The organism is Mesorhizobium sp. CA4, from assembly GCF_020165075.1.
In the GTDB taxonomy this organism is placed as follows: Bacteria; Pseudomonadota; Alphaproteobacteria; order Rhizobiales; family Rhizobiaceae; genus Mesorhizobium.
In genome coordinates, this window is record NZ_JAIUHK010000037.1 from 1 (window position 1) to 56,928 (window position 56,928).

General features: G+C 63.8%; 52 protein-coding genes and 1 pseudogene. 29 read left to right on the forward strand and 24 right to left on the reverse strand.

Features of this window, described 5'->3' with window-relative positions:
• The first annotated feature begins 220 nt into the window (after positions 1-220).
• The 10 genes from rimP to LB528_RS24755 all read left to right on the forward strand — a co-directional run bounded on the left by rimP (position 221) and on the right by LB528_RS24755 (position 12,574).
• Positions 221-853, forward strand: a complete 633-nt coding sequence (rimP, locus tag LB528_RS24710) for a ribosome maturation factor RimP (protein ID WP_224716653.1) — start codon at positions 221-223, stop codon at positions 851-853.
• A gap of 46 nt (positions 854-899) precedes the next feature.
• Positions 900-2,495: a transcription termination factor NusA gene (nusA, locus tag LB528_RS24715; protein WP_224514085.1), complete on the forward strand. Its 1,596-nt coding sequence runs from the start codon at positions 900-902 to the stop codon at positions 2,493-2,495.
• A 32-nt stretch (positions 2,496-2,527) separates the two neighbouring features.
• A complete protein-coding gene (locus tag LB528_RS24720; protein WP_224514300.1) occupies positions 2,528-3,178 on the forward strand; it encodes an RNA-binding protein in 651 nt (216 codons plus the stop codon).
• Positions 3,175-5,754, forward strand: coding sequence for a translation initiation factor IF-2 (gene infB, locus LB528_RS24725; RefSeq protein ID WP_224514083.1), 2,580 nt, complete (start codon positions 3,175-3,177; stop codon positions 5,752-5,754). Before LB528_RS24720 ends, infB begins: the two co-directional genes overlap by 4 nt.
• 123 nt (positions 5,755-5,877) lie before the next feature.
• Entirely contained in the window at positions 5,878-6,294 is a 417-nt protein-coding gene (rbfA, locus tag LB528_RS24730) for a 30S ribosome-binding factor RbfA (protein WP_224514081.1), read from the forward strand.
• Positions 6,294-7,253 (forward strand): tRNA pseudouridine(55) synthase TruB, encoded by a 960-nt coding sequence (truB, locus tag LB528_RS24735; protein ID WP_224514079.1) that lies wholly within the window; start codon positions 6,294-6,296, stop codon positions 7,251-7,253. Before rbfA ends, truB begins: the two co-directional genes overlap by 1 nt.
• Positions 7,254-7,299: 46 nt before the next feature.
• Positions 7,300-8,394: a magnesium/cobalt transporter CorA gene (gene corA / locus LB528_RS24740; RefSeq protein ID WP_224716654.1), complete on the forward strand. Its 1,095-nt coding sequence runs from the start codon at positions 7,300-7,302 to the stop codon at positions 8,392-8,394.
• A gap of 292 nt (positions 8,395-8,686) precedes the next feature.
• A complete protein-coding gene (gene rpsO, locus LB528_RS24745) occupies positions 8,687-8,956 on the forward strand; it encodes a 30S ribosomal protein S15 (RefSeq protein WP_027165894.1) in 270 nt (89 codons plus the stop codon).
• Positions 8,957-9,321: 365 nt separating this feature from the next.
• Positions 9,322-11,472, forward strand: coding sequence for a polyribonucleotide nucleotidyltransferase (gene pnp / locus LB528_RS24750; RefSeq protein WP_224716655.1), 2,151 nt, complete (start codon positions 9,322-9,324; stop codon positions 11,470-11,472).
• 91 nt (positions 11,473-11,563) lie between these two features.
• Positions 11,564-12,574, forward strand: a complete 1,011-nt coding sequence (locus LB528_RS24755; RefSeq protein ID WP_224716656.1) for a class I SAM-dependent methyltransferase — start codon at positions 11,564-11,566, stop codon at positions 12,572-12,574.
• 54 nt (positions 12,575-12,628) lie between these two features.
• Here the strand turns inward: LB528_RS24755 and LB528_RS24760 are convergent, their stop codons facing one another.
• From LB528_RS24760 to fabA, 4 genes are all read right to left on the reverse strand, one after another.
• The gene (locus tag LB528_RS24760; RefSeq protein ID WP_224716657.1) at positions 12,629-14,182 is read right to left on the reverse strand and encodes a putative bifunctional diguanylate cyclase/phosphodiesterase; all 1,554 of its coding nucleotides are present in this window, start codon (positions 14,180-14,182) and stop codon (positions 12,629-12,631) included.
• Positions 14,183-14,284: 102 nt separating this feature from the next.
• A complete protein-coding gene (gene fabI / locus LB528_RS24765) occupies positions 14,285-15,097 on the reverse strand; it encodes an enoyl-ACP reductase FabI (RefSeq protein WP_224716658.1) in 813 nt (270 codons plus the stop codon).
• A gap of 29 nt (positions 15,098-15,126) precedes the next feature.
• Positions 15,127-16,347 (reverse strand): beta-ketoacyl-ACP synthase I, encoded by a 1,221-nt coding sequence (gene fabB, locus LB528_RS24770; protein ID WP_224716659.1) that lies wholly within the window; start codon positions 16,345-16,347, stop codon positions 15,127-15,129.
• A gap of 115 nt (positions 16,348-16,462) precedes the next feature.
• A complete protein-coding gene (fabA, locus tag LB528_RS24775; RefSeq protein WP_224514067.1) occupies positions 16,463-16,978 on the reverse strand; it encodes a 3-hydroxyacyl-[acyl-carrier-protein] dehydratase FabA in 516 nt (171 codons plus the stop codon).
• A 248-nt stretch (positions 16,979-17,226) separates the two neighbouring features.
• Here fabA and irrA point away from each other — a divergent pair, with 248 nt between their 5' ends.
• Together irrA and LB528_RS24785 are read left to right on the forward strand one after the other, a co-directional pair.
• Positions 17,227-17,658 (forward strand): iron response transcriptional regulator IrrA, encoded by a 432-nt coding sequence (irrA, locus tag LB528_RS24780; RefSeq protein WP_217575399.1) that lies wholly within the window; start codon positions 17,227-17,229, stop codon positions 17,656-17,658.
• Between the two features lie 10 nt (positions 17,659-17,668).
• Entirely contained in the window at positions 17,669-18,061 is a 393-nt protein-coding gene (locus LB528_RS24785; RefSeq protein WP_224716681.1) for a DUF4260 domain-containing protein, read from the forward strand.
• On the opposite strand, the gene LB528_RS24790 is transcribed toward LB528_RS24785, so the two are convergent.
• Positions 18,051-18,608 (reverse strand): SH3 domain-containing protein, encoded by a 558-nt coding sequence (locus LB528_RS24790; protein WP_224716660.1) that lies wholly within the window; start codon positions 18,606-18,608, stop codon positions 18,051-18,053. The two genes, LB528_RS24785 and LB528_RS24790, sit on opposite strands and share 11 nt — an antisense overlap.
• A gap of 270 nt (positions 18,609-18,878) precedes the next feature.
• On the opposite strand from LB528_RS24790, the gene LB528_RS24795 reads away from it, so the two are divergent.
• Positions 18,879-19,880: a 2-hydroxyacid dehydrogenase gene (locus tag LB528_RS24795; RefSeq protein ID WP_224716661.1), complete on the forward strand. Its 1,002-nt coding sequence runs from the start codon at positions 18,879-18,881 to the stop codon at positions 19,878-19,880.
• 7 nt (positions 19,881-19,887) lie between these two features.
• Here LB528_RS24795 and LB528_RS24800 read toward each other — a convergent pair whose 3' ends face one another.
• The 11 genes and pseudogenes from LB528_RS24800 to LB528_RS24850 form a co-directional block, all read right to left on the reverse strand.
• On the reverse strand, positions 19,888-20,301 hold the full coding sequence (locus LB528_RS24800; protein WP_224716662.1) for an aconitase X swivel domain-containing protein: 414 nt from the start codon (positions 20,299-20,301) through the stop codon (positions 19,888-19,890).
• Positions 20,298-21,551 (reverse strand): aconitase X, encoded by a 1,254-nt coding sequence (locus LB528_RS24805; protein WP_224716663.1) that lies wholly within the window; start codon positions 21,549-21,551, stop codon positions 20,298-20,300. The genes LB528_RS24800 and LB528_RS24805 overlap by 4 nt, the downstream gene beginning before the upstream one ends.
• On the reverse strand, positions 21,548-22,036 hold the full coding sequence (locus tag LB528_RS24810; RefSeq protein WP_224716664.1) for a GNAT family N-acetyltransferase: 489 nt from the start codon (positions 22,034-22,036) through the stop codon (positions 21,548-21,550). Before LB528_RS24810 ends, LB528_RS24805 begins: the two co-directional genes overlap by 4 nt.
• A 4-nt stretch (positions 22,037-22,040) precedes the next feature.
• Positions 22,041-22,796, reverse strand: a complete 756-nt coding sequence (locus LB528_RS24815) for a molybdopterin-synthase adenylyltransferase MoeB (RefSeq protein WP_224716665.1) — start codon at positions 22,794-22,796, stop codon at positions 22,041-22,043.
• Positions 22,797-22,948: 152 nt separating this feature from the next.
• A complete protein-coding gene (recF, locus tag LB528_RS24820) occupies positions 22,949-24,109 on the reverse strand; it encodes a DNA replication/repair protein RecF (RefSeq protein ID WP_224716666.1) in 1,161 nt (386 codons plus the stop codon).
• Positions 24,110-24,191: 82 nt separating this feature from the next.
• On the reverse strand, positions 24,192-25,310 hold the full coding sequence (gene dnaN / locus LB528_RS24825; RefSeq protein WP_040994017.1) for a DNA polymerase III subunit beta: 1,119 nt from the start codon (positions 25,308-25,310) through the stop codon (positions 24,192-24,194).
• Between the two features lie 200 nt (positions 25,311-25,510).
• A pseudogene (gene dnaA, locus LB528_RS24830) lies at positions 25,511-26,959 on the reverse strand (chromosomal replication initiator protein DnaA); the annotation flags it as partial.
• Between the two features lie 929 nt (positions 26,960-27,888).
• Positions 27,889-28,155, reverse strand: coding sequence for a 30S ribosomal protein S20 (rpsT, locus tag LB528_RS24835; protein WP_095819340.1), 267 nt, complete (start codon positions 28,153-28,155; stop codon positions 27,889-27,891).
• A 195-nt stretch (positions 28,156-28,350) separates the two neighbouring features.
• Positions 28,351-29,124: an enoyl-CoA hydratase gene (locus LB528_RS24840; protein ID WP_224513028.1), complete on the reverse strand. Its 774-nt coding sequence runs from the start codon at positions 29,122-29,124 to the stop codon at positions 28,351-28,353.
• A 47-nt stretch (positions 29,125-29,171) separates the two neighbouring features.
• Positions 29,172-30,059: a bifunctional DNA-formamidopyrimidine glycosylase/DNA-(apurinic or apyrimidinic site) lyase gene (gene mutM / locus LB528_RS24845; RefSeq protein ID WP_224716668.1), complete on the reverse strand. Its 888-nt coding sequence runs from the start codon at positions 30,057-30,059 to the stop codon at positions 29,172-29,174.
• A complete protein-coding gene (locus LB528_RS24850; RefSeq protein WP_224716669.1) occupies positions 30,052-31,290 on the reverse strand; it encodes a phosphopentomutase in 1,239 nt (412 codons plus the stop codon). The genes mutM and LB528_RS24850 overlap by 8 nt, the downstream gene beginning before the upstream one ends.
• Before the next feature lie 132 nt (positions 31,291-31,422).
• Here LB528_RS24850 and LB528_RS24855 point away from each other — a divergent pair, with 132 nt between their 5' ends.
• Complete coding sequence (locus tag LB528_RS24855; RefSeq protein WP_224716670.1) at positions 31,423-32,361, forward strand: phosphate/phosphite/phosphonate ABC transporter substrate-binding protein; 939 nt, start codon at positions 31,423-31,425, stop codon at positions 32,359-32,361.
• Positions 32,362-32,365: 4 nt separating this feature from the next.
• On the opposite strand, the gene LB528_RS24860 is transcribed toward LB528_RS24855, so the two are convergent.
• The 3 genes from LB528_RS24860 to LB528_RS24870 form a co-directional block, all read right to left on the reverse strand.
• Complete coding sequence (locus LB528_RS24860; protein WP_224716683.1) at positions 32,366-32,977, reverse strand: TadE/TadG family type IV pilus assembly protein; 612 nt, start codon at positions 32,975-32,977, stop codon at positions 32,366-32,368.
• A 26-nt stretch (positions 32,978-33,003) separates the two neighbouring features.
• Positions 33,004-33,615, reverse strand: coding sequence for a TadE/TadG family type IV pilus assembly protein (locus tag LB528_RS24865; protein ID WP_411962255.1), 612 nt, complete (start codon positions 33,613-33,615; stop codon positions 33,004-33,006).
• Positions 33,616-33,757: 142 nt separating this feature from the next.
• Complete coding sequence (locus LB528_RS24870) at positions 33,758-34,180, reverse strand: pilus assembly protein N-terminal domain-containing protein (RefSeq protein ID WP_224716671.1); 423 nt, start codon at positions 34,178-34,180, stop codon at positions 33,758-33,760.
• A gap of 345 nt (positions 34,181-34,525) precedes the next feature.
• Here LB528_RS24870 and LB528_RS24875 point away from each other — a divergent pair, with 345 nt between their 5' ends.
• From LB528_RS24875 to LB528_RS24915, 9 genes are all read left to right on the forward strand, one after another.
• Positions 34,526-34,705, forward strand: coding sequence for a Flp family type IVb pilin (locus LB528_RS24875; protein WP_224513019.1), 180 nt, complete (start codon positions 34,526-34,528; stop codon positions 34,703-34,705).
• A 155-nt stretch (positions 34,706-34,860) separates the two neighbouring features.
• Positions 34,861-35,379: a prepilin peptidase gene (locus LB528_RS24880; RefSeq protein ID WP_224513017.1), complete on the forward strand. Its 519-nt coding sequence runs from the start codon at positions 34,861-34,863 to the stop codon at positions 35,377-35,379.
• Positions 35,380-35,624: 245 nt separating this feature from the next.
• Positions 35,625-36,437, forward strand: coding sequence for a Flp pilus assembly protein CpaB (cpaB, locus tag LB528_RS24885; RefSeq protein WP_224513016.1), 813 nt, complete (start codon positions 35,625-35,627; stop codon positions 36,435-36,437).
• A complete protein-coding gene (locus LB528_RS24890; protein WP_224513015.1) occupies positions 36,434-37,984 on the forward strand; it encodes a type II and III secretion system protein family protein in 1,551 nt (516 codons plus the stop codon). Before cpaB ends, LB528_RS24890 begins: the two co-directional genes overlap by 4 nt.
• A 14-nt stretch (positions 37,985-37,998) precedes the next feature.
• On the forward strand, positions 37,999-38,730 hold the full coding sequence (locus LB528_RS24895; RefSeq protein WP_224716672.1) for a CpaD family pilus assembly protein: 732 nt from the start codon (positions 37,999-38,001) through the stop codon (positions 38,728-38,730).
• A gap of 45 nt (positions 38,731-38,775) precedes the next feature.
• Positions 38,776-40,059 (forward strand): CpaE family protein, encoded by a 1,284-nt coding sequence (locus tag LB528_RS24900; RefSeq protein ID WP_224716673.1) that lies wholly within the window; start codon positions 38,776-38,778, stop codon positions 40,057-40,059.
• A gap of 30 nt (positions 40,060-40,089) precedes the next feature.
• The gene (locus LB528_RS24905; protein ID WP_224716674.1) at positions 40,090-41,586 is read left to right on the forward strand and encodes a CpaF family protein; all 1,497 of its coding nucleotides are present in this window, start codon (positions 40,090-40,092) and stop codon (positions 41,584-41,586) included.
• A gap of 130 nt (positions 41,587-41,716) precedes the next feature.
• Positions 41,717-42,730, forward strand: a complete 1,014-nt coding sequence (locus LB528_RS24910) for a type II secretion system F family protein (RefSeq protein ID WP_224513011.1) — start codon at positions 41,717-41,719, stop codon at positions 42,728-42,730.
• A 13-nt stretch (positions 42,731-42,743) separates the two neighbouring features.
• Entirely contained in the window at positions 42,744-43,760 is a 1,017-nt protein-coding gene (locus tag LB528_RS24915) for a type II secretion system F family protein (protein ID WP_224716675.1), read from the forward strand.
• An 89-nt stretch (positions 43,761-43,849) separates the two neighbouring features.
• Here LB528_RS24915 and LB528_RS24920 read toward each other — a convergent pair whose 3' ends face one another.
• Positions 43,850-44,677: a tetratricopeptide repeat protein gene (locus LB528_RS24920; protein WP_224716676.1), complete on the reverse strand. Its 828-nt coding sequence runs from the start codon at positions 44,675-44,677 to the stop codon at positions 43,850-43,852.
• Between the two features lie 125 nt (positions 44,678-44,802).
• On the opposite strand from LB528_RS24920, the gene LB528_RS24925 reads away from it, so the two are divergent.
• From LB528_RS24925 to pdeM, 5 genes are all read left to right on the forward strand, one after another.
• Complete coding sequence (locus LB528_RS24925; RefSeq protein ID WP_224513007.1) at positions 44,803-46,170, forward strand: leucyl aminopeptidase family protein; 1,368 nt, start codon at positions 44,803-44,805, stop codon at positions 46,168-46,170.
• Between the two features lie 56 nt (positions 46,171-46,226).
• Positions 46,227-46,577: a MarR family winged helix-turn-helix transcriptional regulator gene (locus tag LB528_RS24930; protein ID WP_224513005.1), complete on the forward strand. Its 351-nt coding sequence runs from the start codon at positions 46,227-46,229 to the stop codon at positions 46,575-46,577.
• A 48-nt stretch (positions 46,578-46,625) separates the two neighbouring features.
• Positions 46,626-47,486: an NlpC/P60 family protein gene (locus LB528_RS24935; RefSeq protein ID WP_224716677.1), complete on the forward strand. Its 861-nt coding sequence runs from the start codon at positions 46,626-46,628 to the stop codon at positions 47,484-47,486.
• Between the two features lie 220 nt (positions 47,487-47,706).
• On the forward strand, positions 47,707-50,238 hold the full coding sequence (locus tag LB528_RS24940; RefSeq protein ID WP_224513045.1) for a ligase-associated DNA damage response DEXH box helicase: 2,532 nt from the start codon (positions 47,707-47,709) through the stop codon (positions 50,236-50,238).
• Positions 50,239-50,257: 19 nt separating this feature from the next.
• Positions 50,258-50,974: a ligase-associated DNA damage response endonuclease PdeM gene (gene pdeM, locus LB528_RS24945; RefSeq protein ID WP_224716678.1), complete on the forward strand. Its 717-nt coding sequence runs from the start codon at positions 50,258-50,260 to the stop codon at positions 50,972-50,974.
• A gap of 3 nt (positions 50,975-50,977) precedes the next feature.
• On the opposite strand, the gene LB528_RS24950 is transcribed toward pdeM, so the two are convergent.
• From LB528_RS24950 to LB528_RS24965, 4 genes are read right to left on the reverse strand one after another with little or no spacing between them, the layout of a single operon-like run.
• Positions 50,978-51,916, reverse strand: a complete 939-nt coding sequence (locus LB528_RS24950; RefSeq protein ID WP_224512999.1) for a dimethyl sulfoxide reductase anchor subunit family protein — start codon at positions 51,914-51,916, stop codon at positions 50,978-50,980.
• A 6-nt stretch (positions 51,917-51,922) separates the two neighbouring features.
• Positions 51,923-52,657, reverse strand: a complete 735-nt coding sequence (locus LB528_RS24955; RefSeq protein WP_224512996.1) for a 4Fe-4S dicluster domain-containing protein — start codon at positions 52,655-52,657, stop codon at positions 51,923-51,925.
• The gene (locus LB528_RS24960; RefSeq protein WP_224716679.1) at positions 52,654-55,584 is read right to left on the reverse strand and encodes a molybdopterin oxidoreductase family protein; all 2,931 of its coding nucleotides are present in this window, start codon (positions 55,582-55,584) and stop codon (positions 52,654-52,656) included. The genes LB528_RS24955 and LB528_RS24960 overlap by 4 nt, the downstream gene beginning before the upstream one ends.
• Complete coding sequence (locus tag LB528_RS24965) at positions 55,581-55,739, reverse strand: hypothetical protein (protein ID WP_224512993.1); 159 nt, start codon at positions 55,737-55,739, stop codon at positions 55,581-55,583. Before LB528_RS24965 ends, LB528_RS24960 begins: the two co-directional genes overlap by 4 nt.
• 123 nt (positions 55,740-55,862) lie before the next feature.
• Between LB528_RS24965 and LB528_RS24970 the strand changes: the two genes are divergently transcribed.
• Positions 55,863-56,750, forward strand: a complete 888-nt coding sequence (locus LB528_RS24970; protein WP_224716680.1) for a LysR substrate-binding domain-containing protein — start codon at positions 55,863-55,865, stop codon at positions 56,748-56,750.
• Positions 56,751-56,928: the final 178 nt, after the last annotated feature.

The following is a 56,928-nucleotide window of genomic DNA, read 5'->3' on the forward strand; positions in this document are numbered from 1 at the left end:
CCAGCCTCCATTCGCTGGCGATAAAACCGGACAACTCATGTGCTACCTAACCCGGACAACTCATGCGCTTACGACACGCTTGTGCCTGAAGGCTTGAAACGCCGGCGGCAATCGTCTATATCAGTCTCAAATTCTTGGTCGGTATGACGAAGAGTGGGTCCACCCGGTCCCGCTCTTTTTTATTACCCGCCGGCCGGAAGCCAAAAACGACAGGGATCTGATGACTGCAGCGGCAAGCGAGGCCGACGACCGTATCATCCGCGAAAGCGGCATCGATGCACGCATCGCGCTGATCGTGCAGCCGGTGCTCAAGGCCATCGGCTTCCGTCTCGTGCGGGTGCAGTTGACCGGCCAGAACGGGCTGACGCTGCAGATCATGGCCGAACGTGAAGACGGCACCATGACTGTCGAGGATTGCGAGGAGGTCAGCCGCGCCGTGTCGCCGGCGCTCGATGTCGATGATCCGATCGAAAAGGCGTATCATCTCGAAGTGTCTTCGCCCGGTATCGACCGGCCGCTGGTGCGCAAATCGGATTTCACCGCCTGGACCGGCCATCTGGTCAAGCTGGAAACATCGGTTCTCATCGGCGACCGCAAGCGTTTCAAGGGCAAGATCGCCGAGGCTGACGCCGACGGCATTTTGGTCGAGCGCGACAAGGCGGCCTATGGCGAGGAGCCGACGGTGCGCGTGCCCTATGACGCGATCGCGGAGGCCCGGCTCGTGCTGACCGACGATCTCATCCGCGATGCCCTGTCGAAGGACAACCGGGCGCGCAAGGAAGCCAGGAAACGCCGCGGCGAAGCGGAAGACGCCGGCGCGGACGAAGAAAACGAAACCGAACAGGAAAGTTGATTGAGTAGCCGGGTCGTATGCCCGGCGCGAAATCGGGAGAAAGACAATGGTTGTAAGCGCCAACAGGCTTGAACTGCTGCAGATCGCCGACGCGGTCGCGCGTGAAAAGTCGATTGACAAGCAGATCGTCATCGCCGCCATGGCCGACGCGATCCAGAAGGCGGCGCGCTCCCGCTATGGCCAGGAGACCAACATCCGCGCCGACATCAACCCGAACACCGGCGAGATGAAGCTGCAGCGGCTGATGGAAGTGGTCGAGAAGGTCGAGGACTACGCGACGCAGATCGCGCTTTCCACGGCCCGCGAGCGCAATCCCGACGCCCAGCTCGGCGACTTCATCGCCGAGCAGCTGCCGCCCATGGATTTCGGCCGCATCGCCGCCCAGTCGGCCAAGCAGGTCATCGTGCAGAAGGTGCGCGAGGCCGAGCGCGACCGCCAATATGACGAATACAAGGATCGCATCGGCGAGATCGTCAACGGCACCGTCAAGCGCGTCGAATACGGCAACGTCATCGTCGATCTCGGCCGCGGCGAGGCGATCATCCGCCGCGACGAGCTGATCCCGCGCGAGAACTACAAATATGGCGACCGCGTGCGGGCCTATGTCTATGACGTTCGCCGCGAGCAGCGCGGCCCGCAGATCTTCCTGTCGCGCACCCATCCGCAATTCATGGCCAAGCTCTTCACCATGGAAGTGCCGGAAATTTACGACGGCATCATCGAGATCAAGTCGGTCGCCCGCGATCCGGGCTCGCGCGCCAAGATCGCCGTCATCTCGCGCGATTCCTCGATCGATCCGGTCGGCGCCTGCGTCGGCATGCGCGGCAGCCGCGTCCAGGCGGTGGTCGGCGAGTTGCAGGGCGAGAAGATCGACATCATTCCGTGGTCGCCTTCGGCCGCTTCCTTCATCGTCAACGCGCTGCAGCCGGCCGAGGTCGCCAAGGTGGTGCTCGACGAGGATGCCGAGCGCATCGAGGTGGTGGTGCCCGACGACCAGCTGTCGCTGGCCATCGGCCGCCGCGGCCAGAACGTGCGCCTGGCCTCGCAGCTCACCGGTTGGGATATCGACATCCTGACCGAGCAGGAAGAGAGCGAGCGCCGCCAGAAGGAATTCGTCGAGCGTTCGGCGCTCTTCATGGAAGCTCTCGATGTCGACGAGATGGTCGGCCAGGTGCTCGCCTCCGAAGGCTTCACCAGCGTCGAGGAAGTCGCCTATGTCGATCCGGGCGAAATCTCCTCGATCGACGGCTTCGACGAGGACACCGCTTCGGAAATCCAGGCCCGCGCCCGCGAATATCTGGAAAAGATCGAGGCCGAGCATGACGAAAAGCGCAAGGCGCTGGGCGTCAAGGACGAGCTGCGCGAGATCCCCGGCGTCACCACCGCCATGATGGTCACGCTCGGCGAGGACGGCGTGAAGACCATCGAGGACTTCGCCGGCTATGCCGCCGACGACCTGATCGGCTGGAAAGAGCGCAAGGACGGCGAGACCAAGGTCTATCCGGGCGTGCTCGCCAGCCACGGCGTCTCGCGCGCCGAGGCCGAGCAGATGGTGCTTGCCGCCCGCAAGCAGGCCGGATGGATCACCGAGGAAGAGCTCGCCGCCGAAGAGACAGCGGCCGACGAAACCGTCGGTGCGTGAGGTGACCACCAATCGCAAAGCTCGTGGACGAGATGAACGATCGCACTTGCATCGTTACGCGCAGGCAGGCCGAAGCGGATGAACTGATCCGCTTCGTCGTCGGCCCGGATTCGGCCGTCGTTCCGGACATCAAGAGAAATCTGCCCGGCCGCGGTTGCTGGGTCACCGCCGATCGCCTACATATCGAGAAGGCAGCGGCGAAGAACCTGTTTGCCCGTGCTTTCAAGGCACAGGTGACCGTTCCGGCCGATATCGGCGCCATGGTCGACGGGCTGCTCTCCAGATCCGCTCTGGGCATGCTCGGCCTTGCTCGCAAGGCGGGCGCTGTCGTTCTTGGCGCCGCCAAGGTCGAGGGCGCGGTGCGCGACGGCCAGGCACTGCTTGTGCTGCATGCGACCGAGGCTTCGGACGATGGCGTCCGCAAGATCAGTCAGGCGCGGCGGGCAACCGTCCATCTCGGCGGTCCCGCTATCCTCGCCTACAAACTTTTCCCCGAGGCCGAGTTGAGCTTGGCATTGGGGGGTACAAATGTGATACATGCTGCCGTCCTCGCGCAGGACGCGGGACTGGCGGTTGAGAAGCGCGTTGTTGCGCTCGACCGATATCGGGGCGGTACCCCGAACGATCTGGCAATGCTTGCGGCCGTTGCTGACGAAGATGATGCCGCAGAGGATATGGAATGAGCGATACGAAATCGGGCGACGACAAGACGTTGAGCGTTACGCCGAAGAAGACCTTGACGCTGAAGCGCCCCGGCCTCGAGCAGGGCACCGTGCGCCAGAATTTCTCGCATGGCCGCACCAAGTCGGTCGTCGTGGAGACCAAGAAGCGCAAGTTCTCGCTGCCCGGCGACAAGCCGGAGCCGGTGGCGCCGTCCGTCTTCACGCCTAAGCCCGCCGCTGCTCCTGTCGCAGCAGCGCCTGCCGTGCAGGAAGCGCCCAAGGCGCCGACTCCGCCGCCGGAGCGTTCCGGCATGGTTCTGAACGAACTCTCGCGCGGCGAGATGGAAGCGCGCCGCAAGGCGCTGGAAGGCTCCAAGGCCCGCGAGGCCGAGGATCGCCTGCGCGCTCAGGAAGATGCCAAGCGCCGCGCCGAGGAAGAGGAACGCCGCAAGCGCGAGCGTGACGAATCCGCGCGCCGTCAGGCCGAGGAAGAAGCGCGCCTGCAGGCCGAGGCCGAATCCCGCCGTCGTGCCGAAGAGGAGGCTCGCCGGCGCGCGCCGCAGGCCGCCGACGTCGCCACGGCCGATGACGAGGAAGAGGCGAAGCCCAGGCGCACCGGTACCGGTGGCGCAGCCAGCGCACCGCCGCGCCGTCTTGCAACGCCGGAAGTGGCTCGCCCGGCCAAGCCGACCAAGGGAGAGGAAGATCGCCGCCGCGGCAAGCTGACGCTGAACTCGGCGCTGTCGGATGACGACGCGCGCGCCCGCTCGCTGTCGTCGATGCGTCGCCGCCAGGAAAAATTCAAACGCGCGCTTCATAATGAGCCGCGCGAGAAAGTCATGCGCGAAGTGATCCTGCCCGAAACCATCACCATCCAGGAACTGGCGCAGCGCATGTCCGAGCGCGCCGTGGACGTGGTCAAGTACTTCATGAAGCAGGGCCAGATCCTGAAGCCGGGCGATGTCATCGACGCCGACACGGCCGAGCTGGTGGCTTCCGAATTCGGCCACACCGTCCGCCGCGTCGCCGAGTCTGACATCGAGGAAGGCCTGTTTAACATCGCCGACCGCCCGGAAGACCTTGTGTCGCGTCCTCCGGTCGTGACCATTATGGGCCATGTCGACCACGGCAAGACCTCGCTGCTCGACGCCATCCGCAACGCCAATGTCGTCTCCGGCGAGGCCGGCGGCATCACCCAGCACATCGGTGCCTACCAGATCGAGAAGAACGGTCAGAAGATCACCTTCATCGACACGCCCGGCCACGCCGCCTTCACGGCCATGCGCGCCCGCGGCGCCCAGGTCACTGACATCGCGGTGCTGGTGGTGGCGGCCGACGACAGCGTGATGCCGCAGACGATCGAATCGATCAACCATGCCAAGGCGGCCGGCGTGCCGATCATCGTGGCGATCAACAAGATCGACAAGCGCGACGCCGACCCGCAGAAGGTGCGGACCGAGCTGCTGCGCCACGAAGTGTTCGTGGAATCGATGGGCGGCGAGGTGCTGGACGTCGAGGTTTCGGCGACCAAGGGCATCAATCTCGACAAGCTCTTGGAAGCTATCCTGCTGCAGGCCGAAGTCCTCGACCTCAAGGCCAACCCGGACCGCACCGCCGAAGGCGCGGTCATCGAGGCGCAGCTGGACAAGGGCCGTGGCCCGGTCGCCACCGTGCTGGTGCAGACCGGCACGCTGATGCCTGGCGACATCATCGTCGCCGGCAATGAGTGGGGCCGTGTGCGTGCGCTCGTCAACGATCGCGGCGAACATGTGCCGGAAGCGCCGCCGGCAATGCCGGTCGAGGTGCTCGGACTCCAGGGCACGCCCCAGGCAGGCGACCGCTTCGCCGTCGTCAACAACGAGGCGCGCGCCCGTGAGATCACCGAGTACCGTCAGCGCCTGGCGCGCGACAAGGCGGTGGCCAGACATGCCGGCCAGCGCGGCTCGCTTGAGCAGATGATGTCGCAGCTGCAGACGAGCGGGCTGAAGGAATTCCCGCTGGTCATCAAGGGCGACGTGCAGGGCTCCATAGAGGCGATCAATGCCGCTCTCGAAAAGCTCGGCAACGACGAGGTCAGGGTGCGGATCGTCCATTCGGGCGCCGGCGGCATCACCGAAAGCGACGTCTCGCTGGCCGAGACGTCCGGTGCCGCGATCATCGGCTTCAACGTGCGCGCCAACGCGCAGGCGCGCACCGCGGCGGCTGCCGCGGGCATCGAGATCCGCTACTACTCGATCATCTACAATCTCGTCGACGACGTGAAGGCGGCCCTTTCCGGCATGCTTTCGCCGGAGCGGCGCGAGACCTTCATCGGCAATGCCGAGATCCTTGAGATCTTCGACATCTCGAAGATCGGCAAGATCGCCGGCTGCCGCGTCACCGAAGGCAAGGTCGAGCGTGGCGCGGGCGTGCGCCTGATCCGCGACAACGTCGTCGTCCACGAAGGCACGCTGAAGACGCTCAAGCGCTTCAAGGACGAGGTTTCGGAAGTGCCGGGCGGCCAGGAATGTGGCATGGCCTTCCAGAACTACGAGGACATGCGCGTCGGTGACATCATCGAGTGCTTCCGCGTCGAGATGGTGAGCAGGACGCTCTAAATTCGGGTATACTTGCCGAAATGAAAAACGGGCGGCGGCCGCAAGGCTGCCGCCCAAGGCCGCTCATGCATTTGAGACATGCGGCGTGGTCCCATCCCGCGCACGATTCAGGACCCAGGAAAAATGCCCCGTTCGACACCGTCAGGCCCCTCCCAGCGCATGCTGCGCGTCGGCGAGCAGGTGCGCCATGCCCTTTCCGAGACCTTGCAGCGCGGCGAGATCATCGATCCGGTGATCGAGAACAGCGTCGTCTCGGTCTCCGAGGTACGCATGTCGCCCGATCTCAAGATCGCCACCGCCTTCGTCTCGCCGCTTGGCGCGGCCGATACGGGCGCAGTGGTCGAGGCGCTCAACAAGCACGCGAAATTCATCCGCGGCCGCGCCTCCGGCGCGCTCAGGCAGATGAAGTACATGCCGGAGTTCCGCTTCCGGCTCGACACGTCCTTCGACAATTTCGCGAAGATAAACGAACTGCTGAAATCGCCCGAAGTCGCGCGCGATCTCGACGATGGCAAGAACAACGACAAGGACGAGGAATAGTGGCGCGTCGCGGCAAGAAGAAGGGGCGGCCGGTCTCCGGCTGGGTGGTGCTGGACAAGCCGGTCGGCATGGGCTCGACCGAGGCCGTCTCTAAGATCAAATGGCTGTTCCAGGCCGAGAAGGCCGGCCATGCCGGCACGCTCGATCCGCTCGCCTCCGGCATGCTGCCGATCGCGCTCGGCGAGGCGACCAAGACCGTTCCTTATGTGCAGGACGGCGCCAAGATCTACCGCTTCACCGTTGCCTGGGGCGAGGAGCGTTCGACCGACGACCTCGAAGGCCCGGTGACCAAAAGCTCCGATCGTCGCCCGTCCGAGGCTGAAGTGAGGGCGCTGCTGCCGAACTACACCGGCGTCATCATGCAGACGCCGCCACAATTCTCCGCCATCAAAATTGCCGGCGAGCGGGCCTACGATCTTGCCCGCGACGGCGAGACGGTCGAGATCCCGGCGCGCGAGATCGAGATCGGCCGCCTCGACATCGTCGAGCATGGCGCCGACAAAACCGTCTTCGAGGTCGAATGCGGCAAAGGCACCTATGTACGCTCGCTGGCCCGCGACATGGGTCGCGACCTGGGCTGCTTCGGCCACATCGCCGAACTGCGCCGCGTCGAGGTCGAGCCATTCACGCCGGAGGATTTCGTCACGGTTGCCGAGCTGGAATCAGCCCGCTTTGGCGACAAGACGGAAGCGGCCCCGGACGAAGCCGAGGCACCGATCGATTTCAGCGCCATCGACGCGCTGCTGGTCGAAACGGCGGTAGCGCTCGACTGCCTGCCACAGGTCGCCGTCAGCGACGACGCGGCAATGAAGATCCGCCTCGGCAATCCCGTCATCATTCGCGGCCGCGATGCGCCGGTCGAGGCCGAGGAGGCTTGCGCCACAGCGCGCGGCAAGCTCGTGGCCATCGGCGCCATCGAGCAGGGTATGTTCAAGCCCAAGCGGGTCTTTGCCGGGTGAATCCGGTCGTCTAAGCTCCGCTGAGTGCCGATACTTCAGGGATCTCATGGCCAAGGCTGACACTGGCAAGAAGCGGGCGCCGCTGAAAACCCGTCGACCACCTGTCGGCGCGTCGCCCGGCACGCTTATCGCCGATCCGGCGGCGCGGCGAAGCGAGCTTCGACTGACGCTGATCTCGCCGCAGAAATACGAAACCATCGATAATGCCTCGATCGACGATCTCAACACCCATTGCCAGAAATGGCCCGTCGTGTGGCTGGATTGCACGGGGCTCGCCAACATCCCGCTCATTGAGGAGATCGGCCGCATCTTCAACCTGCACCCGCTGGCGCTGGAGGATGTCGTCAACACCGGACAGCGGCCCAAGGTGGATTTCTACGAGAATCATGCCTTCGTCGTCATGCGCATGATCGACGACGTCACCTCGCATAGATACGAGCAGATCGCGCTGTTCTTCGGCGGCAATTTCGTCGTCACCTTCCAGGAACGCGAGGGCGATCCGTTCGATCCGGTACGCAAGCGCATTGCCGGCGCGATGCCCAACCGTCTGCGTTCGCGCGGCGCCGACTATCTCGCCTATGCGCTGATCGATGCCATCGTCGACAGCTATTTCCCGCCCATCGAGGCGGCGAGCGAAACGGTCGACGGCATCGAGGACGAGATGCTGAACAAGCCGCACAAGCATCAGATGCGGCAGCTGCATGAACTGAGGCGCGACGCCAATGTGCTGAAAGGCGTTCTGTGGCCGATGCGGGACGCGCTAGCGACCCTGATCCGCAACGACGTGTCCTTCGTGAAGGCCGAGACCAAGATCTTCTTCAACGACACGCTCGATCATTCGCTGCGCCTGATCGAGCTGGTCGAGAACCAGCGCGACATGCTCACCGGCCTGATCGAGATGCATGTCTCGCTGACCCAGGCCCGCACCAACGACGTCATTTCCTACCTGACCATCGTCTCGGTGATCTTCATGCCGCTGACTTTCCTGGTCGGCGTCTGGGGTATGAATTTCGATCCGCAAAGCTCGCCCTGGAATATGCCCGAGCTGAAAGCCTATTACGGCTATCCCGCCTCGCTCATGTTCATGGCGATCGTTGCGGTCGGTCTGATTGCGTTCTTCAAATGGAAGAAGTGGCTCTAAAGCGCGTCCCGAGACGGATTCAGGCGACGCGCTTTAGGTCTTTGTTTTGATGCATGTCGTTTCTCCAGAGCCGCTGCACACTTCTGGGCGGCATGCATTAGCCTTTGAATTCGCCTGTTTTCGCGACCGGAACCTGCGACAAGCCGGCTTGACAATTGGGCTGGTGTTTTTTCCGGAATTGCACTATATGCGCCGCAGCTTCGCGCCCTGACGCGTCGCTTGCACTGGCCTCTGCTGGACGACATCCCGGCTGTGGGCGTCCCGTTTCCTCCAACAGATAAGGAAAAGCACGATGTCGATCACTGCCGATCGCAAGAAGGAATTGATGACTGAATTCGCAACCGCCAAGGGCGACACCGGATCTCCGGAAGTCCAGGTTGCCATCCTTTCCGAGCGCATCAAGAACCTGACCGAGCACTTCAAGGATCACAAGAAGGATAACCATTCCCGCCGTGGTCTGCTTGCTCTGGTCTCCCAGCGCCGCAGCCTGCTTGACTACCTCAAGCGCAAGGATGACGCGCGCTATCAGACGCTGATCGACAAGCTCGGTCTGCGTCGCTGACGAATTGACCGGCGGGCTTTCCTCGGAGGGCCCGCCGGTCGCGCATTAGCGCATCGGATGATCCGGTGCGATAATGCCTGGGCGCGATGCGCTCTCGAAAATCGAATTCGCGCAGGGCGCGTTCCGGAAACAGCGGTTTCCGGCGTCATGCGCAAAGCCGGCCGATCAATCGGCCAAACCCGGTTCCGAACGCGCAGAGGGCCATTCGGAATCGCCCATGGACGGTCATGGGGCAGGATTGCAGGCTGCTCGCTATTTGATCGAGCACCCCGTTGTCTTGCCCGTGGCTGCCCGAAGGAAGCCAGGAAAGGGAGAACCCGTAGCCGTTAGGACGGCGCGGCCCTTCCGCATATGAAGGACAAGACATGTTCAATCATCACAAAGTAGAAATCGAATGGGGCGGCCGTCCGCTCATCCTGGAAACGGGCAAGATCGCGCGCCAGGCTGATGGCGCGGTGCTCGCCACTTATGGCGAGACCGTCGTTTTGGCCACCGTCGTTTCGATGAAGGAACCGAAGCCCGGCCTCGATTTCTTCCCGCTTACCGTCAACTACCAGGAAAAGACCTATGCCGCCGGCAAGATCCCGGGCGGCTACTTCAAGCGCGAGGGCCGGCCGAGCGAGAAGGAAACGCTGGTTTCCCGCCTGATCGATCGTCCGATCCGCCCGCTTTTCGCCGACGGCTACAAGAACGACACCCAGATCGTCGTCACCGTCGTCCAGCATGACCTCGAGAACGATCCGGACATCCTGTCGATCGTCGCCACCTCCGCCGCGCTGACGCTTTCGGGCGTACCCTTCATGGGCCCGATCGGCGGCGCCCGCGTCGGCTACATCAACGGCGAATATGTGCTCAACCCGCATATCGACGAGATGCAGGAATCCAAGCTCGACCTCGTCGTTGCCGGCACCGGCGACGCCGTGCTGATGGTCGAATCCGAGGCCAAGGAACTCTCCGAAGATCTGATGCTTGGCGCCGTCATGTTCGGCCACAAGAGCTTCCAGCCGGTGATCGAGGCGATCATCAAGCTGGCAGAGGTCGCCGCCAAGGAGCCGCGCGACTTCACCGCGCCGGATTATTCCGCGCTCGAAGCCGAAATGCTGAAGGTCGTCGGCGACGAGCTTCGCGAGGCCTACAAGATCACCGACAAGCAGTCTCGCTATGCCGCGGTCGACGCCGTCAAGGCGAAGGTCAAGGCCGCGTTCGCTCCGGCCGAGGGCGAGGAAGCCAAGTACACTTCCGAGCAGATCGGCAGCGTCTTCAAGGAGCTCCAGGCCAAAGTCGTGCGCTGGAACATCCTCGACACCGGCTCGCGCATCGACGGCCGCGATCTCAAGACCGTGCGCAAGATCGTCTCCGAGGTCGGCGTTCTGCCGCGCACCCATGGTTCGGCGCTGTTCACCCGCGGCGAGACCCAGGCGCTGGTCGTCGCCACGCTGGGCACCGGCGAGGACGAGCAGTATGTCGATTCGCTGACCGGCATGTACAAGGAGAAATTCCTTCTCCACTACAACTTCCCGCCCTACTCGGTCGGCGAAACCGGCCGCATGGGTTCGCCGGGCCGTCGCGAGATCGGCCATGGCAAGCTCGCCTGGCGCGCCATCCGCCCGATGCTGCCCAGCGCCGACCAGTTCCCCTACACGCTGCGTGTCGTCTCCGAGATCACCGAGTCTAACGGTTCGTCGTCAATGGCGACCGTCTGCGGCACCTCGCTGGCTCTGATGGATGCCGGCGTGCCGCTGGCCAAGCCGGTTGCCGGCATCGCCATGGGCTTGATCAAGGAAGGCGAGCGTTTCGCGGTGCTCTCCGACATCCTGGGCGACGAGGACCATCTCGGTGATATGGACTTCAAGGTCGCCGGGACCGCCAACGGTGTCACCTCGCTGCAGATGGACATCAAGATCGAGGGCATCACCCAGGAAATCATGGGCATCGCGCTTGCCCAGGCCAAGGACGGCCGCTTGCATATCCTGGGCGAGATGGCGCATGCGATCTCCGGCGCCCGCGCCGAGCTCGGCGAATTCGCGCCGCGCATCGAGGTCATGCATATTCCGACCGATAAGATCCGCGACGTCATCGGCTCCGGCGGCAAGGTGATCCGCGAGATCGTCGAGAAGACCGGCGCCAAGATCAACATCGAGGACGACGGCACGGTCAAAATCGCTTCGGCGAACGCCAAGGAGATCGAGGCGGCGAAGAAGTGGATCCACACCATCGTCGCCGAGCCGGAAGTCGGCGAGATCTACGAAGGCACCGTCGTCAAGACGGCCGACTTCGGCGCGTTCGTCAACTTCTTCGGCCCGCGCGACGGTCTCGTCCACATCTCGCAACTCGCCAATGAGCGGGTCGCCAAGACCTCCGACGTCGTCAAGGAAGGCGACAAGGTTTGGGTCAAGCTGATGGGCTTCGACGAGCGCGGCAAGGTGCGCCTGTCGATGAAGGTCGTCGACCAGGCGACCGGCAAGGAAATCGCCCAGGACAAGAAGAAGTCGGACGGCGAGGAAGACGCCGCCTGATCGGTTTGACCGGATAATTTACGACGGGCGCGCCGCGAGGTCGCGCCCGTTTTGTTTCAGGGCACTGCAAAGAGTTCTACGGAGCAGGTGAATGGCCGCCGAGCCGCTGAAGACGCTGTTCTACCCGTTCGAGGCCGAGGCGCTGCCTCTGCCCAGGAAGGATGCCCGCGTCCTTTTTCTCGGCGCGGAGGCCGGCTTCCGTTTGCCCGCCGGCTTCGAGGCGGCGCTGCATCTCGTGCAAGGCTTTCGGCCACATTTTCGCGCCTTGCAGGCGTCCGGCTACACTGTCACGCCGCGCGCGGAAGGTTCCGGCTTCGACATGGCACTGGTGCTTGCGGGCCGCTATCGCGGCCAGAATGAGCGGCGTATCGCCGAGGCCATCGAGCGCGTCCTGCCGGGTGGATTGGTCATCATGGCCGGTGGCAAGGACGACGGCGTCGACAGCTTGCGCAAGCGGATCGACGCGCTGGCGCCGCTCGACGGTCATCTGCCCAAGCATCACGGCGTTGCTTTCTGGTTGCGGCGGACCGGCACGGAGGCGGCCGCGACACTGCGCGCCGGCAACCCCGATCTTGTCGTCCAAGGCGGCTTCAAGACCCAGCCTGGCATGTTTTCCTTCGATCGGGTCGATGCCGGTTCGAAACTGCTGGCCGCGAACTTGCCTCACGATCTCAAGGGCAATGTCGCTGATTTCTGCGCCGGCTGGGGTTACCTGGCGGCCGAGGTCCTGCAGCGTTCGCATGGCCTCACCGCGCTCGATCTCTATGAAGCGGATTTCGAGGCCCTGGAAGCAGCCAGGCTGAACGTCCACGGGGGGGTCATCGAGCCGCGCTTCTTCTGGATAGATCTGCTCACCGAGGCGGTCGAACGGCGCTACGATGCCATCGTCATGAATCCGCCTTTCCATAGCGGCCGTGCTGCAGAACCTGGAATCGGCGCCGGCATGATCCGCGCCGCGTCGAAGGCCCTGAAACCGGGCGGCCGCCTGTTCATGGTCGCCAATCGCCAGCTTCCTTATGAACAGGTGCTCTCGGCGGCCTTCGCCAGCCATGCCGAGATTGCCCGCGAGGGCATGTTCAAGGTGTTTTCGGCGCGGCGCTGAAGTAATTCCAGTGAAGCGGTTTCCGTCCGGATTGCGCCAGGAAAGCGAGGCGCTTTACTGCACGCTGACGATGCGGGCCGGTTCGCGCGTGTCGAAGGCGGGCCGCGCTTCGCCGAGCTCGACCTTAAGCGGCGCCGGCCGGCCGAACAGATAGCCCTGTACCACCTCACAGCCGGCCGCCTGAAGCAGCGTGGCCTGGTTCTCGGTCTCTACGCCCTCGGCGATAATGCTGACGCCCAGCGCTCGCGACAGGCCGACAATGGTCGAAACGATCGCGCCGGAGCTGGAGTCGGTGTCGATGCGGCTGACGAAGGAACGGTCGATCTTCAGCTTGCCGAAGGAGAAATCGATCAGGTAGCTCAAATTGGAATAGCCTGTGCCGAAATCGTCGACGGCCACAGAGATACCCATCTCGGCAAGCTGTTCCAGGATGGCTGCGGCGCGGTCGCGGTCCTGCATCATCGCCGTCTCGGTGACCTCAAGCTCAAGCCGCGAGGGCTTGATGCCGGTCGATTCCATCACCTCCCGCACGATGCCGACGAAATCCCTGGTCATAAACTGGACAGGCGAGATATTGACGGCGACGAAGCATTCCTCCGGCAGGTACCGGGCGTCGCTGCAGGCCTTGCGCAGCACCCACTCGCCGATCGGATTGATCATGCCGGTTTCCTCGGCGATCGGAATGAATTCCATCGGCGGGATCATGCCGCGCTCCGGGTGCTTCCAGCGGATCAGCGCCTCATAACCGACGATGCGGCCGCTCGGCAGGTCGAGCTGCGGCTGGTAGTGAAGACTGAAGTCGCCTCGGTCGAAAGCGGTCTTCAGCTCCGACTCGATCCATTGCCGATAGTCCGCAACGCGGCCCATGTCGGCGTTGAAGACAGACCAGTTGCCGATGCCGCTGGCGCGCGCGTTCTGCAGCGCCAGGTTCGAGCGGCGCAGGACCAGGACCGGGTCGACGCCGTCCTTTGGCATCGCCACGATGCCGACCGACAGGCTGACCGACTGCAGATGCGTCTGCAGCTGATAGGGCTCCATCATCTCGTTGATGAGCTTCTCGATCAGCCGCTCGATCGAGCCCCTGATCTGGCGGTCCGGCAAAAGCACCGCAAATTCGCCGGCGCCGATACGGCCGATCACCGCATCCTCCGGCATATTCTCCGTCAGCCTGCTGGTGAAGGCGCAGATCAGTTCGTCGCCCTGGCTGTAGCCGATGGCGTCGTTGATCTGCTTGAAGCGGTCGATATCGATGTCGATCAGGAATACCGGCTCGCCGGTTCGGATCGTCCCAGAGGCGGCCTCGGCTATCTTGCCGACCATGGCCTGGCGCGACAAAAGGCCGGTCAGCTTGTCGAAATGGGTTTCCTTGAAGACATAGGCCGACGATTCGTCGACCCCGGCAAAGAACGAGAGTGCTGCTCCGCCGGCGGCAAGTGCGCAGAGAGCGGCAATGACGCCCGCCATCGTTTCGGCCGGCATGCCGGCCATGCCGTCGCCGAAGCCGAACCGCAGCCCCCATAATCCAAGGATGAAACTGCCCATCCCCGAGCTGGCGATGGTGATCAGCCGGAACAGCGGAGTCCGTTTGGGATTGCTGACTGCGGGCATGCATGGTCCCCGGATTACTGGGCCTTATAGCGGACGTCTCCTTAAAATGAGTTTCCCCCGATGCATGCAATTTTACTGGAAGGCTACTTTCGCGGCCGCAAACTATTCGCGCATGCCGTCGTTCTGCTTCAATTCTTCCAGTGCCGGCATCGAAACGATGTGATAGCCGGAATCCACATAGTGAATCTCACCGGTGACGCCCGACGACAGGTCGGAGAGCAGGTAAAGCGCCGAGCCGCCGACTTCGTCGATGGTCACTGTGCGCCGCAGCGGCGAATTGCGCTGCTGGTAAGAGAACATGTGGCGGGCGTCGGACACGCCGGAGCCGGCCAGCGTCCGCACCGGCCCGGCCGAGATGGCGTTCACCCTGATGCCGCGCGGGCCGTAGTCGTTGGCGAGGTAGCGAACGCTGGCCTCCAACCCGGCCTTGGCGACGCCCATGACGTTATAGTTCGGCATCACTCTGACGGAGCCGGCATAGGTGAGCGTGATCATCGAGCCGCCATTGCCCATCAGCGCGGCGGCGTTGCGGGCGATCTCGGTGAAGGAGTAGCAGGAGATCACCATGGTGCGCACGAAATTGTCGCGGCTGGTGTCGGCGTAGAGGCCCTTCAGCTCGTTTTTGTCGGAAAAGCCGATGGCGTGCACCACGAAGTCCAGCCCGCCCCAGGCTCTACGGAGGGTCTCGAAAGTCGCGGTGACCGAGGCGCTGTCCTCGACGTCGCAGGGCACGATCAGCGAGGCTCCCACCTTCTCGGCCAGCGGCTTGACCCGCCGCCCGAAGGCGTCGCCCTGGTAGGTGAAGGCGAGCTCCGCCCCGTGTTCCGACAGCTTCCTGGCGATGCCCCAGGCAATCGAATGGTCGTTGGCGACACCCATGACAAGCCCGCGCTTGCCCTTCATTAACCCGTCCATAAAAGGCAATCCTTATAAAAACGCCGGCTCTATGCGGAATAGCGCTGGAAAATCAGCGTTGCGTTGGTGCCACCGAAGCCGAAGGAATTGGACAGGACGGTGTCGATCTTGGCGTTGTCGATACGCTTGCGCACGATCGGCATGCCTTCGAATTCCGGATCGAGTTCTTCGATATGGGCGCTCTCGCCGATGAAGCCACCCTGCATCATCAGGATCGAATAGATCGATTCCTGCACGCCGGCCGCGCCCAGCGAATGGCCGGTGAGCGACTTGGTCGAGGTGATGTAAGGCATCTTGTCGCCGAACACTTCGCGAATGGCGCCCATTTCCTTGGAATCGCCGACCGGCGTCGAGGTGCCGTGCGTGTTGATGTAGTCGACCGGCGATGGCACCGTGGCAAGCGCCTGCCGCATGCAGCGGATAGCCCCTTCGCCCGAAGGAGCGACCATGTCGTAACCGTCGGATGTCGCGCCATAACCGACGATCTCGGCATAGATCTTTGCGCCGCGCGCCTTGGCGTGTTCCAATTCCTCCAGCACCAGCACGCCGGCGCCTCCGGCGATGACGAAGCCGTCGCGGTTGACGTCATAGGCGCGCGAAGCGGCCGATGCATTGTCGTTGAACTTCGACGACATGGCGCCCATGGCGTCGAACAGGTCCGACATGGTCCAGTCGAGGTCCTCGTGGCCGCCGGCAAACATCACATCCTGCTTGCCCCATTGGATCAGCTCATAGGCATTGCCTATGCAATGCGCGGAGGTCGAGCAGGCCGACGAGATCGAGTAGTTGACGCCGTGGATCTTGAACCATGTCGCCAGGGTGGCCGACGCCGTCGACGACATGGCCTTCGGTACGGCGAACGGACCGATGCGCTTGGGGCTGTTGTTCTTGATCGTGGTTTCGGCCGCTTCGACGATGGTCCGGGTCGAAGGCCCGCCGGAGCCCATCACGATGCCGGTCCGCTCATTGGTGATGTCGCTTTCGCTTAAGCCGGCATCAGCGATCGCCTGGTCCATGGCGACGTGGTTCCAGGCCGCGCCCTGGCTCAGGAAACGCATGGCACGACGATCGATCATCGGGGCGGGATCGAGCGTCGGCGCGCCCCAGACCTGGCAGCGGAAGCCGTGTTCGGCGAAGGAATTGGAAAAACTGATGCCGGATTTGGCATCGTAAAGCGAGCTCTGCACCTCGTTGGCATTGTTGCCGATCGACGACACAATGCCGAGCCCTGTCACTACGACCCGTCTCATTCGCTACTCCTTCCGGCGTATTCGGGCGAAAAACCTAGCCGGTTTTCGCTTTTGATCATACGCAAATAAACTGGCGTGGCGTCCATTGGCTGCGCGACGCCATGGCGAAAAACGGTCAGGCGGCCGGCTGCTTGGACAGACCGACCTTCAGATCCGTAGCCGCGTATATGGGTTCGCCGTCCGCCTTGAGCCAGCCATCGGCGATGCCGAGGACCAGCCGGCCCCGCATCACGCGCTTGAAGTCGACGCCATATTCGACCTTCTTCACCGACGGCGTCACCATGCCCTTGAACTTCACCTCGCCGGTCGAAAGCGCCATGCCCTTGCCGGGCTCGCCTAGCCAGCCGAGATAGAAACCGGTCAACTGCCACATGGCGTCGAGGCCGAGACAGCCCGGCATGATCGGATTGCCGATGAAGTGGCAGGCGAAGAACCAAAGATCCGGCTTGATGTCGAATTCGGCGCGGATGAAGCCCTTGTCGAACGCGCCGCCAGTCTCGCTGATCTCGGTGATGCGGTCGAACATCAGCATCGGCGGGTAGGGCAACTGGGCATTGCCCGGGCCGAACAGCTCGCCGCGGGCGCAGGCAAGCAGTTCCTCGTAATCGTAGCTGGACTTTTGATCCGCCATCAAATTTCTGTCCCCGTGTTCTTTCGCGGGCGTCAGGGCGCCCTTCTCGTTGGTTTCCTAACACACTCTGTTTGCGGCCGGAAACCGGCGTTTGCGCTTAACCCGTGCGCCTGCCCGGGTCAATGCGCGCTATTGATCGCATTCGGACTACAGAATATATGTCGGCTGATGTCCGGTTTTGGCTTTTGACGTCTTTTTGCCATTCTGGACCTGTTGATGGGCTGGGCAGCAAGCTTCGACGCGAAGAGATGGATTCGGGCTACCGGAAGGAAAATGTCGCTGTGGACAAGCGGGTTCGCGAAGCCGGCCTGAGGCCGACGCGTCAGCGCATTGCGCTGGCCGACCTGCTTTTCGCCAAGGGCGACCGCCACCTTTCGGCCGAGGAACTGCACGAAGAGGCGATCGCCGCCGGCGTGCCGGTCTCGCTGGCGACAGTCTACAACGCGCTCCACCAGTTCACCCAGGCCGGCCTGCTGCGCATCCTCGCGGTCGAAGGCTCGAAAACCTATTTCGACACCAACACGTCCGATCACCACCACTTCTACATCGAAGGCGAGAATCGCATTTTCGATATTGAAAGCGGACCGGTGACTGTCTCCAACCTGCCGGCTCCTCCGGAAGGCATGGAGATCGCCAATGTCGACATCGTCGTGAGGCTTCGCCCGAAACGCGGCGATTGAGCCCGTGGCGATGCGGCCCGTCGATTTGATTGTCCGGTTTGAATGGGCCACCGTCGCTGCATTGGCTATCGTTTGCTATGCGATCTCCGGTTTTTCCTGGTGGCTGTTTGCGCTGCTCATCCTTGCGCCAGACCTGTCGATGCTGGGCTATCTCGCCGGGCCAAGCGTCGGCGCCGTCACCTACAACGCCTTGCATATCCTGATCGCCCCGCTCGTGCTTCTGCTTGCGGGCGCGTTGCTCGCCGGCCCGATCACGACCGCCGTGGCGCTCATCTGGATCGCGCACATCGCCATCGACCGTGCCCTCGGCTACGGCCTCAAGCTGCCCACCGGTTTTCAGGATACGCATCTCGGCCGCATCGGCCGCGACCGCAACAGCAAGGCTAGCGAACTCAGTTCTTGACCTTCTCGCCGGGATAAGCGCCCCACACCTGCGACTGCGCCATCCAGCCGGTGTGGCCGTCGAAGGTCATCTCGCACCATTGGCCGTCGCATTTCTTGATCGAGCCGATCACGCCCGGCTCGATGATGGCGATGACACCCGCATCCTTGTCGGGCTCGTCGAGCAGGTTGATTCGCCCGCCCTTGCCGCGCTGCCAGGGCGCGACGATCGCGGTACGGCGGCCGGAGAGCAGCGACTGGTTGATCCAGCCTTCCGCTCCGTCGGCATCGCGCACGCGGCGCCAGGTGTCGAATTCCTGGATTACCTCCATCGGCAGCCCGGCCTTCAGATACATCCAGTTGACGGAATAATTGGCGCCGGGGCCGACACGAGAATTGACGCGGGCCGGCTTCAGGCTGACGAAGCGCGGCAGCGGCAGGCCGCTCGGCCCAAGCGTTATGGTTTGGGCCGGCGCGGCCGCGCCTTGCGCCAAAGCCTGCGGCGCGAAAAGCAGGGCGCCGAGAATGGCTGCGCTGAAGGCCAGGCGAAGCGACGCGAAACCAGACACTTTCGTTCCTTTCGGCGCCGGTCCGTCGGGATGAGCGCCCCTTTTTCTTTGTCTTCGGCGGCACCGCTTGTTACAGGAGTGGGCTGATGCCGCGACTGGCTACAAGTTTCGCCGGTCTTGGTTAAAGAGGTCTCAACGAGATCGGTTTCGAGAGCATGATCCCGAAAAGTGGGAACCGGTTTTCGGAAAAGATCATGCTCCTACAAAGAGTAGGATCAGGATGACGATTCGACGAAACGTCATCCTGATCGAAGAAGCTTCGGGGATAAAATGGCAGGCAAAAAACGGCCCCTCGTCGTCATCACGCGCAAGCTGCCCGATCCGGTCGAAACGCGCATGCGCGAGCTGTTCGAAGCAAGGCTGAATGTCGAGGACCGGCCGATGACGCAGCCGGAGCTGGTCGCGGCGGTCAAGGAAGCCGATGTGCTGGTCCCCACCATCACCGACCATATCGACGCCGCGCTGATCGCCCAGGCCGGCGAAAACCTCAAGCTGATCGCGAATTTCGGCAACGGCGTGGACAAAATCGATGTCGCGGCCGCCGCCAAGAAAGGCATCACCGTCACCAACACGCCCAATGTGCTCACCGAAGACACCGCCGACATGACCATGGCGCTGATGCTCGCCGTGCCGCGCAGGCTCGCCGAAGGCGCCAATGTGTTGACGGGCGAGAAGAAATGGGCCGGCTGGTCGCCGACCTGGATGCTCGGCCGGCGCATCTGGGGCAAACGTCTCGGCATCGTCGGCATGGGCCGTATCGGCACGGCGGTCGCCAGGCGGGCCAAGGCCTTCGGCCTGTCGATCCACTACCACAACCGGCACCGCGTGCTGCCCGCCGTCGAGGAGGAGCTGGAGGCGACCTATTGGGAAAGCCTCGACCAGATGTTGGCCCGCATGGATATCATCTCGGTCAACTGTCCGTCGACGCCGGCGACGTTCCACCTTTTGTCCGGCCGCCGCCTCGCGCTGATGCAGCCCTCGGCCTATATCGTCAACACCGCGCGCGGCGACATCATCGACGAGGAATCGCTGATCAAGCTCATCCATGACGGCAAGATCGCCGGCGCCGGCCTCGACGTCTACGAGCATGAGCCGGCGCTGAACAGCAAGCTCCTGAAGCTCGCCGCCAAGGGCAAGGTGGTGCTTTTGCCGCATATGGGCTCGGCCACGCTCGAGGGCCGCATCGACATGGGCGAGAAGGTGATCATCAACATCCGCGCCTTCTTCGACGGCCACCGACCGCCGGACCGCGTCCTGCCGCTCAGGACCTGAAAAAGCTTCAGACGGCGGCGGTCACTGCGCCGTCCGAAGCGACCGTGACGGCGGCTCCGCGGTAGTTGTCGAACGCGCCGCGTTCGAGCCTCACCGCCATCGGCGTTTCCCAGCCCATTTCCCGGGCTACGATCAGGCCGAGCAGCAGGATGGCGTCCGGTTCGTGCAGCACCAGGGCGGCCGGCGCGCGGCCGTTGTGGACGAGTTCCATCAGCACCGCCGAAGCGGATGACGAGCCGATCGTGCCTGGCAGGAACAGCACCCGGCCGGCGATGACTTCGCCATGCTGCGGGTGGCGAACGTCGGCGATACGCCCGGTCCTGGGGTCGACGCCGCCCCAGAAGCTGATCGGCGCCGTCAGCACCAGCGCGTCGCCTTCGCCCGCCTTGCCCGGCACCAGGATTTCGGTCCTCGCGCTCATGCCGCGATATCCGTGAAGACCGGCTTGCCGAGGACCGCGCTTTCGACGCAGTCGGCGAGCGAGGCGTAGAGCACCGCATAGCCGGTGTTGCCCGGCGCGTAATGCGCGAACTTGCCCGAATTGGTCATCAGCACGCCATTGCCGAGCTCCGGCATGATCGGCGTCACCACCACACATGTATCGGCGACGATGACGACCCCGCTCGCTTCGAGCCGTTTTCGCCGGCCGTTCTGCTCCAGCAGGGCAAGCGCATGGCGGCCGGTGCAGGCGTAGATCGGCACCGCGAGCCGCCGTCCGGCGATCAGCCGCTCCAGGTTGTCGAACTCGGCGTGCGACAGATGCGGGCTGCCGATCGCCACCGCATCGATGGTCTTGGTCGCGGCCGCGGTCGACAGGCCCGCGCGCGCCGTCGCCACCATGTCGGGCGTCACGCGGATCACCGCTTCCGGCTCCGGCCCGGCCAGAATGGCTTCGGCGTCTGGAGCCTCGGGCGTCACGCCGGCAATGTGGAACAGGCCGACCGCACCGGACGATGCGGCCGCCGCGCCGAAGGCTTTCAGCGCGTCTTCGCCGGGATTATCCGTCACGCCGGTGACGACGCCGATCGCATTGCCCACCTCGCGGCCATAGAGGCTGCCCAGCACCGGCCAGGCGATCTCCGAGGCAAGGAAGGATGGCGAGAGGCCCGAGACGTCGAAAACGAGACGCGCGCGGCGATTGTCAGGCCGGTGCAGGCCGTAATCCGGCGCGCGGCCGGTGATGGCGCAGGCAATGTCCAGGAAATCGCCATAGCGGTTGGTCCGCGCGCCCAGCACCGAATTGCAGAAGACGACCGCGTTGGACTCGCCCCAGGCCACGTCGCTGCCCAGCGCGGGCCTGTGTCCGGCCTGGTAGGGGGCGCAGGTCCAGCTCTGCTCGCAGCCCAGCTTGCGATAGGCCTCCATCATCCGCCGCGCCATGCCGCGCTGCGGCTCTTTCAGGCGGATACGCGAACAACCCATCAGGTCGAGTGCCCCCACATTGAGTGTCGAGCGTACCGCGACCTTCGCGCCGCCTTCGACCAGTCTTTCGGCGAACAGCGTGCCGGAATCGCCGTGATACAGCGCGCCATCGATATGGGTGGAGGCGATCGGGATCAGCCGCGGTGCGCCGAGCAGGCGAGCGCTTTCGGCGAGGATGCGCATCGCCATGCCCGCGCCGTCCTGCTTGGAGGCGATCGCCTGTTCTTGCGGGCTGAGCGAAAGGCTCAAGACAGCACCTTGCGCATGGTGATGGAGGTCGGCCTGTCATAGCCCTCATGCGCCGTGCGCGCGGTCTCGCGAAAGCCGAGCCGGGCGAAGGCTGCATGGTTTGCCGTCAGTTCGATGCGGGTCTGCAGCTCGATCGCATCCTTGCCGCGTTCGTGGGCGAGATCCTCGACCGCCCGCATCAGCCGGGTTCCGATGCCTTGGCCCTGGAGCCGCGCCTCGACCGCTAGCTTGCCGACATAGAAATCCCGCGCCCGTTCCAGCGCGAAGACGCAGCCGACGATGCGGCCATTCTCGACGGCCAGAAACCCGGTCTCCCGCTTCGCCTTCGCGGCAAGCGCCTCGGCGGTCAAAAGATGCGCCGAGGAGGGCGGGTCGATGACGCCGTCCATATAGGCAAAGGCGCGCCGGATCAGCGCGAGCAGGTCGTCCCACCGATCGAAATCCGCTGGAAGGCCGGTTATGGAGATGCCGACGCTCTGGTCCATGCGCTCAGACGGCCTTGTAGCGGATGGTGTCGAAGCGGGCCGTTAGCCCGTCATAGAGCAGCAGCCGGCCGATCAGCGGCTCGCCTATCCCGGTGATAAGCTTGATCGCTTCCATCGCCTCCAGCGTGCCGATGACGCCCGTCAGCGCGCCGACGATGCCGGCAACGGCGCAGGACGGCACCAGCCCTTCGGGCGGCGCTTCCGGAAACAGGTCGCGATAGCTCGGATTGCGTTTGCCGTCCGCGCCTGTCTCGAACGGCTTCAGCACCGTCACCGAGCCGTCGAAACGACCGACGGCGGCCGTGACGAGGGGTTTCTTCTCATTGGCGCAGGCATCGGCGGCCGCGTAGCGCGTTTCGAAATTGTCGGAGCCGTCGACAACGACGTCGTAGCGCGCGACGAGGGCAGGGGCGTTCTCCTCCGTCAGCCTCAGGCGATGTGATTCCACCGAGACATTGGGGTTGACGCGCATGATCGCCGCGGCGGCGCTGTCGGTCTTGGCCATGCCGATCGTGTCGCTGCCATGGATGACCTGCCGCTGCAGGTTGGATAGCGAAACCGTGTCGTCATCGACAATGCCGAGCGTGCCGACGCCGGCAGCGGCAAGATATTCGAGCACCGGCGCGCCAAGCCCGCCGGCGCCGATCACCAGCACCCGTGCCCGCTTCAGCCTCTGTTGCCCCGGCCCGCCGATCTCCGGCAGCACGATGTGGCGGGCATAGCGTTCGAGCTCTTCGTCGGTCAGGGCGGCGTCGGTCATGGCTCGACCTTATAGCGGCGACAAAATCTTGTCATGCATGCAAGGCAGAGCCTGTACCGGCAAAGCAAAGCTTTGTCCCGCCGGGCAAGCACAGGCAAAGCGAAGCTTTGTCCCGCAGGGCTACCACTACGACCGCTTGATTTTTCAAGCGATCAGCCGGTTGGCTCGACTCTCCCGTGATCGACCGTCAGGAATTGCGCTCTGCCTGCAAGGCTCGAAAACAAGGCGGCATCCGTGCCGGTCATGAAAGCCTGGCAGTTCAGTTCTTCCAGGATCGAGAACAACGCCGCGCGCCGGCCCGCGTCGAGATGCGCGGCGATCTCGTCCAGGAGAAGGATCGGCGTCAGTCCCGACATCTCGCCGGTCAACCTGGCATGCGACAGCACGATGCCGACCAGCAGCGCCTTCTGCTCGCCGGTCGAGCACAGTTCCGCCGGCATCGACTTCGGCCGGTGCCGCACCACCAGGTCCGAGCGATGCGGACCGTCCAGCGTGCGGCCGGCGGCACGGTCGCGCTCGCGGCTGTTGGCAAGCGCGCGGCGGAAGCGCTCCTCGACATCGACGGCCGGCGCGACGGCGACCTCGCTCTCCAGGTCCCCCGAGAGACTGATGTCGGCCTGCGGAAACGGCCCGCTGCCGGGCAATCTGTCGATCATCGCGGCAAGCAGCCGCACCAGCTCGGCCCGCGCCGCGGCGATCGCCACTCCGGTCTCGGCCATCTGCGTCTCGATCGCGTCGAACCAGGCCCCGTCGCGCGAACCTTCGGTAAGCAGGCGATTACGGCCGCGCATGGCTTTCTCATAGTCGAGCGCGCGCTGGCCATGGCCGGGGTCGATCGCCAGCACCAGCCGATCGAGGAAGCGGCGGCGGTCCGCAGCCGGCCCGGGAAACAGCCCGTCCATCGCCGGCGTCAGCCAGACGACCCGCAGCCATTCCAGCATATCCTCGGCCGATCGCGCCGGCGCGCCGTTGATCCGCACCTTCCTACCGCCTTCGCCGGCGGCGTCGCCGCCGGGCATGCCGGTGCCGATCTCGACCTCTCCTTCCGGTCCCTCGATGCGCGCATGCAAGGCGAAGCCGCCGTCGCCGCCTTCGCGCGCGACATCCGCATAGGGCGCGCGACGCAGGCCCCGGCCGGGTGTCAGGAACGAGATCGCTTCCAGGAGATTGGTCTTGCCCGCGCCATTGTCGCCCGACAACACCACCGCGCCAGGCGCAAGGTCAAGCGAAAGCGCCGCGTAGTTGCGGAAGTTCGTAAGTGTTAGCTTACTTAAATAGCTTTGCTGCCGAAGCTGTTTCGCATCCGCGGTCACGGCGACACATCGGGTTCGCTAGAGCAATTCCAGGAAAAGTGCACAGCGGTTTTCAGTCCGGAATTGCGCCAACAAAGACACCCTAGACCCGCATCGGCATCAGCACATAGAGCGCGGTTTCGTCGGCCATGTCATGGATCAGCGTCGGCGAACCGGCGTCGGCCAGCATGAACTTGGCCTCGGAACCGGTGAGCTGGGCGGCGACGTCGAGCAGGTATTTGGCGTTGAAGCCGATCTCGATCGGGTCCGACGAGTAGTCCGCCGCCAGTTCCTCGGTGGCGCTGCCGGAGTCGGGATTGTTGACGGCTAAAGTCAGCTGGCCGTCATTGATCGACAGTTTCACCGCCCGGCCGCGCTCGGAGGAAATGGTCGAAACGCGGTCTACCGCCGCGGCGAAGCTCTGGCGGTCGATGATCAGCTTCTTGTCGTTGCCGGTCGGGATGACACGCTGATAGTCGGGGAAAGTGCCGTCGATCAGCTTCGAGGTCAAAACCACACTGCCGATGGTGAAGCGGATCTTGGTGTCCGACAGCTCCGTGGTCACCGCCACATCGGGATCATCGACCAGCTTCTGCAGCTCGCTCACCGTCTTGCGCGGAATGATGATGCCGGGCATGCCTTCGGAGCCCGCCGGCGCGTCGATCTCGGCCCGCGCCAGGCGATGCCCGTCGGTTGCCACCGAGCGCAGCTTCAATTTGCCGCCCACCTCATGCGTGTGCAGGAAGATGCCGTTGAGATAGTAGCGCGTCTCCTCGGTGGAGATGGCGAATTGGGTCTTGTCGATCAGCCCCTTGAGGGCCGCGGATTCCAGCCGGAAGATATGCGAGAACGAACCGGCCGAAAGCTCCGGGAAATCGGACTGCGGCAGGCACTGCAGACGGAAGCTCGAACGGCCGGAGGTGACGGTCATCGCGTTGCCGTCCTCGTCCGTCTTCAGCATCACCTCGGCGCCGTCCGAAAGCTTGCGCACAATGTCGTAGAGCAGATGCGCCGGCACCGTCGTCGCGCCGCCGCGCTCGACCTTGGCGGGCGTCGCCTCCGTGACTTCGAGGTCGAGGTCGGTGGCCTTCATCTCAAGGCTGGCACCCTCGGCGCTGAGCAGCACGTTGGACAGGATCGGAATGGTGTTGCGCCGCTCGACCACGCGGTGGACGTGGTTGAGGGACTTCAGGAGATTTGACCGTTCCAGGATAACACGCATGACGAACAGGCTCGCTTCAATGAATGAACGGGTCACCGGCAGGCGGTATCCCGCGAAAGCGCTGAAAGGCTTCCAGAATCTCCGTAAGCTGACAGTAAAAAGCCTGCAAAGGCAAGCCCGCGGCGCCGGTTCCGGCCGGCAGCGCGGGCTTTCTGGGGATAAAGCCGGCGAAGCGTGCCGCCGGCTGTTTGTGCGCTCCTTCAGGCCTGGTCGTTGATCAGCCTTCTGAGCAGTTCCAGTTCCTGCGCCAGCGTGTTGTCCCCGCCCGAAAGGTCCTCGATCTTGCGCACGGCATGCAGCACCGTCGTGTGGTCGCGGCCGCCGAAGCGCCGCCCGATCTCCGGCAATGAGCGCGGCGTCATCACCTTCGACAGATACATCGCCACCTGCCGCGGCTTGACGATCGTGCGCGTGCGCCGGTTGGACAGAAGCTCCGTCTTCGACACGTTGTAGTGGCGCGCCACGATGCGCTGGATATCCTCGATGCGCACCCGCTTCGGCTCGCCGGAGCGGTAGATGTGACCGAGGATCTCGTCGATGCGGTCGATGGTGATCTGCGGCTCGAAGGACTGGCGGAACAGAAGCTGGTTGAAGGCGCCTTCGAGCTCGCGTCCGCTGCCGGTCACCGTGCGCGCGACATGCTCCAGGATTTCGTCGGAAATATCGAGCGAGGTGTCATCGGTCTTGGCGGTGGCGCGGCGCAGCTTCAGCATGCCGAGCCGCATGGCGAAATCCGGCGTCGACATTTCCAGCGCCACGCCGCCATTGAGGCGCGAACGCACGCGCGGCTCCAGCGATTCCAGTTCCGACGGCGGCCGGTCGGCCGCGACCACGACCTGTTTGGCGCTGTCGAGCAGCATGTTGATGAGATGGCAGAATTCGTGCTGGATCGACTTGCCCTGCAGGAACTGCATATCGTCGATGATCAAAAGATCGATGTCGCGCAGCTGCTCTTTCAGCGTCAGCGCGTTGTTGTCGCGGATCGCGGTGGCGAAGCGCCACATGAAATATTCCGCGGTCAGGTAGACGACGCGCGATTTCGGGTTTTGCCGCAGCGATTCCGCCGCGATCGCTTGCAGCAGGTGCGTCTTGCCGAGCCCGACGGTCGCATGCAGGAAAAGCGGGTTGAAACGGACCGCGCTCGACTGCGATTCCGCCACCGCCCTGGCCGCCGCGAAGGCCACTCTGTTCGACGGCCCCTCGATGAAGGAGGCGAAGGTGTAGCGGGGGTCGAGCGGCGACCCCAGCACATTGTGGCGGAACTCCGGTTCCGCGGACGCGCCCTGGCGCGGCGCCGGCGCCCGTTGTTCCACGCGCCCGGTGCTCGCGGTGCCGTTGGCGAGCGCGGTATGCGTGTGCTTTGTCATCTTGCGCGCCGGCGCCCCTTCCGGCTCGACAGGGTTGCGCCCCTGGCGCGTCGCGGTGCGCACGACGATCTCGATCTTGAGGACGCCCGCATCCTCATGCCGCCACAGCTCCGCGATGAGTTCGAGATAATGGCCGTTGATCCAGGACCGCAGGAAGGCTGTAGGCACGGAGATGCGCACAACGCCGCGGGACGCCTCGGCGACCTTCATGCGACCGAACCAGCTCGAATAGACTTCGGCTCCAAGACGCGCCTTCAGCTGTGCCTTGACCCGTTCGAACTTCTGTTCCGCGTCGCTGGATACCGCCACGTCGCCCCCTCCGACAAAAGTTGCTGGAAATGGGAGCTCGCCCGCTATCTCCCTCTCGATGCCGCTTTGCATGATCCAAGTCCCTTGTTCTTCTCGTACCCTTTTCCACCGGGGATGCGCCTCCTGCATCCTTGGTCCGGCGACCTCATTCAGCCGCGATGCCATTGCCGCCGCGGCAATGTCGTCGCAACTCGCGCAAGGGACCAGCTGCCGGCTCCGCACGCCGGCTTCCGACAGCGACAAGGCAATGCATCACCCTCCGGCGGAAACGCCGGTGAGACATCGACTGCCATGTACAATTACGCCAGTCCCCTACCCGCACCGAAGAGACAAACCAAGCCGCACGCGGAATTGCTCCACGTCATGAATTCCGCCATTTTGTGCTGGCCAATTCAGGCTGGGTCAGGGGCTAGAGCCCGTCCCTTCGATGGAGGGACATTACCGAAATCGCTGTGGATAGGGCAAGGCCACATCTAACGGTTTTTTAACGAATCTGGTTACCGGAAATCGGGTGCCGGCACGGCATGTTTTGACAAAGCCATTGTGATTCAAACCCTTTTCCGGCGAATATGAAAAAGGCCGCCTGAAACGAAATATTCTGAAATAATTCTCTTGACAGCTACTTCTCCCCCGCCGCTCGGGCGTGCGTTGAACAAGCTGTGGATGACCCGTCGTAAGCCGCTGAAAAAGCTACGGATTTTTTGCCAGGCAAATTGGGGCAGCTGCCGCGGGGAGGGCGTGCCGATATCAACAGCGTTGAATATGCCGGCAAAACATTACTGGCATTGGAAATCGCGTCACAAGCGTTGCTCGCGAGCAACTTTTTTAAGTACTTGCCGGCAAACGAAAAAACCCGGCCTGCGCGGCCGGGTTCCACGTCGACGAATCGAGGATCAGTTCGGTCAGGCCGACAGCGTCTTGACCCGCTGGGCCAGCCGCGAAACCTTGCGGGAAGCCGTGTTCTTGTGGACGACCCCCTTGGTGGCGGCGCGCATCAATTCCGGCTCCGCTGCCTTGAAGGCTTCCACCGCCGCGGCCTTGTCGCCGGCGGCCAGCGCCTCTTCGACCTTGCGGACATAGGAGCGGACGCGCGAGCGGCGGTTCTTGTTGACCGCCGCGCGGCGGGCGATCTTGCGCGTTGCCTTTTTGGCCGAAGACGTGTTGGCCATGATGCCTCTCTTCTGATCTGGTGGGCGCCAGCGGGGTGCCGCAGGGCGCAAAAAACAAACGGGCAGCCACGGGCCGCCTCGGTTGGTGCGGCTTATAGTTCAGCTTTTCCGGCGCGTCAACGTCACTTGGCGGTCTTTTTGGAAACGGAAAGCGCGGCGCGTCATGACCCGCCTTCAGTCATTGGGCAACGCGCCCTAGCGGTTGCTGAAATTCGGCTTCCGCTTCTCGACGAAGGCGGCCATGCCTTCCTTTTGGTCGTCGAGCGCAAACAGCGAATGGAACAGGCGGCGCTCGAAGCGCAGCCCTTCGGCGAGCGTCGTCTCGTAAGCGCGGTTGACGGCCTCCTTGGTCATCATCACCGATGGCAGCGAGAACTCGGCGATCTTCGCCGCTGCCTTCAGCGCTTCCTCGGTGAGCTCTGCGACCGGCACCACCCGCGATACCAGCCCGCTCCGCTCGGCTTCGGCCGCGTCCATCATTCGCCCGGTCAGGCACATGTCCATCGCCTTCGACTTGCCGACGAAGCGGGTCAGCCGCTGCGATCCGCCCATGCCCGGCATGACGCCGAGCGTGATTTCGGGCTGGCCGAATTTGGCATTGTCGCCGGCGATGATGAAGTCGCACATCATGGCAAGCTCGCAGCCGCCTCCGAGCGCATAGCCGGCCACTGCCGCGATGATGGGCTTGCGCGTGCGCGTGAATTCCTCCCAGCCGACGAAGAAGTCCTGCGTATAGGCGTCGGCGAAGGACATCGCCTGCATTTCCTTGATGTCGGCGCCCGCGGCAAACGCCTTTTCAGATCCCGTAAGCACCATCGCGCCGATGCCGGGATCGGCATTGAGCGCGCTCGCCGCCGCCACGACCTCCGCAAGGACTTGCGAGTTCAGCGCATTGAGCGCCTTGGGCCGGTTCAGCGTGATCAGCCCGACCTTGCCGCGTGTTTCCACGAGAATGGTTTCATAGGTCATGGTTCGCTTCCTTCCGCGGCAGTGGGATGATCGACATCGTTCCTAGCTTACCGCTGACAGGTCCGGCAATAAAAGGTCGAGCGGCCGCTTTGCACGATGCGCTCGATGTGGCCGCGGCAGCCCGGCTTCTGGCACGGCTCCCCCTCGCGATCGTAGACCTGGAAGGAATGCTGGAAATAGCCGAGCGATCCGTCGGCCTGGACATAGTCGCGCAGCGAGGAGCCGCCGGCGGCGATCGCATCGGCGATGACAGAGCGGATCGCTTCGGCGAGGCGCTCGCTTTCTCTCGCCTTCTTGGCCGACCCGGCGATGGTGCCGGCTTCGCGCAGCGGCGAGAGCCCGGCGCGCCACAGTGCTTCCGAGACATATATATTGCCGAGCCCGGCGATCAGCCTCTGGTCGAGCAGCGCCGCCTTGAGCGGAGATCTGCGATCCTTCAGCAGCGAGGCGAGCAGGGGGCCGTCGAGCGCGTTTCCGGTTGGCTCGATGCCGAGTCCCGCCAGCATCGGATGTGTGTCCGGCGCGCCTTCGGCAAACAGCATGAAGCCGAAGCGGCGCGGGTCGTTGAAGATGACGCGAGAGCGCTCGCCTTTTTCCGAGGCGACGTCGAACACGACATGGTCGTGCGCCGCGCTCTTCGAACGCTCCTGATGGAAGACGCCGGGGATGTCGCTGCTCTCGGCGGCCTCGACCCGGAACGATCCCGACATGCCGAGATGGCAGATCAGGACCGGACCGTCTTCCATATGCATCGTCAGATATTTGGCGCGGCGGCCGAGCGCCGTCACGGTCTTACCGCTAAGCCGCTCCGAAAAGCGTTCGGGAAAAGGAAAGCGAAGGTCGGGCCTGCGTGCCTCGACTTTGACGAGCCGCGCGCCTTCCAGGACCGGCTGCAGTCCGCGCCGGACCGTCTCGACTTCAGGTAGTTCAGGCATGATCGCCTATCGTTGCAAGGAAGGATGTCCCATGGCGACCGGTTGCCAGGCCGAGATGATCCGCGACGGTTTCGCCGATATCGGCGAAGGTCGGCCTCAGCCCTATATCACCGCCCGTCAGCCCCGGCCCGATACCGATCACCGGAACGCGTTCGCGCGTATGGTCGGTGCCGCGCCAGGTCGGATCGTTGCCATGATCTGCGGTCAGGATGAGCAGGTCGCCAGGCCTTATGCGCGACAGCGCCTCAGGCAGGCGGCGGTCGAAGGCCTCGAGCGCCGCGGCATAGCCGGCGACATCGCGCCGGTGGCCGAATTCGGTGTCGAAATCGACGAAATTGGCAAAGACCAGGTCGCCGTCGCCGGCGTCGTCCATGGCGCCGAGCGCCTTGTCGAACATGGCCATGTTGCCGCCTGCCTTGCGCACTTCCGAAATGCCGCGATGAGCGAAGATGTCGCCGATCTTGCCGACGGCGATGACCTTGCTGCCGCGCTCCGTCAGCCGGTCGAGCAGGGTCGGCTCCGGCGGCGGCACTGCATAGTCGCGGCGATTGTGGGTGCGCTGGAACGTAGCGGGCGTCTCGCCCACGAATGGCCGCGCAATCACCCGCCCGACCTTGAGCGGATCGACCAGCCGGCGCACCGTGAGGCAAAGCTCATAAAGCCGCTCCAGGCCGAAATGAGTTTCATGCGCGGCGATCTGCAATACAGAGTCCACCGAGGTATAGCAGATCGGTCTGCCGGTGCGGATATGCTCTTTGCCGAGCCGCTCGATGATCTCGGTTCCGGGCGCATGGCAATTGCCGAGGATGCCAGGCAGCTTGCCCTCGCGGATGATCGCGTCGGTCAGCTCGGCCGGAAAGGCGGGCACCGTGTCGGGGAAATAGCCCCAGTCGAACCGCACCGGCAGGCCGGCGATCTCCCAGTGGCCGGAGGGCGTATCCTTGCCGCTCGACACTTCCTGGGCGGCGCCATGGAAGGCCGAGGCGATCGGCGGCGCGTCGATGCCGGCCCTCAATCCCGTTGCGGTTTGCGCCGCCAGGCCAAGCCCGAGCGACATCATGTTGGGCACCGCGAGCCGCCCTTCGCGCAGCCCTTGCCGATCGGCACGATCATCGGCGCAGGCCTGAAAAATATGTCCGAACGTGTCGGCGCCGGCATCGCCATAGCGTTCGGCGTCGGCCGCGCCGCCGATGCCGAAAGAATCGAGAACAAACAGGAACGCGCGCGCCATGGGTGTCTTTGTTGTCAGTCCTGACTGCCAGACATAAGGCTCCCCGGCGGTGTTGGCAAATCGGAAACCAAACCGCAACGGCTTGGCGCCATAGTTGCGGCGAGGCGCGGATGCGGCGGGAGCGAAGCGGGTATGGCAGGGCGCGGCAAAACCGCGGTAAGGCAGGCCGTGAAGGTGTGCGCGGCAGCTCTCGTGGCGTTCGGCGCTGCCTCATGGCCGGCACGCGCCGACTGGCGTGACGATATCGGTACCTTCCGCATCGGCATCGTCGCCGAACCGGGCGGCGGCAACACCGTTCCGGGGCTCGCGCGCCTGACCGATGCCTATGCCAATGCGCTCGGCATGAAGGTCGAGTTCGTCGTTGCGCGCGACTACGCGGCGCTGATCGAAGCACAGGCGAGCGGACGCGTGCAATACGCGGTCTATTCCGCTCTCGCCTACGCCACGGCTTCCGAGCACTGCGGCTGTGTCGAGCCGCTGGTGGCGCCGGTCGATGCCGAAGGCGCGGTCGGCATCCGTTCCGTCCTGGTGACGCGCGACGGCAGACTTCCGGACCTCGCCGCCATGGCTTCGCACCGGATCGCGATAGCGCCGGCCGAAAATGTCGGTGGCGCGCTGCTGCCGCTGGCGGGGCTATCGGCCGAAGGCGTCAAGATCGCACGGGATTCAGCCTTCCTGGCGCGTGCCGCTTCAGCGACCGCGGCCGAGATCATGCTGGCCGGCGGCGAAGCGGATGCCCTGTTCGGCTGGGAGCCGGCCGGTGCCGACGGCCAGCCCAGCCATTCCGACGGAACGGTCGCGCGGCTGGAGGCGGCTGGCATCCCTCAAGCGTCGCTTCGCGTGTTGTGGACTTCGGGCCTCTTGCGCTACGGGCCGCACGCCGTCCGCAGCGATCTTGACCCCGATGCAAAGCGCCGGCTGACGGTCTTCCTGACCAATCTCAAGTCACAGACGCCCGATATGTACGACCTGCTGGAGCGGGCGCATTCCGGTGGTTTTGGGCCGGCCGCACAGAAGGACTATGCGATGGCCGTGGCAATCGTGCGGCAGAAAACCGCCGGGCAGGAATAGCCTGTCAGCAGTCGCCGCAGGGTATCGTCGGGGACCGACGGGGCCTTAGATAGTAGGTTTCACTCATCGATATGTTGCTGAAAGCCGAGGTCAGCCCGAGCCCCTGCGAATTGCTGGCGGACCACGTGATGATCGGCTTGTAGCCGAGATCGCTTTCCACGCGGATCAGGAAAGTATTGCGGATCCTTAGCGTCGAGGGGACGGTCGTGGTGTCGCCGGGCTTGGCATCGGCGCTGTAGGTGTTGCCCACCAGCTTGCGCGACCACACTACATTCACTGTCGGCGTCGCCTCGTCGGACATCTGTATGGCGGTGATGATGATCGAGGGAGCCGAGCGGTTATAGGGCAGAAGCGTGGTGCCGCCGATCTTCATTATAGCGTCGAGGTTGGCCTTCACGACCGTCTGCTGTTGAGTTACGAGATCGGCCACCATGCTGCCGATGCGGCTGACCTTCTTGCTGGTCTCGATGGCCTGCGAGGCCTCCATCGTGATGAAATACATGATCAGGAGCACCGGCACGATGAACGCGAACTCGATCGCCGCGATGCCGCGGCGATCACGGCAAAACCGCTCCACCTTCGCCGAAATCCCCCGGAGTGCCCCCGCACTATGCATATCGTCCTCCACGCCGTCGAGCAGTCTCAATTGTCGTCGAATGGTTCGTTCTGCCAGGTCACCGACGCGAAATGCAGCGTTTTGCCGTCCTTCAGATTTGCCATCGATTTGGCCATGAAATCGGTCATCACCGGCCATTTGTAGAACACCCGCAGCATGTTGATGGTCTCTGCCAGTCCGGGCGAGACGGTAGGAGACATCGTGTTCGCGCCCTGCGTCAGCACGATATCGCCGCTCACGATCTTGAAACCTGCCGTCGCGGCGTCCGCGAAGCTCGAATATTCGCGCAGATCGACCAGCAGTGGAGCATTTGGCCCGGTATCGGTGCAGTTGTTCGAAACCATGATCTGCAGGCGATTGCAGATCAGCTGCTTGATGGAGGCTTCGGTGACGTTCGTCTTCTGCAACTGCCCGGTCCGCAGTTGGCGGGCCACATCGTCGGTGACGTTGGCCATCACCTCCTGGCCGGCGAACGAAATGCAGCTCTCGAGGATGGCGAAGACGAGAAGCGCGAATGGGATGGCCAGCAGCGCGAATTCCATCGCCGTGCTGCCGCGCCTGTCGCTGAAAAAGCCGGCGCGCGATCCGGCGCGCGCCTTGCTGTCCATGCCGTTGCCGGCTGTGGCATCCTTGCTCATATTGCGTTCCTGCCGATCCCTTTGCGGTACCGGCGGCAAGGTTAGTGAAAAACCCATTGAGTTCCGGTTTTGACGATCGTTAAATTCGCCGGGCAAGCTTTAAGCTGTGTTTAATGCCCGCGGGGTTCGCCCCTCGCACGGGTCAGTGCCCGGCGCTCATCTCGGATTCGGAAGCCTTCTCGGCCTCGGTCTTGAACGCACTCTCGCAATAGGGGGTGCAGGACATGGTCTGGACTTCGGCGCGTCTGTAGATGCGCACCGAGGAGGCGGCCTGTCGCACGACGGTTACTTGTTCATCGATGATCGGGCTGCCGTCGGAATCGAGCACGACCATATTGGTGACCCCAAAGCCCTTGCCGGTGAGAACGATGGTCGAGGCGTCCTGCACGGAGGCGTCGGCGATCGCCGGGTTGCCGATGACGACCGTGTCGGCCGCGCGAGACAATTTGACGATCTTTGCCTGGTTCATGGTGACTTCTATACCCGCGCCGGCCCTGGCCGGCGTGACCGAGGCGGCAACTGCCAGCAGCGCGGCGACTGGAAACAGCGATCTCGACAACGTCATTGAAGCGCTCCGGGCGGGCAGATTCTTCAACGGAACATGAACGAGATTGGTGAAGCAACGGTTAAACCGGGCCCGGCATGATTAAGGATCGCCTGCATGGTGCGCCATGCGTCCATGGCGCTTATTGTTTAGCAATATTGCACAAGCGCCGGTTTCCCGGGAACCCGGGCTCCTTGGCGATGTTTAGGCCACGATTAACCACACAGCGCGTTCACCACCGGAAAGGAATCGCTAAGGCTGTTTATTAAGCCGATTGAAACGGCTTCTCCCTAAATTTGCGGCATCCGATCAACCGCGAAGAGAAGTTGACGGAAGTGCTGCAACACGTGGAGTAGGAACTCTCGAATGTCTAATCTCATTGCACGTTTCGTGAAAGACGAATCCGGCGCGACCGCCATCGAATACGGTCTGATCGCCGCTCTCATCGCGCTCGCCATCATGATCGGCGCTACAGCGCTCGGCACCTCGCTGAACGCCAAGTTCCAGAACATTGCCACGACGCTTAACAACGCCGGGAATCCGTGACAGGCTGCGGTATCGCGCCTTTCGAACAAGAAGAAAAGGGCCGCCAGTGGCGGCCTTTTTCATGCAGTCGGCCGATTTTGATCGTCAGGCCTCATCGATCGTTAATCCGCCGCGCCTAGGATGCCGCTGAGAACTTGCCACAGGCCGCCGCATCCATGCTTGAAGCCGTGATCTTCGTCGTCTTTCCTTTCTGCATGCTGTTCGCTGCGGTCTCGGACACCTTGTCGATGACGATCGCCAACCGCGTTCCCGTGTTGCTGGTGGCCACATTCGCGCTTGTCGCGCCGCTCACCGGGATGGACTGGGCAGCCTATGGCTGGCACTTCGCTGCCGGCGCCCTCGTGCTCGCGATGACGTTCGGCCTTTTTGCGCTCGGCGGCATGGGCGGCGGTGACGCCAAGCTTCTGGCCGCGACCGCGCTATGGATGGGCCTCAATGTCAACCTGATCGGCTATCTGGTGACGTCGGCTTTCATCGGCGGCCTGCTTACGGCGGCAATCCTTGCTTACCGGAAATCGCCGCTCTCCATGTACACCGGCCACCACCGTTTCCTGCGCCATTTCGCGGACGAGAGCGTTGGCATCCCATATGGCATTGCGCTAGGCGCCGGTGGGCTGATCACCTTCCCGGATTCGCCGCTGGTGGTGTGGGCGCTGGAGAGGCTCACGACATAGGCCTGGCGACGTCGAGTCGGCGATGCCGTCGATCTCCGCGATCCCCGGCGGCTTGACCGGCCTTCTGTCAGATCGGAGGGCGGCGCGGCCGCCCTTTTTTGTTAACGGCGAGCCGTTCCGTCTAATTTGAGTAAACCTTAAATTAATCACGATCGTAAGTATTGCATTAACCTTGTTTTGACGATTGCAGCTGCAAAGTCCGGCCTGGCGAGGTGGTTTGCCTTGAGGCGAAGGGTTTCGGACGAATGCCAGCATCCCGATTGATTATTCTGGGCGTGGCTGCGGTCGCGGCGGGTGGCGCGGGCTATGTGGCGAAGAACATGGTCGTGGCGCCGCCGCCTCAGGTCATCGTCGATGCACCCAAGCAGCCGGCGATCGCACTGCAGGATGTGCTGGTGCTTTCCGGTGACGTGCCGATGGGGAGCCAGCTCGGCGCCAACATCAGCTGGGAGCAATGGCCGGCCGATGGCGTCAACGCCAATTTCATCACGCGCGCCGCCGAGCCTGACGCGGTCGAAAAACTCAAGGGCTCGGTCGCCCGCGTTGCCATGTATACCGGCGAACCTTTGCGGCGCTCCAAGCTGGTCGGCGAGGGGCAAAGCTTCATGTCATCGATCCTGCCTTCCGGCATGCGCGCCGTCGCGACCGCGATATCGGCCGACACGTCCGCCGGCGGCTTCATCCTGCCCAACGACTTCGTCGACGTTATCATGACCCGCCGCGCCGACACCGGCAATGGCGGCAGCGGCTTCAACACCGAGACGATTCTCAAGAACATCCGTGTGCTGGCCATCGACCAGACCATCCAGGAAGACGAGGAAGGCAAGAAGACCAGGGTCGGCCAGACCGCGACGCTGGAACTGACGCCGCAGCAGGCGGAGATCATCACGGTGGCGCAGCAGATGGCGGACCGCCTGACGCTCGCGCTGCGCCCGATCACCGACATCCATGAAAAGATTACGGAAGAAGCCGACTATCTGGTCAACGGCAATGGCCGGCGCGGAACGGTTCGTCTGATCAAGTCGGGCGAGGTTTCCGAGGTAGGAGCAAGGAAATGAGGCTGAACGGCAAAATGCTGCCCGTCCTGGCCGCCGCGGCGATCGGGTTTTTCCTGGTCGGCACCGGCGCTCCGGGACTGGTCGAAGCCAAGGCCGCGAGCGCCGGCGTGTCGGCTTCCGTCGCCACGCAGCGCGTCAAGCTCGGCCTCAACAAATCCGTGGTCATAGACTTGCCGAGCGACGCCTATGATATCCTCGTCGCCAATCCGGCCGTTGCCGATGCCGTGACGCGCACGGCGCGGCGCATCTACCTGTTCGGCAAGGCGGTCGGCGAAACCAACATCTTCGTTTTCGGTCCCAATGGCGAGCAGATCGTCAGCCTGGATCTGGCCGTCGAGCGCGACGTCGCCGGGCTGGAGGACTATCTGAAGCGCTTCATCCCGTCCTCGCAGATCAAGGTCGAGCTTCTCAATGACAACGTCGTCTTGACGGGCACGGTCGACACGCCCCTCGATGCCAAGCGCGCCGTCGACTTGGCAACCATCTTCGTGTCCGGCGGTGAAGCGACGACGGGTCAATATTCGCAGACCGCTGCCGGCGGCTCGGTCAATGGTGGCGTCGACATCAACAACCCCGACCAGGAGCGCCGGACCTCCAAGATCGTCAACCTGTTGCAGATCATCGGCGACGATCAGGTGACGCTGAAGGTGACCGTCGCCGAAGTCAGCCGCTCGGTGATGAAGCAGCTCGGCGTCAACATGATCGGCGCCGGCAGCTCCAATGGCATTTCCTACGGCGCGCAAAGTTCGCCAGCCTTCGGTTTGGGCAAGCCGATTTCGCAGACTTCCGGCTTGTTGCTGGGCGATGGTATCGGAAACGGCATCCAGGCTTACATCAACGCAATGGAACAAAGCGGCGTCATGAAGACGTTGGCAGAGCCCACCCTTACCGCCGTTTCTGGCGAAAAGGCTACATTCAAGGTCGGCGGTGAATTCAATCTGGTCGGCGGACGCTCAAGCAACGTGTCGACTGATAATCAGACAGGTCAGACCACATATGCTTTCGACAAAATAGAGTATGGCATTGGTCTCGAGTTCCAGCCCGTCGTGCTGTCGGCCGGGCGCATCAGCCTCAAGGTCAGAACGGCAGTTTCGGAGCCGACCACCGAAGGTGCCGGGACTCTCGAAGGAGGGGGTAAGACCGCTATAGGCATGCCCGGAACGACGCTTTTGTCGCTCCGCAAACGACTGGCCGACACCACCGTCGAGTTGCCGTCGGGCGGGTCGATGATGATTGCGGGGCTCGTTCGGGATGACGTTCGCCAGGCTGTCGCTGGATTGCCTGGCCTTGCCAAGATCCCCGTCCTCGGCACGCTGTTCCGCAGCCGCGATTTTGTGCGCAACGAAAGCGAGCTCGTCATCATCATCACGCCTTACCTGGTCAAGCCTGTCGCACGCAACGATCTGGCGAAGCCGGATGACAATTTCAATCCTGCGAGCGACGGCGCCGGCATGTTCCTCGGCCGCGTCAACCGCGTCTACGGCACTATGCAGACCGACAGACCGCCGGGTCGCTACCACGGCGTCGTCGGCTTCATCTACAAATGAGTGGGAATGCGGATATGTCCAAGTCAGCATCGAAGATCATGACGGTCCGGACAGCATCCGGCATCGCAAGGCTCCGTCGGCAGGTGGTCCCGGTACTGGCGGTTATGTTGGCATCGTTGCTCGCAGGTTGCGCCAACCGTGACAGCGTCACGGTTGGGTCGGTTCCGGACGATTACCGCACGACCCATCCGATCGTCATCGCCGAGAAGAACCAGAAGATCGACCTACCGGTCGGCGCCGGCGATCGCGGCATGACCGGCGCGCAGCGCGATACGCTGCTGGGCTTTCTCGACGGCTATGACAAGAGCGCCGCGCCGGCTCTCACGATCGCGATGCCGGTCGGGTCCGCCAACGAGATTGCCGCCCGGGCCGCCGGCCGCGATTTTGCCAGGCTCGCCATGGCGGCGGGCGTAAAGCGCAACCGCATCATCATGACATCCTACCAGTCGGCGGTGCCGGAAGCGTCCGCGCCGGTGCGCGTCGCCTTCGTCGCGGTGCGGGCCCAAACCGACAAATGCGGCCGTTGGCCGGACGATATCCTGGAGACCTCTGAGAACAAGCACTATGCCGACTTCGGCTGCTCCTACCAAAACAACCTCGCGGCTCAAGTCGCCAATCCCAACGATCTGATCGGGCCGCGCAAGCAGTCCGACATCGACGCCGAAAATCGTGGCGCAGTGATCGACAAATACCGCGAGAGGGGCATCTCGGAAGAGTTCCTCGGCAATTCGGAAGTAACCTACTAAGCCGCGCCGGGCGACGAAGAGAGCAGTCACGGAAAGAGCATGACGATGAGCAATCTTGCCTACGACACGCCTACGGAAACCGGCGACCTTTCGCAGCAAGACATCGCCGCCATGCAGGCGCTGCGTCCCGTGCCGCGCATTTCGATCCAGGCCTTCTGCGAGACCGAGGGAGTCGCCAATCCCGTCGCGCGTGCCGGCGAGGATCGCCGGATGGCCAAGGCCCATCTCAAGGTCCATATGGGCGGCATTCCGACCGCGATCGAGTTCTACCAGTCCGCGCCGACACCGAACCTGATCTTGCTGGAATCGCGCAGCGAACCGCAGCAGTTGCTCGAACAACTGGGCCAGCTCGCGGAATATTGCGATCCGTCCTCCAAGGTCGTGGTCATTGGTCACTACAATGATGTCGGGCTCTACCGCGAGCTTATCCGCTCAGGCATCTCCGAATATGTCATCGCGCCGGTCTCGATGTCCGACATCGTCAGCGTCGTATCGTCAATCTTCGTCGATCCGGATTCGGAGCCGATCGGCCGCTCGATCGCTTTCATCGGCGCCAAGGGCGGCGTGGGCTCCTCGACCATCGCTCACAATGTCGCCTGGGCGATGTCTTCCCTGTTCAAGTCCGAAGTCGTCATCGCCGATCTCGATCTCGCCTTCGGCACCGCCAATATCAATTTCGACCAGGATCCGCCGCAAGGCATCGCCGAGGCGGTGTTTTCGCCGGAGCGGGTCGACGAGGTTTATCTCGACCGCCTGCTCGCGCAATGCGCCGAGCATCTGTCGCTGCTCGCGGCTCCCTCCACGCTCGAGCGCGTCTATGATTTCGATTCCGAGGCCTTCGCGCAGATCATCGAGACGGCGCAGCGCAGCGCGCCTTTGCTGGTCCTCGACGTCCCTCACGTCTGGAGCGGGTGGACCAAGAGCACGCTGATCAAGGCGGACGAGGTCGTCATCACTGCCACGCCCGAGCTCGCAAATCTTCGCAACACCAAGAACATGGTGGACATGCTGAAGCGGCTGCGTCCGAATGATCCGCCGCCGAAGCTGATCATCAACCAGGCGGGCGTGCCGAAGCGGCCGGAGATCGCGGCTTCCGACTTTGCCGAACCGCTCGGCATCACGCCGATGGCGGTGATCAACTTCGAACCGCTGCTGTTCGGCAATGCCGCCAACAACGGCCGCATGCTCTCCGAGATGGACGCCAAGAGCCCGGTCGTCGCGACCATCAATGAAATAGCGCATGTGCTGACCGGACGCAGCGAAATCAAGGCAAGGAAGAAGGCAGGCCTGGGCTCGATCCTCGGCAAGCTCTCGCGCAACAAGAAGTGACGCTGATTGAGCGGCATCGGGTAGTCGATCATGTTTGGTAAAAGAGGCAAAGACGACGGCAGCCGGGCAACGCCCGAATTCCGTCCGCCGGCATCCGCTCCCGCCGCCCCTTCAACGGGAACGGTGACGGCCGAACGACCGGTCGCGCCACCGTCCAGCACGCCGGCCGCGCCGCCGGCGCGCCGCCCCGTCGAGGCGCCGCCCATGGCGCCGGAGCCGCCAAGAAGGGCCCAGCGCGAGCGCTCGGAGACCTATTACGACACCAAGAGCCAGGTTTTCTCTGCGCTCATCGACACGATCGATCTGTCGCAGCTCGCCAAGCTCGATCCCGAGAGCGCGCGCGAGGAAATCCGCGATATCGTCAACGACATCATCGCGATCAAGAACTTTGCGATGTCGATCTCCGAGCAGGAAGAGCTGCTCGAGGACATCTGCAACGACATTCTGGGCTATGGGCCGCTGGAGCCGTTGCTTGCCCGTGACGACATCGCCGACATCATGGTCAACGGCTCCAAGAACGTCTACATCGAAGTCAATGGCAAGGTCGAACAGACCGGCGTCCGTTTCCGCGACAACCAGCAGCTGCTCAACATCTGCCAGCGCATCGTCAGCCAGGTCGGCCGCCGCGTCGACGAATCGAGTCCGATCTGCGACGCGCGCCTGCCCGACGGCTCGCGCGTCAACGTCATCGCGCCGCCGCTGTCGATCGACGGCACCGCGCTCACCATCCGCAAATTCAAGAAGGACAAGCTGACGCTGGACCAGCTGGTCAAGTTCGGCGCCATCTCGCCGCAAGGCGCGGAAATCCTCAAGATCATAGGCCGCGTCCGCTGCAATGTCGTCATTTCGGGCGGCACGGGTTCGGGCAAAACCACGCTGCTCAACTGCCTGACCAATTATATCGACCGCGAGGAACGCGTCATCACCTGCGAGGATTCGGCTGAACTGCAGCTGCAGCAGCCGCATGTGGTCCGTCTCGAAACCCGGCCGCCCAATCTGGAGGGCGAGGGCGAGGTGACCATGCGCGACCTGGTCAAGAACTGCCTGCGCATGCGGCCGGAGCGGATCATCGTCGGCGAAGTGCGCGGACCGGAGGTGTTCGACCTGCTGCAGGCGATGAACACCGGTCACGATGGCTCGATGGGGACGATCCACTCGAACAGCCCGCGCGAATGCCTCAACCGTATCGAATCGATGATCGCCATGGGTGGCTATTCGCTGCCGCAGCGCACAGTGCGCGAGATCGTCGTCGGCTCGATCGACGTGATCATCCAGGCGGCCCGCCTGCGCGACGGCTCGCGCCGCATCACCCACATCACCGAGGTGGTCGGCATGGAAGGCGATGTCATCATCACCCAGGACCTTGTCCTCTACAACATCAAGGGCGAGGACTCGAGCGGCCGCCTGGTCGGCGAGCATGTATCGACGGGCATCGGCCGTCCGCATTTCTGGGACCGCGCCCGCTATTATGGCGAGGAACAGCGCCTCGCCAACGCGCTCGAGGCGATGGAGAAACGCGCTGACTGAGGCATCTGGAGGTTGGAAGCAATTCCAGGAAAAGGTGAAGCGGCTTTCCGTCCGGAATTGCGTCAATACAAAGAGATAGGGCGGTTCGCCGGTTTCTTGGAACGGCGAAATGCCCGAAGGACCCTGGTCGATGTTCGGAATTGATACCACCGTATTGGCTTTCGTCGTGCTCGCCGGCTTCAGCGCCGGCGCGGTGGCCTATGCTTTCCTGTTCACGCGCATCGACAACGAGAAGCAGGCCGGCAAGCGGCTTCAGACCGTCAAGACCGCCGAAACCGACCGGTCTGTGGTGAAAGCGACGCGCGACCGCGCCGCGGAAGCGGTCAAGCGGCGAAAAAACGTCCAGGACTCGCTGAAGCAGCTCGACGAGAAGCAGAAGACCAACGATCGCAACGTCAAGAAACCGCCGCTGAAGGTCCAGATCCGCCAGGCCGGCATGCAGGTTCCGATCGAGCGCTTCTACATGTATTCGGCTGTCTGCGGGATCGTGCTCACGGGCCTTCTCTTTTTCGTCGGCGCGCCTTTGTGGGCTCTGCCCGGCGCCCTGCTGGCGGGCGGCCTCGGCCTGCCGCGCTGGTTTGTCTCCTTTCGCCGCACACGCCGCGTCAAGGCCTTCCTGGAAGAGTTCCCGAACGCGCTCGACATCATCGTGCGCGCGGTCAAGTCCGGCTTGCCGCTCAACGATGCGATCCGCCTGATCGCCAATGAATCGCCTGAACCGGTCCGCTCCGAATTCCGCCGCATCGTCGATTCCCAGCAGATGGGCATGTCGGTGCCGGACGCCGCCATGCGCATGTCCGAGACCATGCCGTGCAGCGAGGCCGGCTTCTTCGGCATCGTCATCCAGATCCAGTCGCAGGCCGGCGGCAACTTGTCCGAGGCGCTGGGCAACCTTTCGCGCGTGCTGCGCGACCGCAAGAAGATGAAAGCCAAGGTCCAGGCGCTGTCGATGGAAGCCAAGGCATCCGCCGCCATTATCGGCGCCTTGCCTTTCGTCGTCGCCTTCCTCGTCTATCTGTCGAGCCCGAACTATATCATGCCGCTGTTCACCACCAACGTCGGCAACCTGATCCTCGGCTGCGCGGGTGTGTGGATGTCGATCGGGATCCTGGTGATGCGCAAGATGATGAACTTCGAAGTGTAGAGGCGCGGATCCAGTGACAGAGCAGGTCGTCAAAACACTCACCGATCCTTCTTTCCTGATCGCGATGCTGGTCGGCATTGCCGTGTTCGCGACCGTCTTCACGCTCATGCCGGCGTTCGGCGGCACGTCGCTCAAGTCGCGCATGAAAAGCGTGGCCCTTGAACGCGACAAATTGCGCGCCGAGCAGCGTGCGCGGCTGGCCAGCGAGGCCGACCGCCGTCGCAAAGGCCTGCGCGAGGAACAGTCCATCGGCATGCGCAACGTCGTCGACCGCCTCGATCTCAGGCGCGCGCTCGCAGATGAAAACACGATCCAGAAGCTCAAGGTCGCGGGCTTCCGCGGCGAGAACCCGCTGACGCGTTTCCTCTTCTTCCGCCTCGTCCTGCCATTCGTCGGTTTTGCCTTGGCGGCCATCTATCTGTTCGTGCTCGGCGGCTTGCCGCAGCAGCCGACTTTCATCAGGCTGTTCGTCTGTGTCGTTGTCGCCTATGGCGGCTTCTATGCGCCGATCGTCTACGTCAACAACCGCGCGACCAAGCGCAAGCAGTCGATCCAGCTGGCGTGGCCGGACGCGCTCGACCTGATGCTGATCTGTGTGGAATCCGGCATGTCGGTGGAAGCGGCCTTGCGCAGGGTTGCCGACGAAATCGGCGCGCAGTCGGTGGCGCTTGCCGAGGAATTTGTGCTCACCAATGCCGAGCTGTCCTATCTGCAGGACCGCAAGATCGCCTATGAGAACCTGGCAAGCCGCACCGGCCTGGAATCGGTGAGGTCGGTGTCCCAGGCCTTGGTCCAGGCCGAACGCTACGGCACGCCGGTGGCGCACGCGCTGCGCGTGCTCGCCTCGGAAAGCCGCGACATGCGCATGAATGCCGCCGAAAAGAAGGCCGCAGCGCTTCCGCCGAAGCTCACCGTGCCGATGATCCTGTTCTTCCTGCCGGTTCTATTCGCCATCATTCTTGGGCCGGCCGGCATCCAGGTCAGTCAGCGCGGCATCTTCGGCGACCAGCACAGCTCCTCGAGCCAATAGGCGGGCCGTACGCATCAATCAAAAACCGCGCGGGGTCCGCGCGGCTTTCAATTTTTCAGAGGCGATCGGCTTAGCGCCATCCGCAGCGGTCAGTCCGTGGCGACTTTCGCCTTGTCCTTGTCCTGATCCTTCAGCTGGCTCCAGGCGTTCTGCTGGGCAAGCATCTGGCGCAGATAAGCGACGTTGGCCTGCGCCTGCTCGGGCGACAGCTCCTGCGAAGCGATCTTCTCTGCCTCGTCGAAACGGCCCTGCAGGCCTACGACCAGCGCGAGATTCTGGCGCACCCTGCTATCGGCGCCGGGCTGCTGCGCGGCGGAACGCATATAGGTTTCTGCCGTGCGCAAGTCGCCCTCGAGCACATAGGACATGCCGAGATTGGACAGCACCGAAGGCTCGTTCGGCTTCAGTTCCAGCGCCTTGCGATAGTCCTGCCGCGCTTCGTCCTTCTGTCCCATCTGGTCGAGAATGGCGGCTTCCGCCGAGACCAGCTTCCAGTCCGGATATTCGGGCGTCTGCGCGCGCCGCACGGCATCGAGAGCCGGCTCGAACTGGCCGTTGGCGGCAAGCGCCTTCCCATAGGCCGCAAGCACCTCGCGATCCTTGGGATAGGCGATCGCCAGCTTGCGCATCACCGCCAGCGACTGATCGGCATCGCCGTCCATCTGCAGCGCCGCCGCGAAATTCATCGCGATGCGCTTGTCGTTCGGATTGCGGGCATAGGATTGGCCGAGCCTGGACGTGGCGGTGCGCAATTCGCCGGCCGACATCGTTTCCAGCGGCCTGCTGTCGGAGCGGGAGATGGAGCCCGTGGTGAACTTGCTGGTGCTGCCGCAACCGGCCATGCTTGTCGCCAGCGCGGCCATGAAGACCGTGGTGATCAGACGCTTGGCTGTAAGGTTCAACACTTCGGTCGGCATCGGCGCCCGGTCTCCATTCCTGTGCGGCCATTGGCTGGCCGTCTTCCCTCCCGCAGAAATATTCTGTTAACCCTAACGGACCGTTAAGAAGCGCCGACTCGAACTGTTCGGCCGGAGATCATCGCATGCCTGTCGAACTCGTTGAGCAGAAGCCGGAAGCCGTCTTGCCTGTCTATCTAGTGCCAAAGGATGCCCTTGAAGCCGCTGCGCTGCCGCCGCCCGCTATCGCCTGGGCGAGAGCCAACGGGTTTTCCGGCGAGGCAGGGCGCACGCTGGTCCTGCCGGGCGAGGGCGGCAGCCTTGCCGGCGCGCTGTTCGGCACAGGCGACGGCGAAAGCGTTCTTGCGCTCGGCGCGCTGGCAAGGTCGTTGCCGGAAGGCGATTGGCATTTCGCGTCGGGCCTCGCGCAGCCCGATCTCGCCGCGCTCGCGCTGGTCCTTGGGGGCTATGTCTTCACCCGCTACGGCAAGAAGCCCGGCAAGGCCTTGCGCTTTGCGCTACCGGAGGGCGCCGACGCCGCACATGTCCGCCGCGTGGCCGACAGCGTGTTCCTGACACGCGACCTCGTCAACACGCCGACCAGCGACCTGGGGCCGCTCGAACTGGAAGAAGCCGCCCGGAAACTGGCGGCCGCTCATGGTGCCGATATCTCAGTGATCCATGGCGACGATCTCCTGGCGGGGAACTTCCCAATGATCCATGCCGTCGGCCGTGCCTCCACCGGCGCGCCGCGGCTGATCGACATGATTTGGGGACCGGGCGATGCGCCGAAGGTGACGCTGGTCGGCAAGGGCGTCTGCTTCGACACCGGCGGCCTCGACATCAAGCCTTCGTCCGGCATGCTTTTGATGAAGAAGGACATGGGCGGCGCCGCCAATGTGTTGGGTCTCGCCTCCATGATGATGGCGGCGAGATTGAACGTCCGGCTGCGTGTGCTGATCCCCGCCGTCGAGAATTCGATCGCCGGCAACGCCTTCCGGCCCGGCGACGTGCTCAGGAGCCGCAAGGGCATCACGGTCGAGATCGGCAACACCGACGCCGAAGGCAGGCTGATCCTGGCCGATGCGCTGGCGCTGGCCGACGAGGAACAGCCCGCTTTGCTGGTCGACATGGCGACGCTGACCGGAGCCGCCCGGGTCGCGCTGGGGCCGGATCTGGCGCCCTTCTACACCGCCGACGAGACGCTTGCCGCCGACCTTGCAGCCGCGTCCGTCGCGGTCGAGGATCCACTGTGGCGAATGCCGCTATGGCGTCCCTATGATGCTAAGCTTTCCTCGAAGGTCGCCGACATCAACAATGTCACCACCGACGGTTTTGCCGGATCGATCACTGCGGCGCTTTTCCTCAAGCGCTTCGTCGAGAAGACTCACAGCTGGGCGCATTTCGACATCTTCGCTTGGAATCCGGCCGATCGTCCCTACGGCCTGACCGGCGGCGAAGCGCAGGGCATTCGCGCGCTGGAGCGGGTAATCGCCGAGCGTTTCGGGGCGTAGCTGCAAAACGCCGCCACTGAAACGGAACCGAAACAATTTGCCGGCATGCTTGGGCGATGTCGATCTCGATGCGCCCGAGCCAGGCCTTGCGACTGTGGCAGCAGGTGATGCTGGCCCAGGTGCGGAACGGCGAGCCCGATCTCACCATGCGCCAGACGGCGATCCTGTTCACCATCTATCTCGATCCGCCACCCCATACGGTGCGCGGGCTGGCCGCCAGGCTTAACGTCACCAAGCCGGTTATCACCCGCGCGCTGGACACAATGGGCGCGCTGAAGCTGGTCTCGCGCCATCGCGACGAGCTCGACAAGCGCAACGTGCTGATCCGGCGCACGGTGGAAGGCGCGCTCTTTGTCGAGCGCTTCGGCGATGGTATCGTTGCCAGGGCGCACGAGCTGCCCATTTGACCTCATTGCCCCATCTGAGTTCATTGCTGATTTGACTGGATTATCGATTTGACCGCCAGGGATGCCCGCTTTCATGCTTTCCGCTCCGACCTTGCCGATGCGAGGCTGAAGGGCGAGGTCGCCGCCGACCGCTTCGTCACCGGCCGCCCGGCGCGGATCACGGCCGCTGTCGCCGATCTGCGCAAGGCGCCGCGCCCCGATGCGGGCGTCAACACGCAGGCGCTGTTCGGCGACGATGTGCTCGTCTTCGAGGACGCGGAAGGCTGGGCCTGGGTACAGGCCGAGCGCGACGGCTATGTCGGCTATGTGGCCGACAATCTGATTGGGGCGCGCGAGCATGCGCCCACGCATATCGTTTCCGTGCCGCGCACCTTCCTTTATCCCGGACCGGATCTGCGCTTTCCGATCAACGGGCAGCTGTCGATGGGCTCGACCGTGACGGTGACCGGCTCGGCCGAGACGCGCGGCACGCATTATGCGCTGCTGCCCTCCGGCCAGGCGATCATCGCCCGCCATTTGCGGCCGATCGCCGAGCCGGCGGAGGACTATGTCACGGTCGCCGAGAGCTTCCTCGGCACGCCTTATCTCTGGGGCGGTGTCTCCGGCTTCGGCATCGACTGCTCCGGCCTCGTGCAGTTGGCAATGCGCATGACGGGCAAGGATGTGCTGCGCGACGCCGATATGCAGGCGGCATCGATCGGCATGCCGTTCGAGCCGGGTCCGGACTATTCAGGTCTCGGGCGCGGCGACCTCGTCTTCTGGAAAGGCCATGTCGCGATCATGACCGACGAAAGAGACATGATCCACGCCAACGGCCACACCATGCTGGTCTCGCGCGAGGGGCTGAAGGAAGCGGTCGAGCGCATCGGCTATCTCTATGGCGCCCCGACGGGGTTCAGGAGACCGTAGCCTTCCTTCTCCCGTCGCTATACGGGAGAAGGTGCCCGAAGGGCGGATGAGGAGCGGCGCGAACCGTGCGGCGGTTTGCGCCGATAGCCAAACTATGATTGCCGGCGCTGCCCCTCACCTGCCTGCCGGCGCCCTCTCCCCGTAAACGGGGCAAGAACGTTGATCCCTTTTTGTTCCGATTTTCCTTGGCGATTGTTTGCCGCCGCGCTACCTCTTGCTCGTGACCGAGCAGCCGCGCCTTGCCGAACAGAATGCCGCCGTCCTGCTGCCTGAGCCATTCGTCAAATGGTTCGGCGAAAAGGGCTGGTCGCCGCGCGTCCATCAGCTCGAGCTGCTGGCGCAGGCTCAAAGCGGCCAGTCGGTGCTGCTGATCGCGCCGACCGGCGCCGGCAAGACGCTGGCCGGCTTTCTGCCGTCGCTGACGGAGCTGGCCAACCGTCCCAGGCGAAGGCCGGGCGAAGCCCGCCGCGGTATCCACACGCTCTACATCTCGCCGCTGAAAGCGTTGGCCGTCGACATCGAGCGCAATCTCGGCAAGCCGGTCGAGGAGATCGGCCTGCCTGTCACCATCGAGACGCGCACCGGCGACACGCCTTCGCACAAGCGCCAGCGGCAGAAACTGGCGCCGCCCGACATACTGCTGACCACGCCTGAGCAACTCGCGCTGCTGATCGCCTCGAACGATGCAAGGCGCTTCTTCGAGGACCTGCGCTATGTCGTGCTCGACGAATTGCATTCGTTGGTCACGTCAAAGCGCGGACATCTGCTGGCGCTCGGCCTGGCCCGGCTGCGCGCTTTTGTTCCCGCGTTGCAGACCATTGGCCTGTCGGCCACGGTGGCCGAGCCCGACGAGTTGCGGCGCTGGCTGGTCAGTCAGGCGTCTCCCGGCGCGATGTCCGAGCTCATCGTCGTCACGGGCGGCGCGAAGCCCGAGATATCGATCCTCGACTCCGAAGAGCGGGTGCCCTGGGCCGGGCACTCCGCCCGCTACGCCACGCCTGAGATTTACCGCGAGATCAAGCGGCACAAGACCACGCTGCTCTTCGTCAACACGCGCAGCCAGGCCGAGTTGCTGTTCCAGGAGCTATGGCGCGTCAATGAAGACACGCTGCCGATCGCGCTCCATCACGGATCGCTGGATGTCGCGCAGCGCCGCCGCGTCGAGAAGGCCATGGGGGAAAACGCGTTGCGCGCCATCGTCGCCACCTCGACGCTCGATCTCGGCATCGACTGGGGCGATGTCGATCTGGTGGTTCATGTCGGCGCCCCCAAGGGTGCCAGTCGCTTGGCGCAGCGTATCGGCCGCGCCAACCACCGCATGGACGAGCCGTCCAAGGCGATTCTCATTCCCGCGAACCGATTCGAAGTGCTGGAATGCCGCGCGGCGCTCGATGCCAATTATCTCGGCGCGCAGGACACGCCGCCGCTGGTCAATGGCGGGCTGGACGTCTTGGCTCAACACGTGCTGGGCTGCGCCTGCGGGGCGCCTTTCCATGCCGATGTGCTGTTCGATGAAGTAAGGACGGCCGCACCTTATACCAGCCTGGACAGGCCGACATTCGACCGGGTCATCGATTTCGTCGCCACCGGCGGCTACGCGCTGAGAAATTACGAGCGCTATGCCCGCATCCGGCAAACCAAGGAAGGCTTATGGCGGGTTTCAAACCCGGCCGTCGCCCAGCAATACAGGCTCAATGTCGGCACCATCATCGAAGTGCCGGCGCTCAATGTGCGTTACGTCCAGGCCGGCAGCAGAGGGGCAGCCTCGCGCGGCGGCAGGGTGTTGGGAAAGATCGAGGAAGCATTCCTGGAGACCTTGACCCACGGCGACACCTTTATGTTCGGTGGCAAGATCCTGCGCTTCGAAGGCATTCGCGAGAACGAGTGCTTCGTCTCGAACGCGCCCGGCAGCGACGCGAAAGTGCCCTATTACGGCGGCGGCAAATTCCCGCTTTCGACTTACCTCGCCGAGCAGGTGCGGGCCATGCTCGACGACCCGCAACGCTGGAAGAAGCTGCCCGAGCAGGTGGCGGATTGGCTGCGGTTTCAGGCGGACAAGTCCGTCCTGCCGAAACGCGACGACCTGTTGATCGAGACTTTCCCACGCGGCAACCGGTATTATCTCGTGGCCTATCCCTTCGAGGGCAGGCTTGCGCATCAGACGCTCGGCATGCTGCTCACCCGCCGACTGGATCGGGCAGGCGCCAAGCCGGTCGGGTTCGTGGCCACCGATTATGCGCTTGCCATCTGGTCGCTGGCCGACATGGGCTGGATGTTCAAGAACAGGAAACCGTCGCTGGCCACGCTGTTCGATCAAGACATGCTGGGCGATGATCTCGAGGCTTGGTTTGCCGATAGCTGGCTACTGAAGCGCACCTTCCGCAACTGCGCGCTGATTTCCGGACTGATCGAAAAGCGTCACCCCGGCAAGGAGAAAAGCGGTCGCCAGGTCACCGTGTCGACCGACCTGATCTATGACGTGTTGCGCAGCCATGAACCCGACCATATTCTGCTGCAGGCCACCCGTACGGATGCCGCGACCGGGTTGCTCGATGTCAGCAGACTTGCCGAGATGCTCTCGCGCATCCGAGGTCGAATCACGCATAAGAACCTTGAGCAGATATCGCCGTTGGCCGTGCCGATCATGCTTGAAATCGGCAAGATGCCGGTGAATGGCGAGGCGGACGAAACATTGCTGATGGATGCCGCCACCCTCGTCGAAGAGGCCATGGGGCCGGACATGGCGGACTGAAAGAAAGAGCCGAGAGGGGATGAATTTTTCGCTATCGCGGGCAACGCTGATCGCCGAGGCCGACATCGTCGGCATCGCCGGCGAACGTGCGGTCTGCGATCGGCGCGGCGTTCTTTATTTCCCAGATCTGCGACTGCTTGCCGTCTCCGACCTGCATCTCGAAAAGGGCTCGTCCTTCGCCCGGCGCGGCACGCTGATCCCACCCTACGACACCGGCGCCACCTTGCTGCGGCTTCAGGCGGTCATCGCCGACTACGAGCCGCGGATCGTCCTCAGCCTGGGTGATTCCTTCCATGACGGCGGCGGTGCCGGGCGCATGCACCAGAGCTTCCGCGAGCGCCTGGAAGCGATGATGGCCGGCCGCGACTGGTTCTGGGTCGCCGGCAATCACGACCCGGATGCGCCAGCCGACCTGCTGGGCGAGACGGTGAAGGAACTTGCCATCGGCTCGCTGCTCTTCCGCCATGAGCCGTCAAAGCTGCGGGTCGAAGGCGAGATCGCCGGCCATCTCCACCCCTGCGCGCGCATCGTCCAGCGCGGGCGCTCGGTCCGGCGGCGCTGCTTTGCCAGCGACGGCGGCCGCATGATCATGCCGGCCTTCGGCGCCTACACCGGCTCGCTCAACGTGCTCGACCGCGCCTATGCCGGCCTGTTCCGGCTGGAAACGCTGGTGGCCTATATGCTCGGCGCCGAGCGCATTTTTGCTATCTCCGGCTGGATGCTGCGGCCGGGCTGAAGCTTACTCCCTCCCATAATAGAGGGTGACCGTGTGCTTCGCCTCGGCGAAGAACAGCCAGCGCTCGACCAGCATGCCGGCGAACTGCGCGCCGGCCGCAAACATGGATGCGATCGCGCCCAAAGGCCACGGCAGGAAGAAAGCGATCGCCAGCAGGATCGCAGGCACGGCAAAGGCCAGCGCCTGCGTGATCCGCCGCAGCTTGGCGCTGTGCTTGCGTGCGATGCGGAAGCCCATTTCCTTCAGCAGATAGTTTTCTTCCGTGTGCGGCCACTCGATCGAACGCACCGTGCCGCCGGAAAGACCGGTCGCTGTGTTGGCGGTGGTCGGGATTTCCAGCCGGTCATTGTAGCGCCAGGTCGCAAGCTTCCAGCCCCAGCCGGCGAGCGTGGCAAGCAGAGCCCAGGCCAGCATCGCCCTCGAACCTTGCCTGAAGCCTTGGAGCAAGGCGTTGGCGAGAACGCTTCCGGTCATCGCTGCGAAGGTGAGATAAGCAGGCAAAGTATAGCGGCTGTGCCACTGCGCGATCGGCTTCAGCGACGCATAGATCATGCCTGTCGTGCAGACCGTCATTACCGCGCCTGCCGCCGCCAGCAGCCCGGCGGCCGCCACCCAGCCGCTGCTCTTGCCGAGAAGCACCCAGCCGATGCCGAACAAGCCAGCCGGAATGAAAGTTGCGACCGACGCCACGCCTTCGCGCGACAGCCACGAGCTGCGCCATTGCGAGAAGGCGCGCCAGGCGCGCTCGGGTCGGCCGAGGTGACCGGTGGAGGACAACAGCCCTGCCGCGATCACGCCGAGCGCCAGCGCCATGCCGACAAGGCCAAGCCAGAAGTCGGCGGGAATGAACCCTAACCCGCCGAGCAAGCCGAGGAGCGCCAGCAGGCCGTAGCCGGCCCCGGTGGCGGTGGTGAAGAAGACGACCGAGAAAGCGGGATGCATGATCGACTAGTTCGAAAGCATGCGGTCGATCCAGCCGAGGAAGCCGCCCTCGGCCTTGATCGGCACCAGCGCAGGCGCGTCGACCTTCGCCGCACGTTGGCTGCGGGCGCGCGGCGGCAAATATCTGTTGGTCGGCTGGTAGCCAAGCTCCGGCATCAGCGCCACACCCCCACGCTCCTCGACAAGTTGCGAAATCGCCGATGTAGGATCGCCGAGATCGCCGAAATGTCGGGCGCTGGTCGGGCAAGCGGCAACGCAGGCCGGCACGCGATCGTCTTCCGCCAGATTGTCGTTGTAGATCCGGTCGACGCAGAGCGTGCATTTCTTCATCACGCCGACATCGGTGTCGAATTCACGCGCGCCATAAGGACAGGCCCAGCTGCACAATTTGCAGCCGATGCATTTATCTTCGTCGACCAGCACGATGCCGTCCGAGGCACGCTTGTAGGAGGCGCCGGTCGGGCAGACGGTGACGCAGGCCGGCTGCTCGCAATGTAGGCAGGAGCGCGGGAAGTTCACCGTGCGGCCGCCCAGCTCCGTCGTGTGCTCGTAGGCGTGCACGCGGTTGAACCAGACGCCGTCGACATGTCCGCCAAAGGGGTCGATGTCGGTCAGCGGCGCCATGTGGCCGCCGGTGTTCCACTCCTTGCAGGCGGTGACGCAGGCCTGGCAGCCGACGCAAGTGTCGAGGTCGATGACGAGGCCGAGTTTCTTATCGGTTTGCACGGGTAGACAGGTCATTCGGCGGCTTCCCTCTTCATGCGGAATTGCGTGCCGAAGCGAAGCACGTCCGGCGAAGGCCCGAAATGCGGCGGCTGGGCGAAACGCTCGAATTGCGGCTCGGTGAAGCCGGCTTCTTGCGGCGCGCATTTCACGATCCGCACGCGCACATCGAACCACGCGGCCTGTCCTGTGACCGGATCGGAATTCGAATAGCGCTTGCCGTTGGCGTCGGCTGCGGTCTGGTCGCCGATGATGTGGTTGAGCAGGAAGCCGCGATTGCTCTCCGCCGCATCGTCCTTCAGCCCCCAGCTGCCGCGCCGTTTGCCGACCGCGTTCCAGGTCCACACCGTGTCCGGGTTCACGCCGTCGATCAGCTTGATCTGGCCCTTCACCCGGCCATTGATGCTTTCGATCCACACCCAGTCGTCGTCGGAAAGGCCAAGGCCGGTGGCGGTCTGCGTGTGCATGAACAGCCGGTTCTGGCTGGTGATCTGCCGCAGCCACGCATTTTGCGAACCCCAGGAATGGTACATGTGCATCGGCCGCTGCGTCAGCGCATGCAGCGGATATTTTGCGAGATCGACGGTATCGCCCTCGAGGGGCGCGTACCAGAACGGCAGCGGGTCCATATAGGCTTCCATGCGCCCGCGCTCGGCGCCCGGCGGCTGCACTTTCCCATGCCCGCGCGCCGCCAGTCGGAAGCGTTGGATCGGCTCTGAATAAAGCTGGAAAACGATAGGCTCGGCCTTGGCGATGAAACCCATCTCGACGGCGAAGTCGAGATAGGCGCGGTTGCCCATCTTGTAATAGCGCTGCTCGTCGGAAAAATCGTGGTGCCAGAAGCCGCCATTGTCGATGTAGCGCTGCAGCTGGTCGGGGTTGACATCGCCCCTGCCGATCGCGTCGCCATTCTCGCCACGCCAGCCGGCTAAAGGGCCGATGCCGGGGGTGCGTTCGTGGCTGACGATATAATCGGCATAGTCGCGGTATTTCGCCGAGCCGTCCTCGTCGACGAAGCCGGGCAGGTCAAGCCGCGCGCCGAGCTCGATCAGCACGGACTGGAACGGCCGCACGTCGCGGTCCGGCTGTACTACGGGATGGCGGATGGCGTCGGCGGCCCCGTCCGCATGGCTGATCGGCCGGTCGAGCAGGCTGATGCAATCATGCCGCTCGAGGTAGGTGGTGTCGGGCAGCACCAGGTCGGCAAACGCCACCGTCTCGGAATAATAGGCGTCGGAATAGATGATGAAGGGGATCTTGTAGGCGCCCGCCTCGTCCTTGTCGGTCAGCATGGCAATCGTCTCGACCGTGTTCATCGACGAGTTCCATGCCATGTTCGACATGTACATCAGCAGCGTGTCGATCGGATAAGGATCGCCGGCCCAGGCATTGCGGATCACCGAATGCATCAACCCATGGGCGGCCAGGGGGGCTTCCCAGGAGTAGGCCTTGTCGATGCGGGTCGGCCGGCCGGCCTCGTCGACGAGAAGATCGTCCGGGCCGCAGACGAAGCCGAGCGGCATGCCGTCCAGCGGCGTCATCGGCTGGGTATTTTTTCCGCATGGCTTCGGCCCCGGCGGCGCCGAGCGCGGATAGGGCGCCTTGAAGCGGAAACCGCCCGGAACGTCCACAGTGCCAAGCAGCACCTGCAGGAGGTGAATGGCGCGGCAGGTGTGAAAACCGTTGGAATGGGCCGAGATGCCGCGCATGGCATGCATCGAGACCGGTCGGCCCTTGATTGTCTCGTGTCGCCGGCCGGCCCAGTCGGTCCAGGCGATCGGCAACTCGATCGTCTGCTCGAAGGCGACATGCGCCAGCTCCGCCGCGATCCGCCGGATCGTGTCGGCGGTGAGGCCGCAGCGCTCTGCCACGGCGTCCGGCGAGTACGTCTCGTCGAGATAGCGTTTGGCGATGAGCTGGAAGACAGGCACGCAACGCCGCCCTCCGATCTCATAGCTGCCGGTCAGCGCCGGCTTGGCTTCGGGGTCGGCTGCATTGACCGGCCGCTTCGCCACTCTGTCCCAAGCAAGCGGATTGTCGTCCACGCCGCGCACGAACAGTCCATCGTCGGCGGCCCCCGGCTCCTGCACGACCAGCACGGGCGCGTTGGTGTAGCGCAGCAGATAGTCGAGATCGACGCGTCCGGCCTTGAGCAATTCGTGGACGAGCGCCAGCACGAACAGGCCGTCCGTGCCTGGCCTGATGCCGATCCAGTCGTCGGCGATGGCATTGTAGCCCGTGCGGCAGGGATTGATCGAAACCACCTTGGCCCCGCGCGTCTTGAGCTTGCCGAGGCCGATCTTGATCGGATTGGAATCATGGTCCTCGGCGACGCCGAACAGCATGAAATATCTGCTGTTGTCCCAGTCGGGTTCGCCGAATTCCCAGAACGAGCCGCCGATCGTATAGAGCCCGCCGGCCGCCATGTTCACGGAGCAGAAACCGCCATGCGCGGCGAAATTGGGTGTGCCGAATTTCGAAGCCCACCAGCCGGTCAGCGATTGCGATTGGTCGCGCCCGGTGAAGAAGGCAAGCTTCCTCGGATCGGTGCGCCTGATCGCCGACAGCCTCTCGGTGGCGATGGTCAGCGCTTCCTCCCACTCGATCTCGCGGAATTCGCCCGAGCCGCGCGGACCTGTGCGCAGCAATGGCTTCTTCAGCCGCGCGGGGCTGTAATGCTGCATGATGCCGGCGCTGCCCTTGCCGCAGATCACGCCGCGGTTCACCGGGTGGTCTTTGTTGCCGTTGATGTAGCGCACCTTGCCGTCCTTGATGTGGACGTCGATACCGCAACGGCAGGCGCACATGTAGCAGGTGGTCTTGGCGATGCGGTCGGAGACTTCAGGCGAGGTCTCGACGCCATCGCCCTCGTTCGGTGCTCGGCTGTCCGCCAGCGGCCGCTGCGAGGGTGCGGAATTGGCGCCGCGGGGCGCGGCTTTGCTCATGATCCGCGCACGCCCTTGCCGCTCGCCATCTTGGCCTTCGTCTTGGGTCCCGGCCCGCGCATGTAATGGAGCTCGGGATGATAACGCTCGCCGGCGAGCTGCCGCTTCAGCCGACGGCTCCAATGCGCGAAAAGGGATTTGAACCGCCCTGCCATTCCCACTCTTGGCCTCTAACGACCAATTTTTTCCAACTTCAGGCAAAAACTTAGAACAAAGCAATTGATCCGTCTAACAAGCAGCTCTTGTAATTCCGATCGGCTTTGCTTCTTAGTTGGCCCATGACTCTCGATCAGTTGCGCATCTTCGTCGCCGTCGCCGAGCACGGCCACATGACCAAAGCCGCCGAGCGGCTCGGCATCTCGCAGTCGGCCGCGTCGGCTGCCATTCGCGCGCTCGAAAGCCAGCATGGCGTGCGCCTGTTCAACCGGGTCGGCCGCAACATCGAACTGGCCCAGACCGGTCACCGCTTCCTGCCGGAGGCGAAGGCTGTCCTGGATCGCGCCGCCGCCGCCCGCGGCGTTCTGGAGGATGTTTCGCAGACCGTCGCCGGCAGCCTGTCGATCGCAGCCAGCCAGACCATCGCCAGCTACTGGCTGCCGCGTCGCCTGGCGTCCTTCCATGAGGCCTATCCCGCCGTGAAGCTGAGCGTGACGATCGGCAACACCAGGCAGGTCGAGACCAATGTGCTGGACGGCAGGGCCGATTTCGGACTGGTCGAGGGCCGTACCGAGTCCGACATCCTGCGTCGCGCCACGGTCGACGAAGACCATCCGATGCTGGTGGTTGCGCGCGCGCATCCCGAAATGACGACGACGCGCGCGGGGAACCTCGATATCAGGGCGCTGCGCTGGATCATCAGGGAAGGCGGGTCGGGCACGCGGGAGGCGCTGGAGGATTTCGCGCTCAGCCAAGGGGTCCCGCCGGCCGAGCTGCAGATTTTCCTCGTCCTGCCCAGCAATGAGGCCGTGCGTCAGGCGGTCGAGGCCGGCGCGGGGGCGACGATCATCTCGGAACTGGTGGTCGCGCGCTCCTTGGCGGAGGGCAGTCTCAGGGCCGTGCCGGTCGAATTGCCGAAGCGCGATTTCGCCATGATCACGCATCGCGACCGCCAGGCGAGCCTCGCGCAGATGGCGCTGAAGGCGCATCTTGGTGGAAAGGTAAGCTGATGCCCAGGCGGCATCAGGGCTGCATCCAGGATGAGGAATCACCACAAACGCTCGCGATTGGCCGAAGCCCCTCTCCTTTCGTCATCCACGGGCGGAGCAAGGAGCGAAGCGACGCGCGCAGACCCTAGGATCCTGTGTGTTGGTTCTGGTGTATGGTTGAAGTGGGAAGGAGGCCGAG

Coding starts and splice junctions, on each gene's coding strand:
- LB528_RS24795 (WP_224716661.1), top strand. CDS start 18,879: ATGGCAGGCAAAAAACGGCCCCTCGTCGTCATCACGCGCAAGCTGCCC.
- corA (WP_224716654.1), top strand. CDS start 7,300: ATGGCCAAGGCTGACACTGGCAAGAAGCGGGCGCCGCTGAAAACCCGT.
- LB528_RS24890 (WP_224513015.1), top strand. CDS start 36,434: ATGAGGCTGAACGGCAAAATGCTGCCCGTCCTGGCCGCCGCGGCGATC.
- LB528_RS24920 (WP_224716676.1), bottom strand. CDS start 44,677: ATGCCGACCGAAGTGTTGAACCTTACAGCCAAGCGTCTGATCACCACG.
- mutM (WP_224716668.1), bottom strand. CDS start 30,059: ATGCCTGAACTACCTGAAGTCGAGACGGTCCGGCGCGGACTGCAGCCG.
- pnp (WP_224716655.1), top strand. CDS start 9,322: ATGTTCAATCATCACAAAGTAGAAATCGAATGGGGCGGCCGTCCGCTC.
- fabB (WP_224716659.1), bottom strand. CDS start 16,347: ATGAGACGGGTCGTAGTGACAGGGCTCGGCATTGTGTCGTCGATCGGC.
- fabA (WP_224514067.1), bottom strand. CDS start 16,978: ATGGCGGATCAAAAGTCCAGCTACGATTACGAGGAACTGCTTGCCTGC.
- LB528_RS24840 (WP_224513028.1), bottom strand. CDS start 29,124: ATGACCTATGAAACCATTCTCGTGGAAACACGCGGCAAGGTCGGGCTG.
- LB528_RS24855 (WP_224716670.1), top strand. CDS start 31,423: ATGGCAGGGCGCGGCAAAACCGCGGTAAGGCAGGCCGTGAAGGTGTGC.
- LB528_RS24910 (WP_224513011.1), top strand. CDS start 41,717: ATGTTCGGAATTGATACCACCGTATTGGCTTTCGTCGTGCTCGCCGGC.
- irrA (WP_217575399.1), top strand. CDS start 17,227: ATGGATTCGGGCTACCGGAAGGAAAATGTCGCTGTGGACAAGCGGGTT.
- fabI (WP_224716658.1), bottom strand. CDS start 15,097: ATGGACGGGTTAATGAAGGGCAAGCGCGGGCTTGTCATGGGTGTCGCC.
- LB528_RS24720 (WP_224514300.1), top strand. CDS start 2,528: ATGAACGATCGCACTTGCATCGTTACGCGCAGGCAGGCCGAAGCGGAT.
- LB528_RS24760 (WP_224716657.1), bottom strand. CDS start 14,182: ATGCCCGCAGTCAGCAATCCCAAACGGACTCCGCTGTTCCGGCTGATC.
- dnaN (WP_040994017.1), bottom strand. CDS start 25,310: ATGCGTGTTATCCTGGAACGGTCAAATCTCCTGAAGTCCCTCAACCAC.
- infB (WP_224514083.1), top strand. CDS start 3,175: ATGAGCGATACGAAATCGGGCGACGACAAGACGTTGAGCGTTACGCCG.
- LB528_RS24815 (WP_224716665.1), bottom strand. CDS start 22,796: ATGACCGACGCCGCCCTGACCGACGAAGAGCTCGAACGCTATGCCCGC.
- LB528_RS24955 (WP_224512996.1), bottom strand. CDS start 52,657: ATGACCTGTCTACCCGTGCAAACCGATAAGAAACTCGGCCTCGTCATC.
- LB528_RS24900 (WP_224716673.1), top strand. CDS start 38,776: ATGAGCAATCTTGCCTACGACACGCCTACGGAAACCGGCGACCTTTCG.
- nusA (WP_224514085.1), top strand. CDS start 900: ATGGTTGTAAGCGCCAACAGGCTTGAACTGCTGCAGATCGCCGACGCG.
- LB528_RS24755 (WP_224716656.1), top strand. CDS start 11,564: ATGGCCGCCGAGCCGCTGAAGACGCTGTTCTACCCGTTCGAGGCCGAG.
- LB528_RS24930 (WP_224513005.1), top strand. CDS start 46,227: ATGTCGATCTCGATGCGCCCGAGCCAGGCCTTGCGACTGTGGCAGCAG.
- rpsO (WP_027165894.1), top strand. CDS start 8,687: ATGTCGATCACTGCCGATCGCAAGAAGGAATTGATGACTGAATTCGCA.
- LB528_RS24810 (WP_224716664.1), bottom strand. CDS start 22,036: ATGGACCAGAGCGTCGGCATCTCCATAACCGGCCTTCCAGCGGATTTC.
- LB528_RS24965 (WP_224512993.1), bottom strand. CDS start 55,739: ATGGCAGGGCGGTTCAAATCCCTTTTCGCGCATTGGAGCCGTCGGCTG.
- rimP (WP_224716653.1), top strand. CDS start 221: ATGACTGCAGCGGCAAGCGAGGCCGACGACCGTATCATCCGCGAAAGC.
- LB528_RS24865 (WP_411962255.1), bottom strand. CDS start 33,615: ATGAGCAAGGATGCCACAGCCGGCAACGGCATGGACAGCAAGGCGCGC.
- LB528_RS24905 (WP_224716674.1), top strand. CDS start 40,090: ATGTTTGGTAAAAGAGGCAAAGACGACGGCAGCCGGGCAACGCCCGAA.
- rbfA (WP_224514081.1), top strand. CDS start 5,878: ATGCCCCGTTCGACACCGTCAGGCCCCTCCCAGCGCATGCTGCGCGTC.
- LB528_RS24875 (WP_224513019.1), top strand. CDS start 34,526: ATGTCTAATCTCATTGCACGTTTCGTGAAAGACGAATCCGGCGCGACC.
- LB528_RS24970 (WP_224716680.1), top strand. CDS start 55,863: ATGACTCTCGATCAGTTGCGCATCTTCGTCGCCGTCGCCGAGCACGGC.
- LB528_RS24785 (WP_224716681.1), top strand. CDS start 17,669: ATGCGGCCCGTCGATTTGATTGTCCGGTTTGAATGGGCCACCGTCGCT.
- LB528_RS24850 (WP_224716669.1), bottom strand. CDS start 31,290: ATGGCGCGCGCGTTCCTGTTTGTTCTCGATTCTTTCGGCATCGGCGGC.
- cpaB (WP_224513016.1), top strand. CDS start 35,625: ATGCCAGCATCCCGATTGATTATTCTGGGCGTGGCTGCGGTCGCGGCG.
- LB528_RS24870 (WP_224716671.1), bottom strand. CDS start 34,180: ATGACGTTGTCGAGATCGCTGTTTCCAGTCGCCGCGCTGCTGGCAGTT.
- rpsT (WP_095819340.1), bottom strand. CDS start 28,155: ATGGCCAACACGTCTTCGGCCAAAAAGGCAACGCGCAAGATCGCCCGC.
- LB528_RS24960 (WP_224716679.1), bottom strand. CDS start 55,584: ATGAGCAAAGCCGCGCCCCGCGGCGCCAATTCCGCACCCTCGCAGCGG.
- LB528_RS24950 (WP_224512999.1), bottom strand. CDS start 51,916: ATGCATCCCGCTTTCTCGGTCGTCTTCTTCACCACCGCCACCGGGGCC.
- LB528_RS24800 (WP_224716662.1), bottom strand. CDS start 20,301: ATGAGCGCGAGGACCGAAATCCTGGTGCCGGGCAAGGCGGGCGAAGGC.
- LB528_RS24895 (WP_224716672.1), top strand. CDS start 37,999: ATGTCCAAGTCAGCATCGAAGATCATGACGGTCCGGACAGCATCCGGC.
- pdeM (WP_224716678.1), top strand. CDS start 50,258: ATGAATTTTTCGCTATCGCGGGCAACGCTGATCGCCGAGGCCGACATC.
- LB528_RS24925 (WP_224513007.1), top strand. CDS start 44,803: ATGCCTGTCGAACTCGTTGAGCAGAAGCCGGAAGCCGTCTTGCCTGTC.
- LB528_RS24860 (WP_224716683.1), bottom strand. CDS start 32,977: ATGCATAGTGCGGGGGCACTCCGGGGGATTTCGGCGAAGGTGGAGCGG.
- LB528_RS24880 (WP_224513017.1), top strand. CDS start 34,861: ATGCTTGAAGCCGTGATCTTCGTCGTCTTTCCTTTCTGCATGCTGTTC.